This is a genomic window from Rheinheimera pleomorphica, from assembly GCF_011634895.1.
Taxonomy (GTDB): Bacteria; Pseudomonadota; Gammaproteobacteria; order Enterobacterales; family Alteromonadaceae; genus Alishewanella; species Alishewanella pleomorphica.
In genome coordinates this window covers 689431-746974 of record NZ_SIRR01000003.1, presented here as the reverse complement: position 1 = coordinate 746974, position 57544 = coordinate 689431, and the positions used below count along the sequence as shown (strand labels likewise).

Here is a 57544-nt window from a genome sequence, read left to right as displayed (position 1 = left end):
GTGAAACTCTGACATTGAGCTGATACGCATCGGCTGATTAGTCAGAGATTTAGTGCCGTTCAGTGCTTTTTCGGTGTAACCGATAAAAGCCGGCACTGCCGTTGCCACTTCCACTACTGAATTGGGAAAGGCATTTTTTTCTACGATATAAACGCCAGGCGTTTTCATCTGCCCCATGATCAGATCCTTTCTGGTTAGTAATTAAGGTATATTTCAGCCAGGTGTCGCGATACTCCGTTTACTACTGCGTTGCCCGATTGCCCGGCCGTTGCCACCGGCAGCCGTTTAATCAGAATTTTTTCACTGTCACCATCCTGGCTAATCAACGCAAAGCGATATGGGCTTTGCTCTGCCAGGCTGAGCGGCTTCACAGAATCAAACACCTGCGCCTTGCGGCCATTGGCCAGCATGACATCCTGCTGCCGGGCAAAAAGTTCGGCACTGTGCTGGCTCAGATCGCGAATTTGCAGGGCGCCATTAAAGCTGTCACCCACCAGGTAGTAACGCCACAACGTCTGGCGGCTGGCGAATTTGAGCAGATAATTGCGGGCATTGGTGGCGTTTAGCGCGTTAATCTCAGCGCCGCTAATGTGAAGCGCCAGCACCAGCTGTGGCAAACTGGCCTGGCGCCGATCGATAACAGATAGCAGCCGGTTGTCATCAGCACTAATCAGCTCTGCGCTGCTTAGTGCAGGCTGTTGATGTAAGCGCAGCAAGCTGCCCTCGGCCACAACGTTCTGGCTGTCGCAATACCACAGCTGCCCGTAAGGCAACACCGGCTCGGTATAACTGCCAAAACGGCTATCTGTGCTGTACAACAAAAAATGCAATGTCAGAGCGGGTTCACAACAGGCGGCGGCTATATCACGTCGCGAGCTGTCCAGCAGTAACACCGCGCCCTGCTTAGTGGCTTTCAACACCAGCTGGGCATTGTGCAGCTTTTGCACTGTAGCCGCTGAGGCGAGCAGTTTCGCCTGTGCCAGGTAACCGCTGTTAAAGTAATGATGCTGCAGGTGCAGCTGGCATAATGGCAGATAGCTCATAAGCGGCTGCCTATGTCGCTGACCGGCTTGCTTAGCAAACTACTTTGCGCATAAATATCGGCGCCATCAAAGCTGAGCATCCGCACCTTGTACAGCACCGATGGCAGATATTTACCGCTTAACATGCCCCATAAATTACTGGCATCCTGAATGCTGAGGTTTTCCAGATCCAGTGTCAGTTGCTCTATCGCCGGGTCGAGCTCTGGTAAACTTTGCCGGCTAAAAACCGGGTTGCGCTGAAAAAAGCTGATTGACGCCGACAGCAACGTTAGTGCATCGCTGTAGTTGGCGCCGTTAAAGTTGGCCGCCAGCATCATATATAAATTCAGATGCAGTGCTGGCGCGCTGCTGGCACTGCGGCTAAAACCCGTATCGGGGAGTGTGGGTTTATTACGGATAGCGGCTTCTTTTTCAACGCCAACCAGAAATAGCGCCAGCTTATTATTGATATGCGTACAGGCACTGCCATCGGACTCATTTAAGTTCGACACCAGTACAATATCTTCATCCAGCTTAAAATTCTGCCGCAAAAACCGGTTTAACTGCGCCGCTAACTGCGTCAACGTCTTCGCTATCATCTTATTTATTCCAGCCAAACGCACACAACACAGCCCTCATGGCTGTGAACGATACATATCGGGTTAATTTACGACTGGCCACGCAACAGCCTGTGATACTGTCGCTTCACCTAAGTCTGCAACGGCGGTAATAGCAAATAACACAGCACGAACAGCGGTTATTTATACAAGCAGGAATAATTAACGTTCTTAAAGATAGTGCCTTAAAGGCGCAATGCAAACATATCGCAAATTTATCATCTGAAAATAACCGGCATCGACGTTAGCGGCGATAACGTAAACTGGCAGCAAGACATTGAGTAAAACGGTTGGCTCTGTAACAATATCAGCTGTTGCGTTATCAGGAAGCTGCCATGCGTTTTATCGCTGCCCATCATTTAGTGTTTTGTTTTGCATCACTGCTGTTTGTATCAACCGCGACTGCCCAGTGGCACCGCCAGGCCTTTCAAACGCTGGGTACCCAGGCGTATATTGAACTGTGGAGTGAAGACAGCACGCTGGCAAGTCAGCTTATTCTGGACGTGCAGGCCGAATTTGAACGCATTAATCAGCTGATGAGCCCCTATATTGCCAGCAGTGAACTTAGCCTGTTAAACCGTCAGGCAGCTTCAGCGCCGGTGCAGGTGTCTGCAGAGATGTATCAGCTGCTACAACAAGCCCGGCAAATTTCTGAACTTAGCAATGGCGCCTTTGATATTACTTTTGCCTCAGTTGGCTTTTACTACGACTACCGCGCCCGGCTAAAACCTGATGCGGCGCAATTACAGCAAGGCCGGCAACTGGTGAATTATCAAAGTGTCGAACTGTTGCCGGGCAACACCGTACGCTACCGCCAAGCCGGCATCAAAATCGATTTAGGCGGCATTGCCAAAGGCTATGCTGTTGAACGTGGCATATTGTTGCTGGCGGCCAGGGGCATCAAGCATGCACAGCTAACTGCCGGTGGCGACAGCCGTTTGTTAGGTGACAAAGCGGGCAAACCCTGGCTGGTTGGTATTAAACATCCACGCCAGGACGACAAATATGCGGCAACCTTGCCACTGGAAAACACGGCCATCAGCACCTCGGGAGACTACGAACGCTTTTTTATTGAAGAAGGTGTGCGCTATCATCATATTCTGGATCCCAAAACCGGCCAAAGCGCTGCCGGTGCGTTGAGTGTGTCCGTTACCGGCCCGGATACCACGCAAACAGACGCTTTATCTACCACCTTATTTGTGCTGGGCTTACAGCAAGGCCTGGCGTTGATTGAACTAATTGACGGCTACGAAGCTATCTTTATTGACGCCAACCGTCAGATGTATTTTTCCAGTGGCTTAACGCCATAAGGCGCTGTCTGTACAGCGACGACGGTCTGTTGTACATTGATGTATCGGCTTTAGCTGTGCAGGGAGCACAACCTTATGCATCTGATAACAGTGGTACTGCTGCTGATGGTTTGCAGCTTTGCGCACAGCGCAGAGCCGGCCGGCTGCACCCTGCGTATGTCGGCAGAGACCGATTTTCCGCCGCACCTGATTAAGCAGGATCAACAGTGGACTGGCCTCAGTGTTGAGTTAATGCAACGCTTAGCGCAGGAAGTTGGCTGTCGGCTGACGTTTGTGCACAGCCCCTGGCTACGCGCTTTGCAGTTAAGTGAGCAAGGTGAGCTGGACATACTCAGTCATTTGTCCGTCAGTGAGCAACGTAGAGCGCAGTTTGCCTTTATCGGCCCCCATCATATTGAAAGCATCTATTTGGTTGGCGATCCCAGCCAGGTCACTGCGCCAGCCAGTTTACAGCAATTGGCTGAAGGTGCCGATGTCGGCAGTATTGCCACCTTACACGGGGCTTATTATGGCGAAGAATTTCTGCGTTTAAGTCAGTTGCCGCCTTTTGCCAACCAATTGGTCAGTATCAGCAGTATTCAGGACAAACTGGCACTGCTGCGGGCCAAACGGGTGAAAGCCATTCTGGAAGATATCAGTGTGCTGCACTACTGGCAGCAACATAAGTACCCTGACGCAGAGCGTTATCAGCCCCTGTTGAAAGTGTACGAGAGCCCGGTCTATTTTGGTTTTAGTAAAGCGTCACTAAGCGTAAACCAGCTTAAGCAGTTGGCGCAAGCCTGGCAGCGCCTGTATCAGCAGGGTGAGCTTAGTGCTATTTATCAGAAATATCAGATAACACCGGATCAGCAGCTTACGCCAGCACCGCTGCTATAAGCGGTTCTCCTGATCAAAGCGCTAGCCTGGCCTGACTAGGGCGCCAGCCTGGGTTGCGGCGCGGGTAAGGTAAACTGATATTCGTCCAGTTGATAAGGCTGCATCACCTGCAGCAAACTGCCATTGTCATACAACTTCTGCCAGGCTACGGCTAAGGCCGCAAGCTGCTGCGCATTAAAGGTATTTAAGTTAAAACCAAAATAGACCGGGCTTTGAAATACCTGAAACAGCGGTTGATAGTTTGCTGTTGGCAGGCTGGCGCGTTTTTTCCAATAATGGTAGGCAGCAATATCTTCCAGTACGCCATGCACCCGGCCATTGAGCAGCAAAGCCTGCTTATCCTCATTGCCTCGAATAAAGACAAAACGGGTACGGTTGTTGGCGTCATTTAAAATGCTGTCCAGCTCATCACCGTAATAAGCGCCGTTAAGCAAGGCGATAATGCCGGGCGTGCCACTGCGCTTGAGTTCAGACAAATCAGTAAGACCGGGAAAGGCCTGCGGTATCCCCACAAGATAAATCACTTCCTGATGGTGTGGGCCAATAAAGGCAAACTGGCGGCTGCGCTCGGGGTTATAGGTAAGATGTGTTACCACATCTAACTGCCCCTGCTCCATCAGCTTTAACGCCCTAAGCCAGGGGCTGTGAATAAACTCCAGCTGGCAGCCCATCTCAGTTGCCAGGGCGGAGAGTAAATCAACGTTCAAGCCGCGCCAACTGTTGCCGTGTTGCATAATGTAAGGCGCAAAACTGGTTTCAATCCCGATACGCCAGGTACAGCTTATTGCCGGTGTACTCAGGCTAAAACAAAACAGCAGAGCAAGCAGTCGTTTCATCGCGTCTCACATTCGCCGGCAAACATAAATCAACTATATACGCAGCCATGCCAACTTGCCTATTGCCACGGCAAAAATTCTGCTGTCGCACAGCGCCGGCTGCTCATTCCCCCTCAGAGAATAGGAGCAAAGGCGGTAAGCCGGTCCAGGCTGGCGGCATTACCTAAACCGTGAAACGGTGCCACCTCAGCCAGGCGCCCCTGCTCGCCGTGCAGCGCCAGATAATTTAGCAGCACCGTCTGCACCAGCAAATTCACGTTATTGGCTGCCATTGACGAGCCGGTTTCCACCGACGCATCCGGCCGCATAAAGCCGATTTGCTGATGCCGGGCCTGTTCATCGCTACTGCCACCGAGCAATGCCGGCCGACCATTTGGACTGTATACCAACATAAACGAGGCGGCAGTAGACGAGTTATCCCCTGTCCACTCACCCTTGCCGCGGCCGGCTTCTGAATCATCAATGCGGCCATTACTGGCCACCGAGCCGTCACTGTAGACATAGATCATCAGCGGCTGGTTCATCCGGGCCGCATACTCCAGGCAAGCGCCAATGCAGCGCCCGGCGCGCAAGTCACGCAGTTCGCCGGTGCCGCGCTCGCCGGTATGGTAGTCATAACCGCCAATAGTGATTGAACCGGCACCGGCAAAGCCATTAACCACCAGTTTCATCACTGACGCCGTTTTACGAAACTCAGCATCGCCGTTAAATTCTGTCGCACTGAAAATACCCGCTGCGCCGACAATATCCGGATCGGCCGCCGGATCCAGCGTTGCCGGGTTACCAAAACGGTCAGCTAAATCGGCACTTTTCACATAACCGCAGCGCAGCAGCTCTTTTATCACCGCATCGCGATTAATATTGCTATTCACCCGGCCCAGCTTACTGTCACTAATACGCTGCACCGACTCCATCACCGCCACCGCATCACTCTGGTTTAACAAACCAAATAAATCCCCCACATCCACTAAACCGGTCACATCGCTGGGCCGGTCAATTTTTGTTGGCCTAAGCTCCGGATTATAAAACTCCATTGGTGTCATAGAGTTAGCACCAGAGTCGGAATTACGTGAACCAATAAGCGGCATTAACGAGCCACTGGCACCGGCTTTGGCTATCGCATACATAGGATTATGCGGATTATTGCCGGTGTCATTTTCCGAGCGCGATGGCAGTACAGCACCATTGGTCATGGCCTGGGTGGCCAGGCTGGTGCGCTCTAAAATGCCGGCCAGCATTTGCGAGTCACTGTGAAACGCCAGCCCCAGCTGATCATTAATAAAGCCAGCCGCCGGATCAGCGCCGTTCACCGCCTGCGGCACCATGTCGGCCGGCAAACCCAGTTTGCTGTAACCTTGTACCGATAAAAAGTCGCGTTGGCCACCCGCACCACCGACCAGCACATTAGAGCCGGCAATATTGGCCCCGCCGGCTAAATCAAAGCAAATAAACGGAATTTTACCGGCGCCCTGTACGTTAATACCGCACAGCTGTTTTAGCGCTTCTAAGTCTGGTGATAGCTGAGCATGCGCGGTGCCGGGGTTGGCAAACAAACCAAATACCGAGCCGGTGGTCAGTACCGCGGCGCCGTAGCTCAAACCACAGGCGATAAAGTCACGCCGGCTTACCGGTTTGCTGTGACAGGCGTGCAGCAGCGGACTGTCCGGATGCAAAGGTTTTGCTCGTTTCATACAATGTCTCCTACTGCAACAGCAGTTCAGCACTGGCCAGTACAGCGGTGCAGGCCGCTTTGGCAATGGTAAGGCTGCGGTCATTACTGCAACTGCCGCCACAGTTACTTAAGCGGCTGATCAGCGCATCCAATTCAGTTTCAACCTCAGTGCGCACAGCTGAGGTGCCAGGTGCCAGTGGCATTAACCTGTCCAGTAGCGGCCCGACAAACAGTGGGCGGTTTGCCTGGCTGTAGGTCGTTGCCGGCGCGGCGCCAAAATCGACTGCAGCGAACCAGCTCTGGCGAATATCGGTGTCACTTATCGCCGCATTACAATAAGCAATCCCCAACTGGGTAATGGCCATTTGCTGGGCCGACACAAAGGTGTCTATGGTGTCGGCGGCCGGCAGCTGACGCTGTATGGTCTGATACACCGTAGCGACATTGTCATGCTGCTGAGGCACACCGGTCAGCGCACTCATACTGGCATGAATTTCTGCAAAGGTTCTAAGCCCGATATCACTGCTTTGGCTATTGCTGGCAATAATTTGCTGCACAGGCACCGCACTGTCGCTGCGCACATGGCTAAATTCACCGATACGGCCGAAAGACAAAAAGAACTCATCGCCCTCAGCACCCAGTTCTGTGGCAATAATAGTACCTTGCTCAGACAGCACCGCCGCGGCGCTTAGATCTGTACCGGCAGCCAAGTCAAACTGTTGACTGATCCAGGCCTGACCGGTAACCACTTCCTTACCATTGATGCCCAGTGCCATACCACTGATCTGGACCGGCTGCGGCAAACTGCGGCCTTCAAGGTTAATCAGATAGGGCGCATTAAACAGGTATGAATAATTATCAAACTGCGCCACTTCAAACACGATGTAGCTGTCGGGCAGATTAATCAAGTCACCGATGCCAAACAGCAGGTAAAACTTCTGGCCAACCCCCACGTCGTAGTTTTGCTGAATTTGCGCCGCCGTTAAGGCCTTGTTGTGTACCGCCAAAAGCCGCACAGTGCCCTGCCACTGCCGGTTGCCATTGGCTTCATTGCCCAGGATCAGCGCATAGCTGTCATCCCAGTTACGTATTGCGCTGGCCGCTTCACGCACACCGGTGTCGACACCGTTAACAAAGATACGCCGGCCATTCACCGGATCCTGCGTCAGCACCACATGCTGTAATGTCGCTTGCAACACTTCATCGGCATCTGCTGTACTCAGTGCCGGCATACCTGCGAAATCGCTATTGTCCGAGCGCAGTAAGAAATCGTAATTGTATTGAGTCTGCCCCAGAGTGATATTGCGCTCAGTACTGCTACCGGCGTAGCTGACAATGGCGGCAGGCCCTTCCTGTGTCACGTTAGCCGGCACTACCCAGGCTTCCAGCGTCAGTTCGCCGGTGGCGCTGATCAGCTGCGCCAGCTTGGCACTGTTTTGCGTACTGGCCTGCGCCCGGCCAGCGTTAATCTGCAGCCCCCAGCCCGTGACCCAATTGATATCGCCCTGCAAACTTAAATTGGCTGCCGGTTCAACACCAGACGTATCATAGGCAATAACACCGCTGCCGGTTTTAAACTGATAAAACGCGATCTGGCTGGCTTCAAAGCGGCCACCGCTGGAGGCCACGACGCCATCCTCCAGCCGCAGTGCTTTAGACACCACCAGCGCCGGGTCAAGCTCGGTTAAGGCCACATTATCAGCTATCTGAGTAATGGCGCTGAGCATGGCGTCGGCGTTGGCCGCACAATCTGACCAGCAATTGTGAAACTCGCCACCTAAACGGGCGACAAAGCGCGACAGCTCGGGCGAGTCGAGATTAATCAGTTTACGGCTGGCATCGTAGGCCACAGCCAGCTCGCTGTCGGCAAAGAACGGTGACTGAGTTTGACTGGCATCAGCCGCATGGCAATTAACACAATATTGTCGCAGCAGCGGATACACAGTACCGGCAAACAGCGCCGGGTCGTCTGGCAGCGCCTTACTAGCCCCGGGCTCACGCAATGGTGGCGCTACCAGGGTAACAGTGGCCGCTGCAGTGTCGCTGCTATTGGCCCAGTTTCGCAGCCATTGTGCCATGGTGTCAGCACAGGCACTGTCGCTGGCCTGCCAGCAGTTATGGCCGCCAGACAGCTTGGTCACTAACAGCGACTGCGCCGGATCGCTCAGATTAACCAGCGGTGTGGCCGCCGCATACGCCAGATTAATATCATCATTGCGGGCAAAGTACGGCGCCGTATTGCCTTGTACATGGCAGGCACCGCAGCGGTTAGTACTGGCAATATTATCCCACAGCGTCAGCTTAAATAACTGAATATCCTCAGTTTGTGGGGCTGGCCCGCTGTAGTTGGTGGTGTCTTCCTGCACTGGCGGCGGTGGGTTTTGCTCCGTTTCAGCACCACCACAACCCCCTAACAGGAACATGAATACCAACAGCGGGAGTGCGAGCTTTTGCATATGTTAATCTCCCATACAATAAGTGGCGGTGTCAGCAAACACCTGTTTCAGCTTGTAACCACCGGCCACGAAACTGTCGGTAACGTTATGTAAAGTCGTCACATCGGTCAGGCTTTCTGGCTCGCGCAAACAGACGGTACGAAACACCTTTTTTACCTGGCACTGCGCAAAAGCGGTGCTGTTGGCCAGTTCCTGGCCCAGACTTTTTGCACCACTGCCCTGGCCTGGCAGACTGTTGTCCCAGCCCAGCGCTTGATTTTGTCCCTGGCGCCAGTAATTTACCCAGTTGTCATCCGGGGTGCGAAAACCGTAAGGAAAGCTGCCGGCGTTAATATGGTATTTCGGCTGCACCCGGCTTTGGGTCAGCTCGTTCTGGGTACCGCTTTGCTGATAAAAAATACGGCCATTGCTGCCATCTTCATCGCTAAACTGATAATCGTAATAGGCAAAGGCCTGTGCCAGCGGGTCCATACCCGCGTGGCAACCAACACAACGGTTATTAAAGATGCGGCTATCGCCGCCCGGGCTGCGGCTGACATCCTGACGAATGCGATCGGTTGGCCGGCTGATATCCTGCAGTGGTTCAAGATCAGTGCACAGCTGACTCATTAGCGTAAAGCGCAGCATGGCACGGTTGGTACCCAGATAAAAAAACGCCTTGGCCGCCGCCCGGCTGGTCATCACGCCAGCGCTGGCATCAGCCGGAATGCCATTTAAACTGCTTTGCGCTCTGGGTTCCAGGTACTGTGCCAAATCTACGCCCTGTTGCTCCAGTGCCAGATAATGCGCATTGTTATCACTTTGATACGGTGGTAAGCCTAAGCTGTCGGCACCCACATACAGGATGTCGGTTTGCAGCAGTTGGCGAAAATCCACCTCATCCCGTACCAGACCAATGACGGTGGCGCTATAGTCATTCAGCGCTTCAAACACGTCCAAATCGCGGTTGGTCGCCGGTGCAGCGAACAGCTTCAGCGTGGTACGGTAAAAGTCGGGATGCTGCATAGCAATAGCGGCTGCCCCGCTGGCATTACCCGCCGCAATCAGTGCCTGCATCTGGTTTAACGTCGCGGCATCGGCTGGCACGCCAGCCAAGCGATCGTGCAAGCGCTTGGCCTGCTCCAGCGTGCCTGCCTGCGCACTTTGGCCAAGTAGCAGCGCCAGCGTCATGCTGGCAGCGGTGATCAGATTACGCATTGTGATATACCTCCGGTTTAGCCCGGTAAAAATTCCACCGTCCACTGCGAACGGGTTAACGCCACCGCCTCAGCACCAAAATTCACCGAGCGTAAGCGCAGTGTCAGCTGGCGCTCCAACTTGCTGTCATTTAACTCACTGCGCACTATGCTTACCTCAGCCAGGCTGCCATCCGGGTTAATCACCAGCTCAAACACCACCTTACCTTTTAGCAAGGGGTTAGCGCGCAGCGCCCGGCTGTACAAGGTGTACAAACTGCTTTTATTGGCTTCCAGCACGCGGCGGATAGCGGCTTCAGAGCGGCCCTGGCCGCCGCTACTATCAGCACTGCTGCGACGGCTTTGCTGCTCAGGCCGCCCGGTGGACGATAACCCTTTCAGCTCGGTTTCTGCCAATGCAACACTGCCGGTATCCTGTAGCTCAGAGCGGGCAATATCACCGGCAACCGCAGCCGCTTCAGCCGTCGCAAAGCGCTGTTGCGCAGCGTTACGTAGCACCTTACGCTCTACCTGCGTTGCCTGCTGCTGACCACGACTTTTCACCTGCGGCGCGGTGTTGTTGAGCTGAAAACTTTGCCGCAGCGCGGCTAAATCATCACGCATCGCCATTAAACCGGCCTGCTCGGCTTGCTGGCGGGCCTGCTGCGGATCAGGCTTAACCGGTTCAGCGACCGCCGCCACCGGCTCTGGTTTAGGCTCAGGTTTAACCGGTTCAACAATTTGCTCGGGCTGAGGTTCAGGCTCTGGGGGCGGCGGCGCCTTACGCTGCTCCAGCATTACCCTGGCCAGGGTTGGCGGCAACTGCTCCTGCAGCTGGCGGCTAGGCTCGGGTACTTTAAGCGCCGGCACCAACACAGCAAACAGCAACCATATGGCAAAGCCAAGCCACAGCAGCTGATAAAAGCGTTTATCTTCTGTTTGCCAGCTGTGCTGGCTTACTACCGCCGTCGTCATGGTGCCTCCGGCTTGGCCGGTGCCAGCGCTTCCACCGCCAGTGACAAGTCGCGGTACTCAGTGGCTGCACAAATGGCCATCAGCTGGCGCAGCAAACCATAGGGTGTGGCCGCATCACCTAAGATAGTCAGCGGCCGGCCCACAGCTTGCTGCGCCTCATCAAGTGCACCGGCGCGGCTTGCCAGGTAATTTAACTCAGCAGTTAGTGCTTGCGTTAACTGCGGCAGCCACAAGCTGCTGTCTTGTTGCCAATCGCCCTGCCATACCGGCTTGCCCTGCACCAGCACACCGTTGGCGGTAATGGTTAACATCACTTTTTCCGTCGGCAATTGTTCTGATATCGAACGGGGCAAACTGATATCCTTATTACTTTGCAACACTTTAACTTCGGACTGATTTACCATCAGAAAAAACACCAGTATGGTAAAAATATCCATCAGCGCGACCAGGTTTAATTTGCTGGCCTGCGCCAGCCGCTGATTCTGCCGCTCTAACCGCTTAGCGCGAAATGACATCTTCATTCTGTCGCCTCCGGCTGCGGTAACTGCCCCAGGGCTATTTGCGGAAACAGCTCGGCGTCGACGACCTGAGCGGCAACCACGGCTTTAAACGAACGCACGGTATCCATCGCCGTCACCAGCGTCTGATAGTCCAGCTCGTCGGGCGCCAGTATAGTGATATCCTGTTTATCAATATTCTGCTGCTGAAACGTTAGCTTTAAGTCCTGCAAATACAGGCTCAGACCGGCAAAATCCAGGGTGCCCTGCGCGGTCAGTGCAAACACTCTTAAGGGTTCACCGGCCGGATAATTCAGCCGCAAGCGGTCCGGGTGAATTTCCAACTCCAGTTGCTGCGGTTGTTGCTGCTCCTGCTGCAGCTGCTGCTCACTTACTGGCGGCAGCTGGATATTCAGCACCCGAATTTGTGCAAACACCAGGCTTAACAACAGCACCGGTACCAGTACGATCATCAGGTTCATAAAAGACGTGATATCAAGCTCGGCATCGGCCTGTATTGCTTTACGCCGCTTTATCATCCGGGCCACCATCTGCTTGTTTGGCGATACTGTTCATCAGCTTAATGCCCACCATTTCCATGGTATCGATAATGCTGGCCGTTTTACCCTGCAATAGCGCATGCACAAACACCAGCGGAATAGCAGTGATAAGGCCAAATGCCGTGGTGTTCATCGCCACTGAGATACTGGATGACAGCAAACTGGCTTTTTCTGACGGGTCGGCATTGGCCACGGCCGAGAACGCGGCAATTAATCCCATAATGGTACCCAGCAAGCCCAGCAACGTTGCGACATTGGCCAGGGTTGCCAGAAAAGGGGTGCGTTTTTGCAAACGCAAGCTGTACTCCAGCACCACTTCTTCCATGGCGTATTCCATATCTTCACGCCGTTGCGAAGAGCGCAGCCGGTGTACACCGCTGGCCAGCATTGCCAGTAGCGGTGCGGTGCTGCTCTGGGCCAGCTGCAAAATACGGCTGCTGTCTGCCTGGGCTACTGCTGTTTGCACCTGCTGCATTGCCCGCTGGTTCACGCCATACACTGAGCGCAGAAACCACCAGCGTTCAACGGCGATCACTATGCCCAGCACCAGGATAAAGGCGATAGGATAAATAAAGACACCGCCTTCCTGTAAAAACCGTACTATGCCGTTTAACAACTCCATGAAAAGTATCCTCTTATTGCTCTTTTGGGTTAATTGATTGAGTTTGCACTGTTACTGTATTGCCCTGCTGCAAGGCGATAAAACGTAAAAACTGTTGCCGGTCTAACGGCGACAATACGGTTTGTTGCTGTGCCAGCGGTTGGCCCGGAATACGGATCACACTGACCGGACTTTGCCAGGGTAAAATATAAATGGTCTTTGGCTGCTCCTGGTTGCCACTGATGGTACTTTCGATCTGTACCGACTGGCTTTGTTGTGCCAGCACCATGCTGCTGCATAATAAGGCCGCCGCTGATATCGCGTTAATGTTCCGCATCATGCTGCTCCAGTTGTTGTTGCAACAACGCCAGCCAGACTTTGGCCTGCTCGTCCTGCGTTAAGCTAAAATACTGTTGATAATGATAGTGCGCCTGTAGCAGCTGCCCCAGGTACAGCTCGTACAAAAATGCCAGATTTTTGTGCGCGATAGCGTAACCGGCGTCAGCCTGCAAGGCGCGCTGAAAATGCCGCTCAGCCTGGCGGAAATGGCCTTGCTGGCGTGCCAGCACACCGGCCAGGTTATGCGCCGGCGCGTAATGGCCGGCCACGGCCACCAGCTGCGCCAACGTTTGCTGCGCCTGCTCTGCCTCGCCGTTTTGCCACTGTGCCAGCGCCAGGTTGTAACCAATACCCGCCGCCTGTGGCAGTGCGTTATACAAACTGGTTAACTGCGTCGCTGCCGCGCTGAAATCGCCCTGTTGCAGCGCCTGTTTGGCCTGAGCAAACTGTTGCTGCTGCACATCGCTAAGCGTGGGCAAACTTTGTTGCTGAGGCTCGGCAACCGCTTGTTGCGCCGCTATAACCGCAGGGCCAGCCGGTGCAGGCAACAACTGGCTGCAGCCGGACACGCCTGCCCACAGCGCTAACAACAGCAAACGACTAATAGGCGGCATCGGCTACCCCACTGTAAGCTTCGGTTTTGTCAAATTTGGCCGGCAATAGCAGCGACAACCGCTGAAAACTTTGCGCAATCCAGCTGTCCCACACTTGCTGTTGTGTCAGGCGGGTATTTTGCTGGTAAATGGCAATCGCCTGTTCTTCAAACGGATAAGCCTGCTCTTCCAGCAGTAGCTCATATTCCTCCAGCGCCAGCTCATCCAGACCTTTAGGCCGGTCTGAGGCTAAGATAGCCGCCGCCATGTGTTGATACAGCTGTGCCACGCGAAACTGGGCTTCACTGAGTGAACCGGCAATGCCATATTGCATGCTGTGCTCATAGCGTTTGATGGCTGCTGCCATATGCTGGCGTTTTTTCTGCAGGCTCTGCGCCAGCGGGTGCGCCAGCCGCACGGCGTCAAACAAGCTGCTTTCATGCCGCCCCAGCTCCAGCAATGCCTGGGCCGCCAGTTGTTGCGTGCGCTGATTACCGTCGCTGGCAAATTGCTGCTCAAAGGCCGCTATTTTGTCGCGCCAAAAATTTTGCCGGTACAGATCGCCGCGGCTCTGATACAGCTGCACCAACTGGTAACGTGCTTCCTGCGCTAACAGATGCGGTTGATGAAAACGATTGGCATAGCTGCGCCAGGCCGCCACGGCCTGGTCAGACAAACCGGCTCGCTGATAATACTGCGCCGCCAGATACAGCGCTTCTCGCTGCTCTGCAGGCGCTGTTGCTGCGCCGGCCAGCCGGCTTAACTCGGCCGCAGCCTTATCCCACTGTTCGGCCTGTTCGTAGCTGTCTAACAGCTGAGCTTTCGCCGCTATGCCGCGCTCAGTGTGTGGATAGCGCTGAATAAAGCGCTGCAGTAACGAAATAGCAGCAGTCCAGTTTTGCGCGCTACGCAACAGGCTGATTTGCTGATATGCCGCAGCTTCGTGGTAAGCGGAATCGGGCAGCTGCGTTAACAGACGCTGCAAATGCTGCTGCACCTGGTCCATACTGGCATCTGCCTGTTGTGCCTGCTGGTAAATGCTGGAGGCCAGCTGCTCTGTCAACAAGCTGCGCCTTGTGTTATCCAGGGGCTGGGCCAGCAATAGCATGATACTTTGCTCGGCAGCAGCATAGTGCTGTAATGCTAACTCGCTTTGACTATGCAGAAACTGCGCTTCGCGCACCAGCTCGGCCTGGCTTTGTGCCGCGTGCGGCCATTGCGTTACAGTGCTGCTGTGTGCCAGCACCGCATAATAATCCTGCTCGCTGTAGCGCTGCTGTAGTTGTTGCAACGCCACTTGCTGCGCTGACGGATGAGCACTGTGCGTCGCAACAAAATCGCTTTGCTGTTGCCATAGCCGCAGCGCATTGCGCTCAGTTAAACCTGCCAGTTCTGCACTGAGTAATAACGCCTTATAGGCCGCATCCTGCGCAGTAAATAAGCTGGCATCGGTCAGCTGCGGGCCATAGCCAAGCTCAGTATACAGTGCCAGCGCCTGCTCTGGCAGCGCCGCCCCGGCGTAAGATTCTGCCAGCAGATAACGGATATCGTCGACGGCATAACCTGCAGCGCCGGCTTGCTGCAATGATGGCCACTGCAATATTGTCAGCATGTCCTGCCACAGGCCGGCAGCGGTGTTAAAGGACTCTGCTGCCGTCGCCGCTGGTTGCGCAATCGCTGCGGCGTAATGTTTACGGGCAAAGTAATCCAGGTACTGCAACAGCTGTGGCTGCACTTCGGCCAGTGCGTCATGCCCGGCGCGTTGCCAGAAAGCAGATTGCGGGCCAAACAAGTCAATATAGTGCTGCTGCGCTATCAGTGCCTGCTCAGCATCAGCATTGGCTAAATGCTGCTGAATAATGTGCAGCTGAAAACGGGCGGCCGTCAGAGTATGCGGATAATCAGCAATAAACAGCCGGTAAGTGTCCAGGCTGGCCGTCATCAAGTCTTTCGCCGCCAGAAATTCGGCCAGGCCCTGATACAGTTCAGACAGCAGCGCTAACGGCCGCTCACCAGGCTGGTAGCGTACCCGCTGTAGCAAGGCTTGCAGGCTTTTGCCCTGTTGCTGATAACTTAACGAAATACTTAAGGTGCGCAGCACTTCTTCGCGCAGGCTTTGTTGAGCTTGTTGCTGCTCAGTGAGCAATAACTCGGTGTAACTTTGATCCAGTACCTGTAAAAACTGCTCATCGGCCTGCTCAAACTGTTGCAGCTTAAAATAGCTCCAGCCCGCCATATAACGGGCATGTTGCGCCAGCGCCACATCTGCCGCGGTTAATACCGCCAGAAAGGCGGGTAAGGCCGCGTCGTAATCGCCCAGGCTATAGTGAATATCCGCCTTACGAAACCAGGCTTCAGCGGCAAAATCAGAGTCAGGATACTGTTGCAACAGGCTATCTAACTGCTGCAGACAGGCGTGTTGCTGACCCAATAAATCATAACTGCGCGCTAACTGATAGCGGATCAGCTCATTGTTCGGATCAGTCGGGTACTCCTGCAGCAACTGCTGATAACGCTGCACCAGTTGTTGCAGGGCGGCTTGCTCTTGCGCCACCGGCAAGTCTTGCCTCTCCAGCTGATTAGTGTGCATTTGCGACAAGCGGTACAGAATTTTCTGCCGGGTTTGTGGTGCAGGCTGCAGCGCCAGAATTTGCTGATACAAGCTGTCCAGTTGTTGCTCGCTCACCGGCGGTGTCGTGCTGAGCATGCTGCGGTCGAATGCCGGCAGATCGGCAAGCCTGGGCCGTACAGTTTGCGGGCCCGGGCTGCTGCAGCCTAACATCAGGCTGCAACACAAGGCCACAGCAGTTAAGGGGCGCGGACAATGAAGCGGATAGCACCAATGTTTCATTGCCCCTCCGCCATCTTTGCACTGTCACTGTCGGCCAGCAACAATACTCTTTCCATTACCCGCGCCATCGCCTCTTTATTGTGGCGCTGTAACTGCGTCAGGCTGGCCAGTTGTTGTTGCCGCAACTGCTGCAACTGCTGATTCAGTCTGGCCAGCAGCTGTTGCTGCTGGCTTAGCAATGCCAGGTTGAGTTGTTGCTGCTGTTCGTTTAACACTGCTAAACGTTGACGCACTGCGGTTAAGCGTGGGCTTTGGTTGCCCTGACGGTTTAAGGTGTGTAGTTGTTGTTGCAGCGTTGCCAGCTTAGCGTCTGTCGCCGTTAATTGCTGCTGGCGTTGCCAGCGCCGCTCTGCCGCCGTGTCGCTGTATTGCCAGTGCAACAAACCGCGTAGCCGGGCCAGGCGCTTGGCATAGTCAGCGCCTTGCTGCGCATCTGCGGGTAGACGGCTAAAACGCTGCTCGGCGTTTTCTAACCGGCTCAGCTGCTGGTAGGCCTCGCCCTGCCATAGGCTAAGCGCCATAGGTTGCTGCTCTGCCGTGGCGATTTGCTGTTGTACCGCGTTAAATTGCTGCGTTAATGTCTGCGCCCTCGCCGTCAGCTGCGGCAGCTGGGTGCTAAGTAAATCTTGTTGCTGTACCAGTTTAAACGTGGTTACCTCGGTCAGCCGTGCCAGCCGCTGCTGCCGTTCAGGTGCGTTGGCCAGCTGATACTGCAACGCCAGGATATCTTGTTGCAACCGGTACAGGTTATTGTCATTTGCCAATTGCAATTGTTGCCAGGGTGCTAAGCCGTGTTGCAACTGGCTAACCTGCAGTGGCCTGGCTTGTTGGTTAATTAATTCCGTCTGTTGCTGATAATACTGCTCAGCCCAGTGATAAGCCCCAAGCGCATCGTGCAGCTGTGCTGCACGCTCCAGCTGTTCACCGATACGGCTGGCTGCCTGCCAGGCTGTTAAGCTAAACGGCTGCTGTTTAATTTGCTGCTGCAGTACGGCTAATAATGCCGGAATGTGGCGCTGCTGCGTCAGAATATGGCTGTACAGCTGTAATGCGGTATCACTGAGTACACTGTCGGCAGCAAAATTGGCCAAAATGGCATCCGCGGCCGCCAGCTCCTGCCGCTCGATATGCAACTGTGCCTGCAGCAACGCCAGATAATCCTGCAGTGCCGTTTGCTCCTGTGCCGGATAGACAAAACCGTCGGGTTTGGTTAATAACCGCCACTGACCACTAAACAGCAACGACCAAAAACCCTGCTGCTGAGGCACGGCTAACTGGTTTTGCAGTTGCGCCAGCCAGTGCAGTGCCAGATCAGTCTGACCGGATTTCGCCAGCACTAACGCCTGATTACTGACAATGTATGGCATTTCACTCTGTCTGGCTAACAGGGCAAACTGCGGCGTCTCAGGCAGGGCGATATCCGGCCATTTGACCAGTTGGCTTAGCAGTTGCTGCTCGCCGAGCCACTGCTGATCGATGCCAATATTCACTTGTGCCAGGTAGTGCTGTGCCTGGGGTTTGTTACCGGTTTCCAGTTGATAGCGGGCAAATTGCAGTAAGGCGGCGTTACGCAGCGCCAGAGGCAAGGCCGACGCGCCTTCATTTCCCGCAGTTAACAACTGCTGCAGCAGATAGGCTGCCCGTTGCGGCATACCCAGCTGCAGATATAAGCCGGCTTCCAGCAGCTGAGTGCGGGCATCCTGCTCTGGTGCCAGCTGCAGGCGCTCCAGCGCCTGCTCTGGCTGCTGCAAATAAAATGACCACGCGGCCAGGCGATAGTGTTTGTCACTGAGCGTTGTCTGCGCCGATGCTGCCACCCAGGGCAATGGCAGCATCAGCGTCAGCAACAGCAAAGGCTTTAGTCGTTTGACCATGGCTGCACGACAAAATCAGGTTGGTAGTCACTGCTGCGATCATTAATCTGCAGCTCCAGCAAAACAGCGTCTTCAGCTTTGGTAAAGGGGTAACTGACCGCGCGGCGATAGTCACGGTTATCCGGCCCCTTGCCAACGAACACGGCCGTCAACTGATGCTCTCCGGCTTTAATATTTCCTTTGTACAACGGGTGAATGGCGCCGCGTTTCAGCGCACTCCATTGCTGTGTGGTATACAAGTGGGCATTGATGGGCTTGTGGTTCAACAGCAGTTCAACGCTGTCGAGCTGAAAAAACTGTCCGCTGTCAACCGAAACAAAAACCGCCAGTTGCGTTTGTGGTGGAAACAATAATTCTTCTTCCAGCAAAAACAGCTCGCGATTAAGCTCGATCACCTGTTGTTTCAGCTGCTCCAATTGATCAGCTGCCGGCACAGTGTTGGCATTGGCCAGCATACTCAGCCACAATATTCCGGTTAAAAATAGCGTTCTCATTATTAAATCCTGCTAAAAGTAAAGGCTGAAAAACGCCCGTATCACGTTAGCATCCAGCCGGTATAAGGGCTCCAGCCCAGGTTCAGCATCGGTTATCGTGACATTGCGAAAATTATGGTAATTAAAACGAATATGATCCCATTGCAGGTTCAGCTCGGGTTTGGCGTCCGGCCAGAATGCCCAGCTCGGCAATAAATAACTGGCGCCAACGCCCAGGGTCAGGTTGTTAAATTCACTTAGCTCTTTATCGCGCGCCATAAAGTTTTGCTGGTTGGCAAAGTCAAACAGATCGCGATAAAACTCTGCCTGGCCCTGCTGATACCAGCGCAGTTTGGCATCCAATGTCCAGCTCGCGCTTAGCGGGTGCACATAGTCCAGTTCAGCGTCAAAGGCGCGGATATCCCAACTGTCCTGGTAATGCCTGAGGTTCAGGCTCAGCGCAGCGCGATACGGCAAGTACACTTTGTTTACCAGCGAAACCGCCACCGCATTGCGGGTATTCGGATACACTTCACTTTGGTAACCGTAGCCCAGTGGTTGGCTGGCATCCCGAAAGCGTACACTGCGATACGGGTTATTTAAGAAACCCTGGTCCAGGTCAACCTGCATATTCAGCGCCGCTATCCAGCGGCTGCTAAGCACCTGAGTCCAGCCCAGTTTATAATTGTTCCGTTTAACATCGGCGCTAAAACTGGCATCACCATTGCGCCCGACGCTGTCATCGCCCAAACCGGCCTCAAGGCTAAGCGTCGTCATACCGCCAAAAGTATCGTGCGCTATGGCAAAAGACATGGATTTGGCGTTGTAATCATCTTCGTCACTCTGGGCATAATTCAGGCTGAGGATACTGTTGCCGGCCAGATAATCGACCCCCAGCCGTTTTTCATGCCGCGACTCGGTATATGCCGAGGCGGTAGCCTGCACGTCAATAGAGGCGCCGGATACGGTATCAACATAATAATAGGCCGACAGCGACACCGACTGGCCGACCTTTTTGCGCAGCATCAGCGCCGGGCCATCAATAGACACACCACCGCCCTGATAACCGTGGTACATCAGATCAACCCTGTCCTGCGGCAATACCGCGGCCTGCGCCGCCGCGCTAAGCAATAGCAATAACAGCAGCCTAGTTACAGCCACAACCGCCTCCGCCACTGCCATTGGCGCCCTTGGCCGCCTCACGGGAATCCTGCACATGCACGATATGTTGCAACGCCACCGGATGGCGGCCAAAGGCCATAATAGGATCAGCCAGTTTGTCACGCTCATAAGGTTTTACCCAGGGTTCAAGGCTGGCACAGCCTGACAGCGCCAGTGACAACAGGCAAAGTGCCCGGCCCTTATTCACGCAGCAAACCTTTAATATCGTTTTCATACTTTTTCTCATACCCGGGTTGATAACCACGGTGCACGCTGCGTACGCTACCATTTTTGTCAACAATGACAGTGGTTGGCATCGCCGCCACCTGATATGCCTCTGATACGCTGTTATCGACATCAAATAACACCGGAAAGCCTACCTGCACCTTGGCTAAGTACGCCTTAGCTGCGGCGCTGTCGTTTTCCACATTTACCCCCCACACCTGTACGCCCAGCATGCGGTATTTCTGCGCCAGTTTATCCAGCGCCGGCATTTCCTGAATACAAGGGCCGCACCAGCTGGCCCAGAAGTTAATCAGCATAATGTCGCCGCGCTGCTCGGCTAAGCGCAGGTTAGTGCCATCCAGTGCTTTTAGTGTGAAATCCGGCGCTGAGGCTGCGGCCAACGGTGCGCCCCATAGCGCCAGTAACAAACCGATAATACAAAACTTCATATGATCTCCTGTATTTTGCGACAACAGCACTAAAAATAGACCGCTAATCCCAGCGCCAGACTGAGATTATGGGTGGTTTTACTGCGCGCCAGTATGGTGGTTTCAAAAATATAGTCGCTAAAGGTGAGCTCTAGCGCCAGCCAGTCCGTGGCGTAAAGCCTAAACTGGCTGCCCAGATGCAGCGCAAATACCTTGTCGCCGGCAAAGTCGACGTTACCACCACCGGCAAACACGGCCAGGCCGCTGTTTAGCGCATAGTCGCGGTTTAAAAACACCTCACCGGGTAACACCACATACCCCAGATGCGCGCCGTAATAGTGCCATTTACGCTGTTCATCGGTTAGCAGTGGTGCGGCGCCACTGAGTTCTTCAAACGAGGTACGGCCTGCCTTTGCCATCGCATACTCGGCGCTGAGATAAAAATCTTCGTTAATCTGATAACTCAACTGCAGCGCACCGAGCGCGCTACTGCCAAAGTCTTCAATGCTCAGCACCCCCGCTCGCACGCCCAGCAGCCAGTTCTCGCTATCTAGCACATCTTCACTGATCAGATTGCGCTCAATTTCTGGCTCTACTTGCTGCGCCTGCAGCAGCAGCGGCGTTAAACCAAGTATTAAAAGAATACGCTGAAGCCAAGTTTCCATGTGTCTATCTCTTCGTTGTCATTGCGATCGGTGACGATCACGCTACGCCGGTAACCGGCGCGGGCGATAAAATTGCGGCTGACATAATAACGCAAGCCAAGTTCGGTACTGGCCAGGGCATTGTTACGATCCGGGGTTTGTACCAACACAGTGCGCGGCGTCGTGCGTAGCACCCCAGCACCGATGCCAAAATAGGGCGATAAATGCCAGTGTGGCATCGGGCTTAAATAAACACTTAACTCTGCCGACACATTGTCGGCTTGCTCACCATTGGCCTGCCCCAGCGCCAGCTCAGTGTGGACAAACTCGCTGAATAAATACGCCACCGACAACTGATAAAAACTGCTGCCGTTAAAATCACCGAACATCGCGCCCAGTTCAAACCGGCGCTGTTGATAGTCATCCAGCCGGTTATCGCTGATACTAAAATGCTGTTGCTCAGCACTAACCAGCGCCGCCAGATCTGCGCGCGCCAGCCAGTAACGTTGTTGTTTAAACACCACCTGCACCCAATCCGTCCTTTTACTCAGCAGCGTTAACGGCTCACCTTTGAGCGCCACCTGCAAGATCGGGTATCCCCGGCCCGGGCCGGAATGCAGATTCACAAAGTCTGTGTTAACGCGAACGCTGATGTCGTCGGCGCCAACAGACAGACTGACTATCGTCAATAGCAGCAGTATTAAGCCTCTCATCTACTGCTCCGGCACCGCGAAGGGCGAGTTGTAATACTGGGCACCAATGTCCAGCCAGTCGGTCAGCAGCTTTAACTCGGCCGCCGTTAAATCGCCCTGATGGCTGCCACCGGCAGTAAACAAACGGAAAAAAACCTCACTTTGTAACGCACTACCGGCAGTTAAGCTTGCCGGCACTGTCACTGTAACCATCAGCGGTATCGGTTGGCCATTGTCATCCAATACCAGATTGCCGTCCTCATCGGTGACAAATAACAGATTGCCGTCGGCATCACGGGCCTGCACCAGGCGATCAACCAACACGCCACCAACCAGCTCTTGTTCGTTATCTGCGCTTAACAATTCGCGATAACTGCGATAATGCTCTGCCTGTAAGTCTGATGGCTCGGCGTCCAGCTCCAGCTGGGCCACCGGTAGCCGCGGATTGCCATCAGCATCGCTGCGACTGTGGCAGCTGACGCACGTTCTGTCGGCAATCAGTTCGTTTGTCTGTGCATCAAACTGACGCCGATCTGCGCTCCATAACGGCTGAATATGGCTGGGGTAATCTATTCGTAGCCGGCAACTGGCCAACCATTGTTCAAAGCAGGCTACGCCTTCTGGTTGTGCTGTCGTTAAATCCTGCAAACTCAGGTTAATGGCCGGATCTGGCGCGCGCCGGGCCGGATCGGTCCAGATATCCAGATAAACCAGCGCTTCAGCCAACTCAGGGATGCCATTTAACCTGGCGGCGGTTTGCGCCATGGTTTCTCCGGGCTCGGCAACCAGTTGAGGGTTAGTATTGCTAAAGGGGCCTACCGCAGTAGCGCCGGCATTGGCCGGCTCAGCCTCACCCGCGCCATCCACTCTGCCGTGGGGTGCTGTACTGTCTGCGCTGTGACAACCGTTGCAGCTACGTGTTTCACCGGGGCGTAGCGTAAGCCATTGCTGGTGCAACGGTGAAACCGCCTGCCCTTGTGCATTAAGCAGCGCCAGGTTAAACGGCACATTTGCCGGCACTTTTACCAGCACCGAGCCATCGGGTTCAACCGCGACGGTGCCCAGGATCTCGCGCATTAACTGGCGCCGGCTAACCCCAAAGGCAAAATCTGGTGTATCCAGCACTTCTTCCGGTGGCATTGGCACGCCACGCACCAAACGTAAAAACCGCACCGGCCGCTCACTGGCGCTCGTTTGCATCGGATCGGCTAACTGGCTTAGCCCGACACTGCTGTTGCCGGCAAAGTCATACACGCTGCGAATATGCAAGATGGCTGCATTGTCGCTGGCCAGTGTGCTGTCTAATAGCGGGTTTGTTGGCAAAAAGGCTGACTGCGGGGAAGCTTGCAACACCACCGGCTCAGTCACCAGCAGGCCATCCCGGCCCGGGCGCACCGGTACCTGGGTCTGCAGCTGCGTATCAAATAACCACAAGCCGTACAGTGGCTGCGCCAATTCCAACTCACTGCTGTCTGCGGCCTGAGCACAACTTAACACTACATTGTCTTGCACCAATCGGCACGGGGACCAGCTTACCAGGTAGCGGCCGCTGCCATCTTTTAGCGGACTATAGCTATTAATGGCACCGGCGCGCTCAGTGCGGCCGGTGTTGTCAAAAGCCCAGGGAAACAGCGGCGTTTGCGCCGGCTCATTCAAGGTTTCACCGGCCAGCGCCTGGGTATTATCACTGGCCAGCGTCAGTGCCACGCGTTGTGGCCAGCTGTTGTAATAAGGTGCATCAGTGCTGCTCAGCGCCAAAGACACGCTGCCATCAGCCAGCACTATCGCTTTGGTAAATTCAACCGCGGATTGCTCTGCGCCGCTGTTGTGCGAGTGCCAGCCGTATACCAGCTGATTTTCGCTGCCATCCGGGCGCATCTGATACCAGTTAAACATGGCGCGATCGCTTTGATTATCCCAGCGACTGTATAAAATATGGCCATCTTCCAGCACCACCGGGTACAGATCATGGCTCAGGTTAAAACTTAGCTGCTCTATAGCGCTGCCATCTGCGTTCATCACATGCAGGTTAAACGCCGGTGCATTCAGATCTTCGTCCAGCGCGGTATATTGCGGTTTAAATTCATCCAGCAGGATTTGTCGCGACGTGGTTTGCCGGCTAGAGCTAAATATGATCCGGCCATCGGGCAAAAACGCCGGGGTGATATCATGCCCCCGCTGCGCTAATTGCGCATCGGCAATAACCGGGCTGACGGTCTGGCTGGCGACATCGTAACGCCACAGATCCCATTTCGGCTGCAGCTCATCCGGCACGTTATCCAGCGCTGGTGCGCGCAAAGCAAACAGCAAGATCATACCATCGGGTGATACCACCAGGTCTTTAACATCATATAAGGCGTCATCGGCAAACAAGCCGGCTGTTAATTCAGTTTCTGCCGACTCGGCAAAAGCGTTCTGCTTCAATAACAGGCGGGCACCGGGGTTAAAAGCGGTCGGATCCGTCAGGCTGGTGCGATAGGGTTCTTCTTCATTGATTAACAGTGGCCGCTCTACAAAGGCCAGGGCGATTTCCTGCACCACAGGATCGACAGTTTCTTCCTGCACACTGATATCAGCCTTGCAGCCAAGCAGCGCAAAACAAACCGTAAAAAAGGATAGCCTTGTTATTATTATCATTATTTTACACCGGCTAGCGTTATCCGCAGGCTTATATTCACAGGAGCCGCCACACTGGCGATGCCCACAGCTTATCGCTGCCATCACAACAGAGCAAGCTAAAAATTATTACAAAAAAAGCCAGCATAAGCTGGCTTTATTAACCTTAGATGAACAGCGTTTATAAGTCGGCTTCAAACGCCTCAGGAATGCTCTCTTCTATCGGCTTTTCACCCGGTTTCAGTAACAGACGGGCGCGCAGTTCCTTTTCAATCTCATCGGCAATTGGCTGATTATCAGCTAAAAACTTCATTGCATTGGCCTTACCCTGACCAATCTTGTTGCCCTGATACGCATACCAGGCACCGGCTTTATCCACTAAGCCCTGGGCTACACCTAAATCAATCAGCTCGCCCAGCTTATTAATGCCAGCGCCGTACTGAATAATAAACTCTGCCTGTTTAAACGGTGGCGCCACTTTGTTTTTCACTACCTTAACCCGGGTTTCATTACCGGTGATCTCATCACCTTCTTTTACCGAGCCAATACGGCGGATATCCAGCCGCACTGAGGCGTAGAACTTCAGCGCATTACCGCCGGTGGTGGTTTCCGGGTTACCGAACATAACACCGATCTTCATACGGATCTGGTTGATAAAGATACACAGCGTGTTAGAGCGTTTAATATTGGCCGTTAACTTACGCAGTGCCTGCGACATTAACCGCGCCTGCAAGCCCATATGGCTGTCGCCCATGTCACCTTCAATTTCCGCTTTGGGCGTCAGTGCCGCAACCGAGTCGACAATCACCACATCTACCGCAGCTGAGCGCACCAACATGTCGCAAATTTCCAGTGCCTGCTCACCGGTATCCGGCTGAGATACCAGTAACTGGTCGACATTCACGCCAAGCTTTTTCGCATAAACCGGATCCAGCGCGTGCTCAGCATCGATAAAGGCACAGGTCTTACCGGCTTTTTGCGCTTCGGCAATGACTTGTAATGTAAGGGTGGTTTTACCTGATGATTCAGGGCCGTATATTTCTACAATGCGGCCATAAGGTAAGCCGCCGATGCCAAGGGCAATATCTAAGCCGAGTGAGCCGGTAGATACTGCAGCAATATCCAGCGCTGTACTGTCACCCAAACGCATAATTGAGCCTTTACCAAACTGGCGTTCAATCTGGCCTAAAGCGGCGCTAAGCGCTTTTTGTTTATTGTCGTCCATTTTTATATCCATGGTTGAGCCGGGGATGCCGGACAATTAACACTGTATGCTCGTACAGTAGTCTAGTTTGCTAACGCTGTCAACAGCTCGATGCTTTGTTTCAGGGCGTAATCTATCGCTTGCTGACGAATTTGCGCGCGATCACCGGCAAACACCAGCTGGCTGCTGGCCAGGTTGCCATTCAGACAAAAACCAAAACAGACAGTGCCTACCGGTTTATACACCGAGCCACCATCAGGCCCGGCAATGCCTGATACCGCTATGGCCATATCCGCATTAGCGGCTTTGGCGGCGCCCTGCGCCATTTCACGTACCGTTTCTTCGCTAACAGCGCCAAATTGCAATAAGGTAGCACTGCGTACAGCCAGCAGTTGTTGCTTGGCTTTATTGCTGTAAGTAATAAAGCCACGGTCGACATAAGCCGAACTGCCAGGCACAGCGGTTAGCCAATAGGCAATACCGCCACCGGTACAGGATTCAGCAGTGGTGATACTGTACTTTTTCCGTAATAATAGCTGGCCTAATTCTGTCGCCAGCTGCAGGCTGTCTGCTGCGACCGTCATATTTTATCCAACAGAGAATACAGAACGCCATTATGCCGTCACAGACGAAAACGGAGCAAGCCTTAAGCGCACATACCCCGATGATGCAGCAATATTTGGGATTAAAAGCCGAACATCCGGATATTTTACTGTTTTACCGGATGGGCGATTTTTACGAGTTATTTTTTGATGATGCAAAACGTGCCTCGGCGTTATTAGATATCTCGCTGACCAAGCGCGGCCAAAGTGCCGGCACCCCTATTCCGATGGCGGGTGTGCCTTATCATGCCGTTGAGGGCTATTTAGCCCGTCTGGTGCAATTGGGTGAGTCAGTCGCTATTTGCGAGCAAATCGGCGATCCGGCGACCAGTAAAGGGCCGGTTGAACGTAAAGTGGTACGCATTGTTACCCCCGGCACGGTAACCGATGAGGCCTTGCTGAATGAACGGCAGGACAATTTGCTGTGTGCCATTGCTCAGTTACGTGGTCAGTACGGCCTGGCGCAGCTGGATATCAGCAGCGGCCGTTTTTTACTGAATCAGGTAGATAACAGTGACGATTTAGCCGCCTTGCTACAGCGGTTAAACCCGGCAGAACTGCTCTATCCGGAAGACTTTACCGACCTTAATCTGGTCGAAAAACGCAAAGGCGCGCGCCGTCGCCCCATGTGGGAGTTTGAACAAGCCACCGCCAAACGTTTGCTATGCCAGCAGTTTGCCACTAAAGATTTGCTCAGTTTTGGCGTCGAAGACGCGCCGGTGGCATTAATGGCCGCCGGCTGCGTGATGCAGTACGTTAAAGACACTCAGCGCGCTGCCTTGCCGCATATTCGCGCCATTGCGCTCGAGCGTAGTCAGGATAATATCGTGCTGGACGCCGCTACCCGGCGCAATCTGGAACTGACGCAAAATTTAGCCGGTAACTACGAACATACTCTGGCCGCTGTGCTGGACCGCAGCCAAACTGCCATGGGCTCGCGCCTGCTAAAACGTTGGATCCATGCCCCGCTACGGGATCAGGCACAGGTTAATGCCCGCTTAGATGCCGTTGCCGAATTAGACAGTCACTATGACACCCTGCAGCCGCTGCTAAAACAGATTGGTGATATAGAGCGGGTCATTGCCCGCTTAGCACTGAGAAGCGCCAGACCGCGCGACTTTGCCCGTTTGCGTCAGGCGTTACAGCAATTGCCGCAGCTGACACCGCAGCTTGGTCTATTGCAAAGCAGTTTGCTGCAGCAGATCAGCCGCTCGGCCGCGCCCTTGCCCGACTTGTGTCAACTGTTAGAACGCGCCATTGTCGACACTCCACCCGTACTTATTCGCGACGGCGGTGTTATAGCGCCGGGCTATGATGCCGAGCTGGATCAGTGGCGGGCCTTATCGCAAGGGGCAACCGATTATTTAGAGCAACTGGAGCTGCGCGAACGTGAGCGTACTGGCATAGCGTCGTTAAAGGTCGGCTTTAACCGCGTGCATGGCTACTATATTGAAACGGGCCGCAGCGCTGATACGAAAGTACCGCCGGAATATGTGCGCCGCCAGACCCTTAAAAATAACGAGCGCTATATCATTCCGGAGTTAAAAGAATACGAAGACAAAGTACTGGGCAGCCAGAGCAAAGCCTTAGCGCTGGAAAAACAGTTATATGAACAGCTGTTTGACTTAACGGCGCCCCATCTGGCGATGCTACAGCAGCTGGCGCAAGCGCTGGCCGAACTGGATGTGCTATGTAACTTTAGCGAGCGCGCCGACAGCTTAAACTACAGCCGGCCGCAACTTAGCGCCACGACCGGCATCGAGCTGGAACAAGGCCGCCACCCAGTTGTCGAGCAGGTGCTGAGTGAGCCCTTTATTGCCAACCCGCTAAGTTTAACCAGCAACAGGCGGATGCTGATGATCACCGGCCCCAATATGGGCGGTAAATCCACCTATATGCGCCAAACTGCCCTTATCGTGCTGATGGCCTATATTGGTTGCTTTGTGCCGGCCGATAAGGCCATTATTGGCCCGGTCGATCGCATTTTTACCCGTATTGGTGCCTCAGACGATTTGGCCTCCGGCCGCTCAACCTTTATGGTAGAAATGACCGAAACCGCCACCATTTTGCACCATGCCACTGAGCACAGCCTGGTGCTGATGGACGAAATAGGCCGCGGGACCAGCACCTTTGATGGCTTAAGTTTAGCCTGGGCCTGCGCTGACTATCTGGCCAGCAAGATTAAAGCCTTAACCTTGTTTGCCACACATTACTTTGAGCTGACAGAACTGGCAGAGCAACTGCCCAACCTGGCCAATGTGCATCTGGATGCGGTAGAGCATGGCGACGATATCGTATTTATGCACCATGTACAGGAAGGCGCTGCCAGCAAAAGCTTTGGCTTGCAGGTCGCTCAGCTGGCAGGTGTACCGAAAGCCGTTATTAAGCACGCACGGCATAAACTGAGTGAACTGGAACAGCACAGCAACAGCGCAGCAGCAAAGCCAGCTCCTGTCGCCGCGCAACCACAGCTAAGCCTGCTGGACGCCGAACACCCGGTAGTAGCGCAGCTGCGCGATATAAACCCGGACGACTTAAGCGCCCGTCAGGCGCTGGAGCTGTTGTACAAATTGAAACAAGAGCTGTAGTTTAATGCCACGAACCGGCATACCCACGCCAACACGCCGTGAACCCATCCCTGGGGGCTCGATTCGGCCATCCAGGCCTGCAACGGTTAGCTTAGGGTAAACCGATTCTCGCTGAAGCGCTCATAACAAAGCAGCTTTTAGCTTGACAAAAAATGTATACATTTTAAATTAAGTATACTTTTTACTGCTCGAGCAAGTTTATGCTGATTAAAGATCTGAGTCTGTCGGCCGTGGTCGCCGGCTTTGTCGCCGTGCTGGTTGGCTTTGCCAGTTCGGTGGCGATAGTGTTACAGGCCGCCGCTGCCGCAGGAGCCACACAAGACATGATGGCCTCCTGGTTGCTGGCACTGGGCATTGGCATGGCTGCTACTTGTATTGGTTTATCCTGGTATTACAAAGCGCCGGTTATTACTGCCTGGTCTACGCCGGGGGCGGCGCTGCTGGCGACCAGCCTGCAGGGGCTAACCATCCATGAAGCCACAGCGGTATTTATCTTTACCGCCGCACTTGGCGTTATTATTGGCTTAACGGGCTGGTTTGATAAACTGACCCGGTTAATTCCGCTACCACTGGCCAGCGCTATGCTGGCCGGTATTTTACTGCAATTTGGCCTGACTATTTTTACCTCGCTGCAACAGCAACTGCTGCTGGTTGGCCTGATGTGTTTAAGTTACTTGCTGGCGAAACGCTTTTCACCACGCTATGCCATTTTATGGGTTTTAGTTACCGGTTTGGCCGGTGTCTTGCTGCAAGGCCAATTTGACTACAGCGCGATAACACTGAGCCTTACCACACCGGTCTGGATCACGCCACACTGGTCACTCAGCGCCTTACTCGGCGTGGGGCTGCCGCTGCTGCTCGTTACCATGGCATCGCAGAATATCCCCGGCGTTGCCGTGATCCGCAGCAGTGGCTATCACACCCCGGTGTCACCGCTGATTAGCAGTACCGCCGTCGCTACCCTAATGCTGGCGCCCTGGGGCGCGTTTTCCATTAATCTGGCTGCTATTACCGCGGCCATCTGCACGGGTGCTGAAGCGCATCCGGATAAAGACAAACGCTATATCGCCGGTATCGCGGCCGGAGTATTTTATCTGCTGTTTGGTTTGGCCGGCGCGACTGTCGTGGCCTTATTTGCTGCCTTCCCCGGCGAAATGATTGCGGCCCTGGCTGGCCTGGCACTGCTTGGTACCATAGGCGCCAATCTGGCCGTTGCCACGGCAGAAGGAGAACATCGCGAAGCGGCCATTATCACGCTGCTCGTCACCGCCAGCGGTGTCAGTTTCCTTGGCATAGCCGCGGCATTTTGGGGCATTGTCGCCGGCGCTATCAGCTTGTTATTGCTCAATAGCCGGAGACGCTAATGCTGAAGAAACAGCAACTGTATCAGCAATTAAAGCAGGATATTCAGCTGCAGCACTGGGCGCCGGCGCAGGTGCTGACCCAACAGCAGTTGGCAGCGCACTATAGCGTTAGCCGCATCGTCGTGCGCGATGCACAGCAACAGCTAATCAGCGAAGGCTGGCTAAGCGCCCATGGTAAAGCCGGTATGCAGGTGGCCCCTTTTAGCGTGGCTGAAGCCGAAGAGCTGTGTATGCTACGGCTGCAACTGGAGCCACTGGCATTGCGCCTGGCGGCGTCTGAGCTTAGTTTCAGCCAACTTGGACAAGCAGAAGATGTATTACGCCAGCTGGCGCAGCAGACGAATATGCCAAGCTATCAGCGCGGCGAGTTAAACTGGCAATTTCACCGCCTGTTGTACCAGCCTTGCGGCAAAGTACACTTACTGCGCCTGCTGGATCAACTGCACCAACAGGTGGCGCGTTATCTGGGTTATCAGGAGCAGGTACTGGCTTATACCGATACCAGCGCTGCAGAGCATCAACAGCTGATCAACCTGCTGCGTCAACGCCAGACCGATGCCGCCTGCCATTTACTGCAACAACATATCTGTGACGCCAGCGCTTTGCTGACACAGCACCTTAAAAACAGGCAGGGCGCCTGAAGCGCCCTGAACCCGGGGTTAAATAGCTTTATTCCTGAAACAGGGTTTCAATATTCAGGCCCTGATGGGTCACAATTTCACGCAGACGGCGTAGCGCCTCTACCTGAATTTGCCGCACCCGCTCCCGGGTTAAGCCAATTTCATGGCCAACATCTTCCAGGGTCGATGGCTCATAGCCCAGCAAACCAAAGCGCCGTGCCAACACTTCGCGTTGTTTTGGGTTTAGTTCATTTAACCACACCACCAAATGCTGGCGGATATCTTCATCCTGCAGCTCAGTTTCCGGCCCCAGCTCCTTTTCATCGGCGATCACATCCAGCAATTGCTTTTCTGACGCGCCGGCAACCGGGGTATCCACTGAAGTTATTTTTTCATTTAACTTCAGCATTTTACGCACTTCTTCTACCGGCCTGTCTAACGAAAAGGCAATTTCTTCCGGTGTCGGTTCATGGTCCAGCTTCTGCGACAACTCACGGGCCGCACGCAGGTAGATATTCAGCTCTTTCACCACATGAATAGGTAAACGTATGGTGCGGGTTTGGTTCATAATGGCCCGTTCAATGGTTTGACGGATCCACCAGGTAGCATAGGTAGAAAAGCGGAAGCCGCGCTCGGGGTCAAACTTTTCTACTGCGCGGATCAGGCCCAGATTGCCCTCTTCAATCAGATCTAGCAAGGCTAAACCGCGGTTAATATAGCGGCGGGCAATTTTAACCACTAAACGTAAATTGCTTTCAATCATGCGCTTGCGCGCAGCCTGATCACCTTTTAACGCCAGACGGGAAAAATACACTTCCTCTTCAGCAGAAAGTAACGGCGAAAAGCCGATTTCACCAAGGTAAATTTGTGTGGCGTCCATCGCCTTGTGGCTGTCATCACGGGCAAAAATATCATCAGCAATGCTGTCTTCCTGTGCCAATGCAGCCGCATCTGGTTCAGTGTCATCTTCCAGCAGTACATCGTCTGTTAAATCGTCGTCTTTATACTCTACTACTTCATCGTCACTTTTTTGTCCCATATCCTTTCTCCCACGTCTACAGGGTGTTGGGGCTTTGCAAGCGCTATCGCATCCATTCCTGATAATACTTATGTTCGATCTTATTATTTTGGTAAATATTTTAACGGGTCAACGGAGCTGCCACGAAACCGAATTTCAAAATGCAGACGCGGATCGGTGGCATCAGTACTGCCCAACTCTGCGATCTGCTGCCCTGCCGTTACCATCTGCTTTTCTTTTACCAGCAATGTGCGGTTATGGGCATAAGCGCTTAGATAATCATCATTGTGTTTAATAATCACTAAGTTGCCGTACCCACGCAGCGCATTACCGGCGTAAACCACCTGTCCACTGGCGGCGGCATTAACCCTGTTGCCTTCGCGACCGGCGATATCCACCCCTTTATTACCATGCTGCTGATGCGAGAAGCCGGAAATAATTTTACCTTTAACCGGCCACTGCCATTGCACTAAATCCCTATTTAAGGTAGGATTCGCGGTTTTTTTATCGCTATTGACACCTGTCTGAACATAACCCTTTTGATTTTTTGGTGCAACAGGTTTAGCCGGTTTTACCGAACTATTTGATTTTACTTGGCTTGAATTATTCTTATTTGTATTTTGTGTTGGCGTTGGCGCCTTTTTGCTGACAACAGCGCGCTTGCTGGCCGGTTTTTTGACACTGCCGCTCAGTTTTAACGTTTGGCCCGGGTAAATGGTGTAAGGGCTGGCAATGCCGTTAATGCCCGCCAGTTCACGTACATCTTTACCGGCACGAAAAGCAATGGCATACAGGGTATCGCCGCGCTGCACTTTATAACTGCTGGCATTTAAGCTACCTCGGTTGCGCTGCTGATAAAAATTCTCTCTAAGCTCCAGCGTGGTGACCGGTGCCGGTGCCGTGCGCGACGAACAGCCCTGCAGCACGAACAGCAAGAGTAATATCCCCAGCTTGCCGGCATGACACAGCATTAAGTGACTCCCTGTTTTTGCAGTGTGCTTAGCAGAACAACGGATAGCTGGCTCCTTTTCAGTCTGGCGTCGATACCGGTTGGCTGGCCACTTGCAGCCATTTTTCCATATTCAGCAATAACAGCATTAACGCGACACCCGCCAGGGCACTTAATGCTGCAACCAGGCCATCGGCCGGGCCCACTTCGCTGGCGTAATGCCAGGGCAAATACAGCTGCTGTCCGGCCTGCCAGGGCCAGATACGGTACAGGGCGCCGATCACCACACCAATCAATAGCGCCAGGCTGGCATCATGGTAGTGCCGAAGCAACCAGTTCAGCAAGCGCGAAAAACTTAACAAACCAATAATGCAGCCCAGCATAAATAATGACAAGATGCCCAATTGCAACTGTGTTACAGCCAGCAACACCGGCGCATACATACCAGACATCAATAGAATAAAGCTGCCAGAAATGCCGGGTAAAATCATCGCACAAATCGCCACTGCACCGGCGACAAAGAACATCCAGGCCTGCGGTTCCAGCTCACGCGGTGTCAGCATGCCCACCAGCACAGCAAACACTACACCCAGTGCGCACAACAACAAACGCCAGGCATTCCAGCGTACACTGGCGCACAGATGGGGCAAGGCGGTGATAATCAGCGCACAAAACAGTGCCCACAATGGGATAGGCCGGTGCACCAGCAAATAGGTAATAACACCGGCCAGCGAAAAGATACTCAGTAAGACGCCACCGAATAGACACAACAGAAAAGTGCCATCTATCTGCTGCCAGGCTTGCCTGACGCGGCCGCGGAGCAACAAATGCAGCGCAGCCAGGTTACAGTTACTGATCGCCGCCAGCAGCCGCTCATAAATACCCAGAATAAAGGCCAGTGTGCCGCCAGATACACCGGGCACCACGTCGGCAGCGCCCATCGCCAACCCTTTAATAATCCATTGAATATACTGCATCACCTTTCCTTGCTCAGGCCAGTTCGCCCGGCACTAATGGCACAAACCGCACCGCTTCGATATCGCGGCAGCTAAAGTCATCGCCACTGCGCTGATAGACCCGCAACACCTGCTCCTGGGCACCCACCGGAATAACCAAGCGGCCGCCCTCGCTAAGCTGTTGCAACAGCGCTACCGGCACCTCGGTGGGCGCCGCAGTGACAATAATGCTGTCAAAGGGCGCCTTACTTGGCCAGCCCTGCCAGCCATCGCCATGTTTCATTGATACATTGTGCAAGTCCAGCTGCTGCAGACGGCGCTTAGCCTGAAACTGCAAGGCTTTAATGCGCTCAACACTGCAGACATGTGGAAATAACCGCGCCAGAATAGCGGTTTGATAGCCAGAACCGGTGCCAATTTCCAGCAGTTTTCCAGCGGCTTTATCCTGTAGCAGCAGTTCAGTCATCCGGGCAACGATATAAGGCTGCGAAATAGTCTGGCCTTGGCCAATCGGCAAGGCGGTATTTTCATAAGCTTTATGTGCCAGCACCGCTTCAACAAACAAATGCCTGGGGGTATTGGCTATAGCCGCCAGTACCTGCGGCTGCGTAATGCCTTCGCTGTGTAATTTTTGCGCCAGCACCGCAGCGCTGCGTGAGGTTGCAACAGCCATACTACAAACAAATCCCCTCTAACCATTGTTGTAATCTGTCCATGCTCTTATAGGCGGACATATCAATTTGCAGTGGCGTAATAGAGGCATAACCATTTGCCACTGCAAAAAAGTCGGTGCCCTCGCCGGCATCAAGCTCCGGCCCTAAGGAGCCATACCAGTATATTTTACGGCCCCAGGGATCGGTGGCGCTGGTCATGGTTTCAGCCTTATGCCGCCGGCCCAGCCGGGTCACCTGAATACCTTTTAGCTGCTCAATCGGCAGCGCCGGAACATTGATGTTTAAAATTTGATCAGCGGGTAAAGGCTGGGATTTCAGCTTTTTAATTACCTGCACGGTAACATAAGCAGCGGTAGCGAAGTGCTCTTCATCACGCCCGGCCAGTGATACGGCTATTGCCGGCAAGCCCAGATGCCGGCCTTCGGTTGCCGCCGCCACCGTGCCGGAATACAGCACATCATCGCCTAAATTAGCGCCATGGTTAATGCCGGCAACCACTAAGTCGGGGGTAAAATCCAGCAACTGGCTGATAGCAAGATGCACACAATCGGTAGGCGTGCCGTTAACTGCCATAAAGCCGTTTTCCATCTGTTGCACCCGCAGCGGGTTAATCAGCGTAAGTGAATTACTGGCCCCGCTGCAATTACGATCTGGCCCGACAGTGGTTACTTCAGCGATTTGGCTCAGTGCCTGCTGCAATACCTGCATACCTTTGGCATGCACACCGTCATCGTTACTCAATAGAATTCGCATTCACTACTCCAATTCAGTGACTTTGCCGCCACAATCGCGATAGTTCACCAACTCTCGCAGCACACTGGTGGCAAAGCAGCCTGCTGGCAGGGCAAAACGTAAATCGATATCCGCGCCCTGCTGCTGCATGGTGAGTTGCTGTGGCAATAAACGTATCGCGCGCCGCTCAGCCTTTAAGCGATAATCAACCAGCCCCTGCACCAGCACCGGCAGCTGTTGTAATACTTGCTGCTCAAAGGCGGCAGCGGCACCGCTTACCATAGGCTCGCCCATACCAGCCAGGCTGGCGGTGATATGCACATCCTGCGCATCACAGCGCTGTTGCAGCACGGCATCGGCCTGGGGAGCGCGAAATACCGAGCCACTACCATTAAGCTGCAGCACATCGCCATCCAGTACAGTATTAAACAAACCGGCAGCAATCCGCGCCGACAACTGCTGGTTAAAAACAAAAGAGCGGGCGGCAGACAAGGCCAGGCCACGCAATTTGCGATCAGCAATACTCTGGCCGCTAAATAACTGCTGCGCCAGCGTTAAATTGCCACCATTAATACCAAAGCGCTGCTCACCATAGTAATTAGGTACGCCCTGGCTGAGTAGCGCTAATCGCCGGCTGACGTCACTGACATCAGACACATTACGCAAGCGAATGTTAAAATGGTTGGCTTTTAACGCGCCCAAGCGCAGTTTACGGTAGTGACGCTGTACCTGCAGAATACGGCAGCCCGGCAAAGGCCATTGCTGCCAGTTAAGCTCCAGCTTAATCGGCCACTTAAAACAAAACCACTGCCGCGTTATTGCATGGCGGTCTTTTAATCCGGCGTAACTGATATCCCGAGCCCGCAAGCCGGTCAGTTCTGCCAGCTGTTTTGCTACATACTGGGTGTTCTGGCCGGTTTTTTCGATATACAGCAGCACATGCTCACCAGCACCACTGGGGCTGAAATTAAGCTGCTCTTCAACAATAAAATCCTCGGCCTGCTGGCGCAGCAAAGCCGTTGCAGCGGGTTGGCCATATAAATAGTGCAGTGCAGAACTCTGACTCATGCGCCAACCAATAATACGACGGCTTCGGCGGCGATACCTTCTTTGCGGCCGACAAAACCGAGTTTTTCAGTCGTCGTGGCTTTGACATTTACCTGGCTAATGTCGCAGGCCAGATCGGCCGCAATAGCAGTTCGCATCGCGCTGATATGCGCCGCCAGCTTTGGCGCCTGCGCCATCACGGTAATATCGACATTGCCAATCCGGTAACCGGCGCTGCTGACATCGGTAAACACTTTACGCAGCAAAATGCGGCTATCAATGCCTTTAAACGCAGCGTCGGTATCCGGAAAATGGTGGCCAATATCGCCCAGCGCTATGGCGCCTAACAGCGCATCCGCTAACGCATGCAGCACTACATCGCCATCGGAGTGCGCCACTAACCCCTGAGCATAGTCAATCTTTACCCCGCCCAGCGTGACCGGGCCCTGACCGCCAAAGGCATGTACATCAAAACCATGACCAATCCGCATTTTCATTTTACTATCTGCTCCAGATAAAATGCCGCCAGCGCTAAATCGGCTGGCTGAGTAATTTTAATATTGTCGCTGCGCCCTTCCACCAGCAACACTTTATGGCCGGCCCACTCCATGGCAGACGCTTCATCAGTTACCTGCACACCGGCCTGGATGGCATCTTTTAACGCCGCTTTAAGCACTGCCGTAGGAAAAAACTGCGGCGTTAAGGCATGCCATAAGTGCTCACGGCTGACAGTTTCGGCCACGCTGTGCTCGCCACGCTTCATGGTGTCGCGCACCCGGCAGGCCAGAATGCCGCCCTCATTAGCTGTCAGGCACTGCGTAAGCAGTTTTTCAATATCGTCTTCACTGACCAGTGGCCGCGCAGCATCGTGCACCAAGGTCCACGGATATTGGTGTTCATCGATAAACTGCAGCGCATTAAGTACAGAGTGCATACGCTCGGCGCCGCCCTTAACGCGGATAATATCGCTGTGCGACAACGCCGTGTCAGCAAAATAGCCATCATCTGCAGCCAGCGCCAGCCAAATGCCACGCACTGCCGGCACTGCTTGTAACCGGGCCACGCTATGTTCAAGTATGGTTTTACCATGCAAGGTTAGGTACTGCTTCGGTATCTTGGCCTGCATCCGGCTGCCAACACCAGCTGCTGGCACTACGGCGGCAATCGCCGGCCAGTCGCTACGGTTCATTATTGCCCCCCGCTAGCGGCACTTTGGCTAAACAGGCGGAAAAACACTTCGTCTTCACGTATTAAACCCAGCTCGTTGCGGGCGCGCTCTTCAATCGCTTCCAGGCCTTGTTGCAAGTCTTTGACATCGGCGCGCAGTAAGCGGTTACGCTTTTCCAGCTCCTGATTACTGGCTTGTTGGGTACGCAGCTCTTCCTGCTGACGAAAATAGTCGGCAATACTGTGCTGACCAAACCATAACCGGTATTGCAGCAGCGCCAGTAAGATAACTAACAGTACAGTAAGTAATCGCATAAAAGGGTTTCATTAAACAGTCTGCGGTTATTATGAAGCCTTGGCTGACGATTGCAAAGCAGGAAAACCAACATCAGTCTAACAAGGCTGGCAAAGGTTTAGCAAAATTTTGCCAGTTTAGCCGACTGGCTAACAGCAATTCGCGCAGACTCAGCAAGCGGGGTGTTTTTTTCTCACCATTAAGCCATTGATGGCCACAACAGGCAGCGGTCATAATACTTTTAACCGGCTTGAGTAAAAACTTATCGGCGTTTACCAGCTCAAGCGGCGTACCTGACAGACTGAACCAACCGTGCTCATTACAGTGCAGCCGCTGATTATCGCTGTCAACCTCATCGACACTGTCCAATACGATCTGCTCATGTGTCAGCTGATTAATATACAAAGGCACTATTAAACCGGGTTTAGCATTTTTGCGGTAAAACGCATCGATAGGCGCAGCCTGTTGCTTACGCGCCGGGCAGTTAGCTGCCTGTTTGTGGTACCAGGAGGCATTCTGGCTGTCCAGTTCCAGTATATTGCGCTGCTGCAAAATATTGCTGGCTGCGCGGCGAATATAAAACGGCAGACTGGCCAGCCTGTTGGGTAAGCGCAGTAACTGTTCGCTGCTCAGTTGCGACAGGCGCAGCAGCTCACGCTCATACAAAGCATTGCACAGCTCGGTATAAGTCTGGTTTTCTCTGGACACCTGCCAGAAGTGGGCTTGGTTGGCGCTTGCGTCAATCATGGCCAGATGTTAGCCAATCACCCCGCGCTTGTAAAAACAAATCATAAGCGTAACGCAGAATAATTACCCGGCAGGCCGCTATCGGCTTTTTACAAAAAAACCGGCCGTTCTGGCGTTGCCTCAGACACCAAAGTAGCCAGCCGTGCCAGATGCTCTGGCACCCGGCGCTTGTTGACAAAAACAGCAGGTCCAACCGTTTTCTTTGCTTGCTGCTTCGCATCAGAGGCGAGCGCGGCGACATCATGATAATTACTACACACTGTGGTATCAGGCATGGCTAAGCCGACAGATAAGCTCAGTAAAGGGTAAAAACACAGGCTACCCAAGCGGTCTGTGGCATAAAAGCCTCCGGCGGCAACATGTTCGGGTAAATAATAATGGGCCATCCTTTTACTGAAGTTCAGACAAATACGCTGTGCGGTTTCGACGACAGTGCTATCGGTGGACAGCACGATAAAATCATCGCCGCCGATATGACCGACAAAATCGTCCTGGCTTAGTTCCGCCTGAATGATCTGCGCCAGCAATTCAATCACCAGATCGCCCTTGCTGTAACCATACACATCGTTGTAGGGCTTAAAGCCATCAATATCGATATAGCCAATGGTAAAATGTTTATTCTCAGCCAGCAGCTGATCGATGTGACGGTTAATCGGCACATTGCCAGGCAACATTGTTAAAGGGTTGGCATACCGTGCCAGTTGAATTTTATGTTCACTAAGCTGACGTAATACTTTACGCACCGAGCCCAGGCCATAATAACGGCCCTGTTCAGTGACGATAAAATATGGGCTGGCATCATCATGAATTTCAGCCGTCAGCACGCCGCTCACCGCATCCATGGTCAGGCTGCGCTCAACCATAATGGCCACCTCCATACACTGATGGATCGGTTTTTTTTCATAGAGTGCCCGGCCAAACGGATGAGAAAAGCGCTCATTAATCATGCTACGGCTTACCAGGCCCAAAGGTAGCTGCTCTTTGTTCACTACCGCTACGCAGGACAGATTTTTGTCTGCCGCAAATAATGCGGCCACTTGCTGTGCCGGCGTCTGTGCCGCCACTGCCGCAATTTTGCTGACCACAGGCTCTAAAGATTCATTCAACGACAGCGCTTTATCAGTGCGCAATAACGACAACGCCGCCAGAGGTACGTCGGCACAATCGTTATCTGGCCGCCCCAGCAAATAGCCCTGGCCAATATCTGCCCCCAGCTCGCGACAAAATAACAATTCCTCACTGGTTTCAATGCCTTCGGCGACGATTAATGACCCTGTGCTTTTAGCCAGCTCAATAATATTTTTTACAAAGGCTTTTTTAATTGGGTCACGGTGTAACTGGTCGACAAAATAGCGGTCTATTTTAACGATATCCGGCTGCAGTTCTGACCACAGTTTTAAGCCGGAAAAGCCACTGCCTAAATCATCAATGGCAATTTGAAAACCAAACTCACGATAGTGCTTAACGGCGCTGACAAATAATTCCGTGTCTTCTACCTGAAACTGCTCCGACAGCTCTATTACAATCCGCTCCGGCGCCAGCCCGGCCTGCTGAATATAACTTTTCGTTAGGCCAGACGGATGATCGGAAGTGAGCAACAACATCGGGTTAACGTTAAGAAACAGCTGGCCAGGTGCGCCACTGTCGGCAAAAGCCTGAATGCTTAACTGCCGACACAGCAGCTCGAGCGGCTCCAGCAGATCAAAGGTTTGGGCGGTTTTAAATAATAGTAAAGGCGAATGTAACGCACTGTCAGAGGGCCCGCGGATCAGCGCCTCATATCCCAGAATGTGGCCATCACTTAGTGATACTAACGGCTGAAATAACGGTGTAAGCAGCCTGCCAGCGAGAATACGCTGCAGCTCACGACGGTGAAAATCACTGAGTCCCAAATTAACTACCCGGCTAAAATGTTCAGGCCAAAGCCATCCGAAGCAAACGACTATCATCCTGATAACCGGGCAGATAATAAGACGCTGCCATGACCGTTTTATGACAAGCGGCCGGGTTACATCTGCGATGATCAGCGTTTTTTCATATGGTGGGCCAAAGCGCGGTCAATCACGCCGTTGCGATGCGCTGAGCGGATAAAGGCATCCAGCCGGGGTTTAAGCGCGGCCCATTTCGGATGCAGCGCCAGCGTCAGTGCGGTTTTATCTATTGGCTGTGGCTGGCGATAAAATGTTATAGCGGAAAAATGATTCTGCGCCAGCCAGCTGGCAACATGCTCATTCATATACGCCAATTGGCAGCGCTTATTCAGCAGCATATTAAACTGATCAAACTCCGACTCAGCATCGACCCTAATCAGACTACCGCTTTGTAGCGCATCATTGATGGCAGTGTAAATATAATGCCGGCGCAGGCAGACAGTTTTGTTGCTCAGTGCTTCAGGTGTATTGAAAGGTACCGTAGCATACAGATAATCCTTATGCTCCAGCACCGGCTGCGAAAACAATAGCTCTTCGGGTTGTAAAGTCCATTTCGCTGCCAGTACTGAGGCATCGTATTTGCCATCATATAAGCCTATTTCGGCACGATAGCGGTTCTCATACACATATTGCAGCCGATGAGGCTGCTGAGCAAAAAAAGCAGTTAGCAGCTCCGGGATAACGCCAACAGGGGCATTGTCGGCACCAGCATACATATAAGGTGGCACCTGCGGATAATAGAGCGCCACCGTAAAACTATCAGCAGTGAAACTCTCCGCAGCCTGCGCCGGCAGTATCACCAGTAAAGCGGCCAACCGCAGCTGGCACAGTACGCTATTGATTAACCTAAACACTGCCTTATCCCTGGTTGCTACGTTAATTCAGACTACGTCTATATTATCGCCACAGTATGACAAAGCCTGTCGCAGCGCAACTTTTGTTAGCGTTAATCGCCTGAGCCACAAATAACAAAGCCACCTTAAGGTGGCTTTGTTTTAGCAAAAGTAATGACTTACCTTGCAGTATTACTGGCCTTTAATTTCGCTGCGGCCTTTGTATGGCGCCTTGCTGCCCAGCTCCTGCTCGATCCGCAGTAACTGGTTGTACTTCGATACCCGGTCAGAGCGGCACAGTGAGCCGGTTTTAATCTGGCCTGCTGCCGTGCCTACGGCTAAATCAGCAATAAAGGCATCTTCGGTTTCGCCACTACGGTGTGAAATAACCGCAGTAAAACCAGCATCTTTCGCCATTTTAATCGCCGCCAGGGTTTCGGTTAACGAACCAATCTGGTTAAACTTGATCAGGATAGAATTACCAATGCCCTGCTCAATACCGCGGGTTAAAATTTTGGTGTTAGTCACGAATAAATCATCACCAACCAGCTGCACTTTGCTGCCAATTTTATTGGTTAAGTCTTTCCATCCATCCCAGTCGCTTTCGTCTAAACCATCTTCAATAGACACAATGGGATAACGCTGGGTTAAACCGGCTAAATAGTCGTTAAAGCCGTAAGAGTCAAAGCTCTTGTTCTCACCGCTCAGCACGTATTTACCGTCTTTATAGAACTCAGATGCGGCGCAGTCCAGCGCTAACGTCACGTCTTTATCCATCTGGTAGCCAGCCGCTTTTACTGCTTCCACGATAACCGACAGTGCTTCTTCGTTTGATTTTAAATCCGGGGCAAAACCACCTTCATCACCCACCGCAGTATTCAGGCCACGCTTTTGCAGCTCTTTTTTCAGGCTGTGGAAAATTTCTGCGCCCATCCGCAGTGCTTCAGCAAAGGTTTTAGCGCCTACCGGCTGTACCATAAATTCCTGAATATCAACGTTGTTATCGGCGTGCTCGCCGCCGTTGATAATGTTCATCATTGGCACCGGCATGCTGTACACGCCAGAGGTGCCGTTTAAATCAGCAATGTGTTGATACAACGGAATTTTTTTATCGGCCGCGGCTGCACGCGCTACCGCTAATGACACAGCCAGAATAGCGTTGGCGCCCAGCTTACTTTTGGTTTCAGTGCCATCCAGGTCGATCATGATCTGGTCGATTTCAGCCTGGTTATAGGCATTTTTGCCTTTTAACGCCGCCTGAATAGCGCCGTCAATATTGGCCACCGCTTTGGTGACGCCTTTACCTAAATAACGGCCTTTGTCACCGTCACGCAGCTCTAAGGCTTCACGTGAACCGGTAGAGGCGCCTGAGGGCGCACAGCCACGGCCCATAGCGCCGCTGGCTAAATACACATCGGCTTCTACTGTTGGGTTGCCGCGTGAATCCATAATTTCACGCGCGATAATTTTTACGATTTCAGACATGCTTAAATTTCCCTGTTAAAACGAAAAAGCCGGGAAAAACACCCGGCTTAGCACAAGTTATACGCGCTGCTGTTTCTGCGCTTTGTACGCCGCAGCGACAAAGGCCTGAAACAGCGGATGACCATCGCGTGGTGTCGAGTTAAATTCCGGATGGAACTGACCGGCGACAAAAAACGGGTGCGACGGTATTTCTATCATCTCGACCAGTTGGTTGTCGGCCGATAAACCCGAGACGACCAGGCCTGCCTCTTCTAATTGTGGCCGTAAGTTGTTATTCACTTCGTAGCGGTGACGATGCCGCTCCTGAATAACCGCTTTGCCATAAATTTCACGGGCTTTTGTATTGTCGATAAGGTTACAGTTCTGGCTGCCAAGCCGCATGGTGCCACCTAAGTCTGACTTGTCAGTACGTTTTTCTACTGAACCATCAGCATCGCGCCATTCGGTAATTAAGCCTACTACCGGATAAGGCGTATCTTTATTAAACTCTGTCGAATGCGCATGGCTCATGCCCACCACATTACGCGCATATTCAATTAATGCTACCTGCATACCTAAACAAATGCCCAGGTAAGGCACTTTGTTTTCACGGGCATATTGCGCGGCTAAAATTTTGCCTTCTACACCACGCTCACCAAAGCCGCCTGGCACTAGAATGCCGTCTAAGCCGGCTAAAATGGCCACGCCTTTGCTTTCAACATCCTGCGAGTCAACATACTTAATATTCACGGTAACCCGGTTTTTCAGGCCGGCATGGCCCAATGCTTCATTGACTGATTTATAGGCATCGGGCAGTTCAACGTATTTGCCGACCATGCCAATGGTAATTTCGCCGGTCGGGTTCGACTCCTGATACAGCACCTGTTCCCATTCGGCCAAATCAGCTTCGGGTGCTTCAATGTAGAAGCGGCGACACACCAGATCGTCCAGCCCTTGTGATTTTAACAGCGCCGGAATTTGATAAATGCTGGACACGTCTTTTAGCGAGATAACCGCTTTTTCTTCGACATTGGTAAACAGCGCTATCTTGGCGCGCTCATTCGAAGGAATAGCACGGTCAGAGCGGCATACCAGGATATCCGGCTGAATACCGATAGAGCGCAGCTCTTTTACTGAATGCTGGGTTGGTTTGGTTTTAATCTCACCTGCAGTGCCTAAGTAAGGCACCAGCGTCAGGTGCATATACAGGGTGCGCTCGCGGCCCACTTCAGTGCCCAACTGGCGAATAGCTTCTAAAAATGGCAGAGATTCAATATCGCCCACAGTGCCGCCAATTTCGACGATAGCAATATCATAGCCTTCAGCGCCGGCCACTACGCGGCTTTTAATCTCATTGGTAATATGCGGAATCACCTGAATAGTGGCGCCAAGGTAGTCGCCACGGCGCTCACGGCGCAAGACGTCGGCGTAAATACGCCCCTGGGTAAAGTTGTTCAGCTTGGTCATCTTAGTGCGGATAAAGCGCTCATAATGGCCAAGGTCGAGGTCGGTTTCAGCACCGTCCTCAGTAACAAAGACTTCACCATGCTGAATAGGGCTCATCGTGCCCGGGTCAACGTTAATATAGGGGTCAAGCTTAAGGATGGTGACCTTAAGGCCGCGCGCTTCCAGAATAGCTGCTAGTGATGCTGCAGCAATGCCTTTACCTAAGGAGGAAACCACGCCACCCGTCACAAAGATATATCTTGTCGTCATGAGACCCCTGAGACCATGTTAATCAATAAATGAATACCAAAACTGCAAAACCCTGAGCGCCCGGTGCGGTAACACAGGCAGACTACGGTGGTGCAAGAATTGGTATCAGGACGGGCGGAAAGTATAGCAAAGCGCTGCGGCGCACTCAATGTAAAGCTGGCGGCTACGATAAATATTCTATATCGAATGCCGCCAGCGGCATTTTCAAGTCACACCAACTCCGATATCAGGGACATCTACCAAGGAAACTGAAACCGGCGATTTTGGCTCCTGTATGATTTTTGAAGAAGTACTCGCAGATCCAACCTCTATCACTTTGTTCCGGTCTCCCCCAATCATTGCCAATAATCGGATAAGGTCCGGTCCAATTCATTATATCTTCATGTTTTGTAGTCTTTTCAAAGGTATTAGCGGGGAAGGCATCCGCTAACGCCCTGGCTACGCATAAACTAATTTTGAATTTTGTGCTGCCACCTAGTAATTTCCCGACAGAAATCCCACCTACAAAGCTATTAAACTGACTTAAACTCAGTTTAACTTCTCCCCCCTCTACCGAGGCCAGCCATCTCAGTGAGGAAGTTGAATGATCATGCACAGAGATATACTCATGATCAAAATAGGTCGAACTTTTTTCTTTCATTCCCCAAGAAGCTGAAATCGCCACATCGGGACCAGTTCGGCGATTAATAGAGGCACTGACATTAAGCCCCGTCAAACCAAAGTTAAACTTTGACAAAGCTTCTTCCTGATTCTCATATTCGCCTGACCGAATTCCTTGGCGAATATGGTCTTTTAACTGCCGTGTTAATCCGTCAGCATAGAAGGGGTTTAATGCATCACTTAGTGCCTGCGAATGCGGGTCATTTGCACAATTTGCTTTTGGGTCACTGCCCGAAGCCTTGGCTACTGTTTTAATATTGTTCAAAGTATAACTACTTTTAGCTGAACGTGAACTTGTGTCTATAACGTCAGAAAACTCACCGGCAGCTTTCGCAAGGTTACGGGCTAATAATTGCTTCGCATCCAGCGCCTCCAGGATCAGCGTTGTGTGATCACGGGACAAGTTACGACGCTCGACCACTACCTGTAACTCATGCCGCATCTTGCCCTGATTACTATGTTTTACAGTAAAGCCGTTTAAACGCCGGTTAGTCTCATTTAACACATAATACCGTTTCGGCTGGCTGTAACAGGTTTCGACATAGTCCTCCATTGGCGTACTGGAAATTCGGCAACTCATATTAGGCACAGCGTTCTGTTTAGCTAACTCCACAGCTTCCTGATAGCTGCAATTTTTACAAAAATAACCTACTTCATGATCTGCAGCAGCTGCATTGGCAACACTTGAACAACTGGCTAACAACGATAGTATTAAAGCGCTACCGCCATTTACTAATCCCTTATAACTCATTCTGTTTAAATTCCAATTTACATTAATAACTTATACTGTCAGCGAACTAAAACGTTCTGTTTTTCGCGATTACGCCAACTAAAAATACAGCAAAAAAACAAAAATAAAACAAATTTAAAGCAATAAATACACAAACGAGCTTATCGTTCTAAATACTGTATGACATGTCCAGGCAGAAGTAGGCTACGCATAAAAACACTTTAAAAAGTTTTGTCAGCATAGCCTTGTCCTGCCAGCATATCGTCACCAGATCCGTATAAGCAGATGGAAACCATTCGACACCGGCGGTGTCTGCTGATTAAGCCTTACCGCCACAACGTCAACCACAGGAGTAGCCTATGCAAATTCAAGTTCATACAGACCGTCATATTCAATCAGACGAGCGCTTAGCTGAATTTATCCGCGACACACTGCAAGCTAAACTTAGCCGTTTTGTCGATCATCTCACCCGCATTGAAGTGCACCTAAGTGATGAGAATGGCCAGCAGAAAAACGACGGCCACGATAAACGCTGCCTGCTTGAGGCCCGTTTCGAAGGCCTGGATCCGCTTGCAATTACCGAACACGCCGCCACTGTCGGCCAGGCGATAACCGGTGCCGCGGATAAGATGCAGCGTAAGCTGGCCACAGTAACCGGTAAATTGCGCGATAAACACAGCCGCAACGGCCATAACGCGCCAATAGTGGAAGCAGAAGAGAGTTAACTGTTAAGACATGCGAAGCGCGAAAGCGCTTCGCTTTTCTATCCAAGTCGATAGACAGCTTGTTATACGTCAAGCCGCCCAAACAAATCAGTATATTTTTCGAGGTAAAGTTCACCTGTAAAGTATGGCCATATAAAAAATCCATTTATAAGTGCCGGCAATCCTAATACCAGCGCGACCACTTTTGAGCTTTCAAACGGCAGTGACAACCCAATAACCACTGCGGTCACAAGCGTTAAATTCGTATATACCCGATACCACTTAACCTGCTTATATAACGTATTAATTTCTTCTTGGTCAGATAGTTTTAAAATAAAAACACCCAGCAAAAAAAGAGAAAATAACCCGATCACAAGACTAACCGGCCCAAACTGCTTAATTGCGAAACCTAATGATAGAAAGAACCCATTAACCAGAAGCCAACAGCTAACAGCACCCTTCTTAAGGTACGCTATATCAAACTCACTGGTTGAAAATGGGTCTCGCTTCATGATGTGCTCGTAACTATAACGCTCGCATCAAGTGCGCGCTTGCGCGTCACATTGAAGGGGCTTTTTAGGTTTATTGACTAGCCGTAATATCAATTGGGACAACATATGCACCGATTGTTTCCATTTCATCGTTTGGCAGTTGAGGAACTAGGTTAGGATAACCAGGTTCTACCCCAAGTCCTTTAAAAAACGACCAATCTGATCGACGATAAAAAACCAGTGCTGCGCCGTTCATTCCAAATGCAGATCTATGAATTGGCATTGATACCCTTCCTTGACTATTAATTGGGGCAGCATAATCACGGCTGTATGTGCGCCCGTACTCCTGAATCTCATAAACCAGCTGTTTATTTCGCGCATAGAACACCGCTACGTAATCTGTCGCTTTCGCACCTTCGTTAAGTGTTACAAGCCCCTCAAGCACAACTCTTTCGTCAAATGGACTAGAGATAGAATACTCAAACCCTGAAATAGCTGATAGTGCTCGAGCAGGCAATAGATATGACGCATCAAATATGTTGCCCGTGTGGTACTTGAGAAATGGAAAGGCTACTATCGCGAACCAAACACTAAGCATTAAAATTATTGAGTTAGTGCTCACAGCGCGATAATTCGATTCTTTATAGGCATCGAATATTTTGACTAATAGATAATATAGACATTCGCCTGCAACCCATAAACAACAGAATACAAACAGAACCGATATAACAAAATCAGCCAGATTGAATTCAACCCCTGCAAATCGACTTAAAAATGGCCCAGCAACTACAGTTGCCACTGAAACCCCTAGGATAGTAGCAAAGTCAGAAAGTATGGCTAACTTCTTCGCTGAGCTGCCGTTTATAAATTCTCTGAATATTTCTTTCATTTATGTTCGCTATGCATATCTCGAAAACCCACCCGCTACAAACGCGAGCAACGTGTTGCGAGTCGAACGCCCAACGGGCGCGCTTTTGATGGCGCTTGTTAGGTATATTCTAGTGCTATTGTTTGCAGCGGATCATTATGCTTTTTGTATTGAAAGCGCCATAGGATATGAATGCACCTTGATTATTAGCCGATGCTGTACCAAATGGAATAACTTGCCCTTCACGGCTAATTAAATCGTATCCTTTTGAACCACATATTTGGCCTGCTTTTTCAAAACAAACACTAATTCCAACCGCTGCGCCATCACAACTGATGCTATGGCCTTGACTACCGTCTGGGAGATACGTTGCTTTACTCGTAGCACAACCAGTCAATGCAACCGTCAACATGCATATTAATAAAATTGATTTCCCTTCAGATACTGATTGCAGATTAAACATGAATTCTCCTTATGCTGGTTCGCCTAACGCCAAAAGCAGCCGCGCGCTGTTACGCGTTGGCTGGCTTTTTTTGTTATTTTTTTGTGTCGAATCTTTTTCCACAATGCTCTCAGGTTAATACCTAAACCTACAAAGTTTGGTTTCAATTCCACTATTTCTTCTTCAATCTTTGGAGCTTCGGGATTTACTCCTGCCTCATTACCTTTAGCTTTAAAGCCTTCAACATTTTTAACCTTAGCCAGGGTGGCTTTTGAGGTTTTATTGTTCTCTAAATCAACATCTTTTGAATCTTCTATATCGAACATTGCCATACGCTACCCTCTACCATTCAAGTACTGTATATACCATCTGACTATTTTTGCACCAACAGATAGACGGAACGATGTGTTCGTTTGGTTAACATCACTTGTACAGTTGGAGGCTTTTAATCCTCTGACTCTTCTAGCCTTTACCCCTGTATTAACATTCAAAAATCTTGCGCCCGTGATTTGAACGTCATCACTATCAGAAACATCAATACCAGTTCCAAGACCAGAAAATCCGCAATCAATTATTTTTGCGCCCCGACAGTTGTCAATTTTATCCCAATCGACACCGGCCCCTCCTTAAAACATAACGCCGCCAGCACGCGCGGCTTTGTAGTGGAGGCGAAGCCGCAACGAAAAAGCCGTCGCCGTGCCTGGCCTTGTTAACACTTTATTGAAGCGACTTTCCAAGTTTGATAAACAGCCCCATGTAAGTTAGCTGAAGCTGTTCCATCAATTTTCTTACTTTTTCAGTGTGCTCTGCGCCCCAATTTACATCATCCCATTCGACGACACCGGTGCATTCCAGAATACAATTCTGAAGGCTAATCAGTTCGAGCGTCATATTGGCGTCGGCTAAAATACTCACGTATGCCGAAACTCTGGCCATGGCTGAATTAGCCTCATCCTGCGGCTTTACATCTGCAAAAAATCTATCTCTTATAAGCTGATTAAACAACGGCTTGTTAAATGACTCTCCCGAGCTACACATGGAATAGTACGATTTAACCAACAACAATGTGTTGCTATAAACAGGTTCTAATTCATTAATTACTCGGTCGATAACGTCTTTCTTGATTCCAGAGATCCGCTTTCCATCCTCAAAACGATGATTTTCCCTCTGCAAACTTAAATCTTTTTCACTTTGTAACTCGGCTACTTTAATCGAAATTTCTTTGGCATTCCTGTTGCCCAAATATCCAAAAAAGGCCCCTAATATGGCAACAACATATGGGCCAGACACCTTTACCAGCTCAATCAATCCATTACCTGCTGCTTTCCAAAATTCATAATCCACGCCACGTAGCTCCAGTGAGTGTTAACGCTTATTCGACGGTTCGACCCGCTTTTAAACACGGGTCAACCTGCCTTTGTAAATTTAATGTACAGAACACTACACCGCTTCTGTAAAACTTACAATAAGTTATCGGTACAGACTATATGTGTGCAGCCGACAAATACGGGTTAACCCGCCTGACTAGCGCTGACCAAAAATGGCATTGAAGCAAATTAACCAAATAAATTGCTCCGTTCCCACTTTAACGGTAAAAAGATTGGTCGATATGGCTGGAAAAAAGACACCCTGGATGCTGGATCCTCGGCCAAACTCCTATATTGGGGAGTTCAGAGATGACTATACCGATCTAGACTATCACCCTAAACAAAAGAAACTCGTTATTGAGGGTCTTGGAGAGTTTTCAGTATGAAGCAGATTATCACCTGTATAGTTATTCTGTTTTTATTTGCCTGCCAACCAGTAACCAGCTATGAACCTGAGTTAAGGCCTGAGCCTGTGCCGGTTTCTGCCCTTTGGGTGGGTGGCGCTGATGGTGGTGTGTATGTTGATATAAGCCGCGATGATAATAACTATTCCGGCACGGTTTACACAGACAGCACTGGCGATGTTTGGTACAGCGGCAGCTTTATCTACAGTGGCACTGCAGAGTTTGACGTTAACGCTGCAGGATCGTATACAGGCTGGGACGGTGAAATGCTCTATCTGGCCAATGGTGAGTATCTAAAGGCTGAGCAGCGATAAGCTTGCTCAGCGTTCAAAATTTATCAGCAAAAGTAGCGTAACGTGGTTTCATAAATTCCCTTTACATGCACTCAGTTCAATCAATGCTGCCTCGATTACCGATGAAGCACGTTGTTGCAGTTGCGAGTTGGTAAGCTTATTAAAATACCCCTTTAAGTAATCACGCAGCGAGAGGGTTTTAAACTGTTGATAACTGCACCAGGCTTTACCCTCAGTGGCATCCATCACACCAAGTAAATAGTATCTGGCAGCATATTTATCAGCTTGAAGCGGACTGGTGTAAGCGCGCCAGAAATCTTCAGCTGAGAGATTATTACTATCGATAGAAATTAACTCTGACTTTTCAGAGACAGACGGAGACTCAACGGCATGAACCGGGGTAAATAAAGACAGCAGCAACATTGGCACTGCGATGATTAGTTGATAGCGAAACATAAAATCTCCATCGGTTAGCGCACCACACCCTAACGATGAAAAGACATAAAATCAACAAAACGCTAACAGTTGTGTTTTAACGCTTGCCACAGCGCGTCCATTTCCGCGAGGTCGGATTGCTCGGGGCTTTTCCCCTGCTCTGCTAAGGCTTGCTCAACGGCGCGAAAGCGTTTTTCAAACTTGCTGTTGGCGGCGCGCAGCACGGCCTCTGGATCCAGCTTATGCTTACGTACCACGTTTACCAGCGCGAACATTAAATCGCCCAGCTCCTCAGCCAGTTCCACACTGCCGTCTGGCGTTTGCTCTACTTCGAGGATTTCTTCTTTTACTTTGTCCCAGCAGCCTTGTACATCTGGCCAGTCGAACCCGACATTGGCGCAGCGTTTTTGCAGCTTATTTGCCCGGCTCAGGGCCGGCATGGCCTGCGGGATGTTATCGAGCACACTGTGTTGGCCGACGTCTTTGCGCTCGCTACTTTTTAGCGCTTCCCAGTTCTTTAGCACCTTTTCTGCACTAAGGGCATCGGCATCAGTGGCAGCGATATCAGCAAACACATGCGGATGGCGCCGCTCGAGCTTATCGCAAATGGCGGCGACGCAATCGTCAAACTCAAAGCGACCTTCTTCTTTGGCTATTTGCGCGTAAAACACCACCTGAAATAACAGATCGCCAAGCTCGTCTTTTAACTCGGCAAAGTCTTCACGGGCAATGGCGTCGGCCACTTCATAGGCTTCTTCCAGGGTGTACGGCACTATCGTGGCGTAGCTTTGCTTAATATCCCACGGGCAGCCGCTTTGCGGGTCGCGCAAGCGGCTCATAATGCCTAACAGGCGGTTAATATTATCTGACACCAGGGGTTCTTTATCCTTAGTGGTGAAAGCGCTTGGCTTCAACCACATCATCTATCTGACTAATTTTACTTAACAGTTTGTTTAACGAATCCAGGTTATACAGCTCCATCGTCATATTAATAACCGCTGTTTGCGCTTTAATATCTGAAGTACTGCTCATCTTGGTGACATTGGCCTTTTCATTAGCCAAAATGCTGGTGATATCACGTAGTAAGCCGTTGCGGTCATGCGCGACAATCCGGATATCGACTTCATAACCCGACGCATATTTATCGCCCCAGGTCGCATCGACCACCCGCTCCGGATGGCTATCCTGCAGATTTTTAAACTGTTCGCAGTCATCCCGGTGAATGGCAATACCACGGCCCTGAGTAATATAGCCAATAATGGCATCGCCCGGCAGCGGGTGGCAACAGCCGGCCATATGGGTTAGCAGGTTACCTACGCCCTGCACCACGACATCACTTTTTGCTTTGCTCGGCGCCAGTGGCCGGGTAATTAATCTTGGGTCAATTTCCGGCTCTTCGGCTTTGGCATACTGGCTTTGAATAAAATGCACCACCTGGGTCACTTTAATCTCGCCACCACCAATACCCACCAGCAGCTCGTCCATGCTGTTAACGTTAAAGCGGGCCAGTACCTTCGCCGGATACTCCATCACCAAATTCAGCCGCGTCAGCTCGGTATCAAGCAACTCTTTGCCGGCCGCCAGGTTTTTATCCCTGTCCTGCAGGCGAAACCAGTACTGCACTTTCGAGCGGGCACGGCTGGATTTTAAGTAACCCAGATGCGGGTTTAACCAGTCACGGCTCGGGTTAGGCTCGCGGCCGGTCAGAATTTCGACCTGATCGCCGGTTTTTAACTGATAGGTAAAAGGCACTATGCGACCGGATACCTTAGCGCCGATGCAGCGGTGGCCGACATTCGAATGCACATAATAGGCAAAATCCAGCGGTGTTGAGCCCATAGGTAAATCAACAATGTCGCCTTTGGGGGTAAATACATACACCCTATCTTCAATCACCTGATTGCGCAGCTCTTCGGCTAAGTCACTGCTGTCGACCACATCTTCCTGCCATTGCAGTATTTTGCGCAGCCAGCCAATTTTTTCATCATTGGCGCCGTCTTTGCCGGCCACAGCGCCCTCTTTATAACGCCAGTGTGCCGCCACGCCAAGCTCAGAGTCTTCATGCATTTGCCGGGTACGAATTTGAATTTCTACCGGCCGGCCCTGCGGCCCCAACACCACCGTATGAATAGACTGGTAACCGTTTTGCTTTGGTGTGGCAATGTAATCATCAAACTCTTTTGGCAAATGGCGCCAACTGGTGTGCACTATGCCCAGAGCGCCATAACAGTCCTGTACCCGCTCGGTAATAATACGCACGGCGCGGATATCGTACAGCTGATCAAAGGCCAGCTGCTTTTTCTGCATTTTTTTTCCAGATACTGAAAATGTGTTTTGGCCGGCCATACACTTCTACCGCCAGGTTGGCCTCTGCCATTTTCTGCCGCACTGAGGCGACAAAATCCTGCATATACTGTTCGCGGTCCAGCCGCCGCTCTTCCAGCAAGCCGGCGATTTGTTTATATAACTGCGGATGCAGGTAACGAAAGGCTAAATCTTCCAGCTCCCACTTTAGCTGGCCTATGCCTAAGCGATTGGCCAGCGGCGCGAAAATAGCATTAGTTTCCTTGGCGGCCAGTACCCGGGTTTCTTCGTCGGCATTTTTTACCTCGCGCAGGTAACAAATTTGTGCCGCCAGTTTAATTACCACAGCGCGCACATCTTCAACCATCGCCAGTAGCATACGGCGCAAATTGTCGGCCTGTTGCGGGTTAACACTTTGATTAGGCCCGGTCGGAATAGTACGTATCGCCTCCATTTGCTGCACGGCACGTAACATGGTCAATACATTGGCTGAAAAGGCCGGCTCCAGTTGCTCCTGGCTAAGCAACTGAGCCTCTAACAAGGGAAATAACAATGCCGCTAGCAGCGAGTCACTGTCCATACGCAGCTCGGCCAGAATTTCGACCATTTCCCAGCCGGTGCGCACCGCCGGCTCAGTGTCCGTCAGTTGATGCTGCTTCAGATACTCTGCGCCATGCATTAAGCTACTGATTTTTTTCTCAGTCAGCCCCAATGAGCATAACCATTCCAGCGTTTCACCACTGTTATAGTCAGTGCTGTGCGACTGGCGAACCCTTACCATCTGCTGTTCCTTCTGTTTACTGCTTGCTGAACAACGCCATTAATTCCAGATGACTGGTATATGTAAACATATCGACGCCACCAATTTTGTCCAACTGATAGCCATGTTGCAATAACACTTTGGCATCACGGGCAAAGGTCGCGGCGTTGCACGACACGTACAATATCTGTGCCGGTTTTAGCTTAACCAGCTGCTCTGCCGCGCCCAGCGCCCCGGCGCGCGCCGGATCAAGTAAAACCTTGTTGTACACAGGCTGGTTCCACGGCGCTTTTGGCCAGGGCAAATGTAAATCAGCCTGGCTGGCGGTCACGTTGCTAAGACCGTTTAACTTAGCATTGGTTGCCAGCTGTTGCACCATTTTCGCCACACCTTCCAGGGCATGCACTGTTTTGGCGCGCTGTGCTATCGCCAGAGTAAAATTACCGATGCCGGCGTATAAATCCAGCACCTGATCAGTGGCAGCAATGTTTAGCCAGTCAAGCGCCTGTGTCACCATCTGCTGATTTAAGCTGGCATTCACCTGAATAAAGTCATCCGGCGCAAACTGCAAGGTTAGCTGCTGCAGCGGTAATTGATACTGCGGTGTAACCACTTGCTGCCAGTAAGTAAACTGCCCCGGCTCGCCCTCGCCTATCCAGACCGCCTCCGGCCAGGCGGCGATAAATAACTGCTGCTGTTCGGCGCTTAGCGCTTTGACATGGCGCACGATAACAAAAACCGTTTCGTCTGCCTGCAACACTTCGGCATGGGTTACCGCAGTGGGCTCGGCCAGCTGCGGCAATACCTGTTGCAATACGTTAAATACCGGCGTCAGTTTGCCCGACAACACCATGCAGTGGTCAAGGCCAATGATTTGCTTATCCGCCTGCCGGCGAAAGCCGACAGCAAAACGGCGCTGCTTTTTGTCATACCAGATGCTAATCCGCGCCCGGCGCCGGTAGCCTGTGTCAGCGGCCATTAACATGGGTTGCCAGGGTAAGCTGACCAAGCCGGTCTGGTGGCGGATCAGCTGATCGATGCCCTGCTGTTTTAACTGGCGCTGGCTCTGCGGGGCCAAATGCTGCAGCTGGCAACCACCACAGTGTGCTGCATACTGGCATGGCGCGGTAATTCTAAGCGGCGACGCCTGTAGCACTTGTGTGGTTGTCGCTTTAATAAAGCCGGCTTTATCCTCAGTAACGCTGACACGCACTTGCTCACCGGGCAAGGCGGCACTGACAAAGGCAATTTTGCCGTCGTACTGGCTGATGCCATGCACCTCGTAGTCGCTACGGTTAATGGTTAATGTCAGGGCTTTTCCCTGCAAACTGGCTTTGGGTTTGGCTTTGTATATGTTAACCATGGGCTCTCTGTTGGTTTAGCTTGTAGGCAAGCGCAGCGTCTTATGTCATTATTCCTGCACCCGTTTTACTAAACAGCCTGCTTCGATGACGACAATTAGGTTAGGTTACTGGTTACTGCTTTGCAGTCTGCTGCCAGCGTTGCTGGTAAGTGTATTCTGCGCAGGCTATTTTAGCTATGTTCGCCATCAGGAGTTAACACTTTCTTTGCTCGATCGCGCCCGGCATATAGCACTGCCGCTGGCACTGAGCAGTCAGGATTTACTGCAACGGCAAAATATCACGGCCTTGAACACCTTACTGGATCAGGCTCATCGTTTGCACTCACCACAGCTGAGCAATATCAGCCTGTTTAATACCCAGCACAGCGCTATTGTACACACTAACCCGCAACTGGCAGAACAGGTGGCCGCCTTTGACGGTGTTCAGCCATTACCGGTTGGCGGGCTGCATGTCGAACAGCCGGAGTTACTGCTGCTATATCAGCCCTTGCCTGGCACAGCAACAACGCCATCACAGGGCTATTTAGTGTTGCAGTTGCCCAAGGCGCAGTTGCAACTGCAGCAACAACAACTGTTGCTGCAGGTGATCTTGCTGGCATTGGGCTGCATGCTGGCGATTACCCTGCCAACCCTGTATTTGCTGCGCCGTCTTTACCGGCCACTGCGCCATATGCAACAGCATGTGCAGCAATTGAACGATGGCAATAGCGCCGAGCCGGGAGAAACCGGCATAGTGCACGAACTGGCGCAGTTACAGCGGGGGCTGAACCAACTGGGCCAGCGCTTAGCCCGGCAAGAGCAGGACATGCAGAGCCAGATTGAACAGGTAACCAGCGACTTACAACAAAGTATGGAGCAACTGGAAGTACAGAATATTCAGCTGGATTTTGCCCGGCGCAAGGCGCAGGAAGAAAACCGTCAAAAGTCTGAGTTTCTGGCCAAGATGAGCCATGAACTACGGACACCGTTAAATGGTGTCATTGGCTTTACCCGCCAACTATTAAAAACCCAACTGACCGGCAACCAGCATGATTACCTGACCACGATTCAAAAATCGGCCAATAGCCTGCTGCATCTGGTTAATGATGTGCTGGATTTTTCTAAACTGGAAGACGGTCGTTTATCGATTAACCCCGAGCCCTTCCCGCTGCGCGATTTGCTGAATGATGCCATAGAGCTGCTGGCAGCCAATGCCTTTGACAAGCATCTGGAACTGGTGCTAATGATAGAGCCATCCTGCCCCGATGATGTCATCGCCGATCCGGCACGCTTTATTCAGGTGCTGATGAACATTGCCGGTAATGCCATCAAGTTTACCGACCACGGCAGCATAGTGGTGCATGTCTCAGCGACCTTGCTGAACGAAGATCAGTTTATTCTGCACTGCTCAGTGCAGGACACCGGCCGCGGCATTAGTGACGAGCAACAAAGCCAGCTGTTCCGGGGCTTTGGCCCGCAGGAGCAACGCAGTCATCAAAGCGGCTCCGGTTTAGGGTTAATGATTTCGCAGCGGTTGGTCAAAGCCATGGGCGGCGAGATTGGTTTTGAAAGCAAACAGAGTGAAGGTTCAACCTTCTGGTTTACCCTTAAATGCCTGCGCCATCAGTTAACCGTAGCTGAAAGCCTGCCGCTGGATGTGCTGGAAAATAAACAGTTGCTGTATTTTGAGCCACAGCAGCACTCGCGCGAAGCCACCTTAAGCTTATTGCATAGCTGGGGGATGCAGGTGACCGCCTGTGCCACTAAGGGCCAGCTGCAACAGGCCCTGGCAAACCAGCAACATTACGATATCGGTTTAATTGGCCGCACTATCGCCATTAACCAGGTTAATCAGGTGCTGGCCTTACTGCCGCAGTTAAAGCCACAGTGCCGGCATCTTTACCTGCTGGTCAATACGTTGTCGCCGCACCTGCGGGAGGCGATGTTAAAATCCGGCGCCGATGCCTGTCTGTCTAAGCCACCGCACCAGCGCAAGCTGGCCGCTACTCTGGCGCGGCCTTATTTAACGCAGCAAGCCAGCGCCACTGAGCTAACCGCTGTGCGCCAGGCCGCCCTTAAGGTGCTGACGGTAGACGATAACGACGCCAACCTGAAACTGATCAACACCTTACTAGCGGAAAAGGTTGAGCATATCGACTCTGCCCGTGACGGCGCTGAGGCCTGGCATAAAGCGACACAACACGCATATGACATTATTTTTATGGATATTAATATGCCGGTCATGGACGGTGTTACTGCCTGCCAGCGTATCCGGCAAAGCTCACTTAATGAGCATACGCCTATTATCGCGGTTACTGCCCATGCGGTCGATGGTGAACGGGCG

The 57544-nt window shown here is 52.0% G+C and carries 57 protein-coding genes (2 of these 57 running past the window's edge); 8 read left to right on the top strand and 49 right to left on the bottom strand.

Going from position 1 to position 57544, the window contains the following annotated elements:
* The 3 genes in view from EYB30_RS04650 to EYB30_RS04640 are tightly spaced (at most 17 nt apart) and all read right to left on the bottom strand, a layout consistent with a single transcriptional unit that may run on beyond the window.
* Positions 1 to 177: the beginning of a phage tail sheath C-terminal domain-containing protein gene (locus EYB30_RS04650; protein ID WP_166837579.1), read on the bottom strand. The gene continues 1383 nt to the left of window position 1, outside the view; the window shows 177 of its 1560 coding nt (coding positions 1–177); its start codon is at positions 175 to 177; its stop codon lies beyond the left edge, outside the window.
* 17 nt (positions 178 to 194) lie between these two features.
* The gene (locus tag EYB30_RS04645; protein ID WP_166837577.1) at positions 195 to 1043 is read right to left on the bottom strand and encodes a hypothetical protein; all 849 of its coding nucleotides are present in this window, start codon (positions 1041 to 1043) and stop codon (positions 195 to 197) included.
* Entirely contained in the window at positions 1040 to 1621 is a 582-nt protein-coding gene (locus EYB30_RS04640) for a Pvc16 family protein (RefSeq protein ID WP_166837575.1), read from the bottom strand. Before EYB30_RS04640 ends, EYB30_RS04645 begins: the two co-directional genes overlap by 4 nt.
* A gap of 353 nt (positions 1622 to 1974) precedes the next feature.
* Here EYB30_RS04640 and EYB30_RS04635 point away from each other — a divergent pair, with 353 nt between their 5' ends.
* On the top strand, positions 1975 to 2949 hold the full coding sequence (locus tag EYB30_RS04635) for an FAD:protein FMN transferase (protein ID WP_166837573.1): 975 nt from the start codon (positions 1975 to 1977) through the stop codon (positions 2947 to 2949).
* 75 nt (positions 2950 to 3024) lie between these two features.
* Positions 3025 to 3825, top strand: coding sequence for a substrate-binding periplasmic protein (locus EYB30_RS04630; RefSeq protein ID WP_166837571.1), 801 nt, complete (start codon positions 3025 to 3027; stop codon positions 3823 to 3825).
* Positions 3826 to 3860: 35 nt separating this feature from the next.
* Here EYB30_RS04630 and EYB30_RS04625 read toward each other — a convergent pair whose 3' ends face one another.
* From EYB30_RS04625 to EYB30_RS04525, 21 genes are all read right to left on the bottom strand, one after another.
* The gene (locus EYB30_RS04625) at positions 3861 to 4661 is read right to left on the bottom strand and encodes a substrate-binding periplasmic protein (RefSeq protein WP_166837569.1); all 801 of its coding nucleotides are present in this window, start codon (positions 4659 to 4661) and stop codon (positions 3861 to 3863) included.
* 113 nt (positions 4662 to 4774) lie between these two features.
* On the bottom strand, positions 4775 to 6352 hold the full coding sequence (locus tag EYB30_RS04620; RefSeq protein ID WP_166837567.1) for a general secretion pathway protein GspF: 1578 nt from the start codon (positions 6350 to 6352) through the stop codon (positions 4775 to 4777).
* Positions 6353 to 6362: 10 nt separating this feature from the next.
* Positions 6363 to 8756, bottom strand: a complete 2394-nt coding sequence (locus tag EYB30_RS04615) for a LamG domain-containing protein (protein WP_241697965.1) — start codon at positions 8754 to 8756, stop codon at positions 6363 to 6365.
* A 36-nt stretch (positions 8757 to 8792) separates the two neighbouring features.
* On the bottom strand, positions 8793 to 9986 hold the full coding sequence (locus EYB30_RS04610) for a hypothetical protein (protein WP_166837563.1): 1194 nt from the start codon (positions 9984 to 9986) through the stop codon (positions 8793 to 8795).
* Between the two features lie 17 nt (positions 9987 to 10003).
* On the bottom strand, positions 10004 to 10939 hold the full coding sequence (locus EYB30_RS04605; RefSeq protein WP_166837561.1) for an AgmX/PglI C-terminal domain-containing protein: 936 nt from the start codon (positions 10937 to 10939) through the stop codon (positions 10004 to 10006).
* On the bottom strand, positions 10936 to 11460 hold the full coding sequence (locus EYB30_RS04600) for an ExbD/TolR family protein (protein ID WP_166837559.1): 525 nt from the start codon (positions 11458 to 11460) through the stop codon (positions 10936 to 10938). Before EYB30_RS04600 ends, EYB30_RS04605 begins: the two co-directional genes overlap by 4 nt.
* The gene (locus EYB30_RS04595; protein WP_166837556.1) at positions 11457 to 11975 is read right to left on the bottom strand and encodes a biopolymer transporter ExbD; all 519 of its coding nucleotides are present in this window, start codon (positions 11973 to 11975) and stop codon (positions 11457 to 11459) included. The genes EYB30_RS04600 and EYB30_RS04595 overlap by 4 nt, the downstream gene beginning before the upstream one ends.
* On the bottom strand, positions 11959 to 12618 hold the full coding sequence (locus tag EYB30_RS04590; RefSeq protein ID WP_166837553.1) for a MotA/TolQ/ExbB proton channel family protein: 660 nt from the start codon (positions 12616 to 12618) through the stop codon (positions 11959 to 11961). Before EYB30_RS04590 ends, EYB30_RS04595 begins: the two co-directional genes overlap by 17 nt.
* 13 nt (positions 12619 to 12631) lie before the next feature.
* Positions 12632 to 12937 carry a hypothetical protein gene (locus EYB30_RS04585; protein ID WP_166837550.1) on the bottom strand — a complete coding sequence of 102 codons (306 nt, stop codon included), beginning with the start codon at positions 12935 to 12937 and terminating at the stop codon, positions 12632 to 12634.
* A complete protein-coding gene (locus EYB30_RS04580; protein ID WP_166837547.1) occupies positions 12921 to 13550 on the bottom strand; it encodes a tetratricopeptide repeat protein in 630 nt (209 codons plus the stop codon). Before EYB30_RS04580 ends, EYB30_RS04585 begins: the two co-directional genes overlap by 17 nt.
* Positions 13537 to 16380, bottom strand: a complete 2844-nt coding sequence (locus EYB30_RS04575; protein ID WP_166837544.1) for a tetratricopeptide repeat protein — start codon at positions 16378 to 16380, stop codon at positions 13537 to 13539. Before EYB30_RS04575 ends, EYB30_RS04580 begins: the two co-directional genes overlap by 14 nt.
* On the bottom strand, positions 16377 to 18254 hold the full coding sequence (locus EYB30_RS04570) for a coiled-coil domain-containing protein (protein ID WP_166837541.1): 1878 nt from the start codon (positions 18252 to 18254) through the stop codon (positions 16377 to 16379). The genes EYB30_RS04575 and EYB30_RS04570 overlap by 4 nt, the downstream gene beginning before the upstream one ends.
* Complete coding sequence (locus tag EYB30_RS04565; RefSeq protein ID WP_166837538.1) at positions 18239 to 18748, bottom strand: AraC family transcriptional regulator; 510 nt, start codon at positions 18746 to 18748, stop codon at positions 18239 to 18241. Before EYB30_RS04565 ends, EYB30_RS04570 begins: the two co-directional genes overlap by 16 nt.
* A 12-nt stretch (positions 18749 to 18760) precedes the next feature.
* On the bottom strand, positions 18761 to 19888 hold the full coding sequence (locus EYB30_RS04560) for a DUF3570 domain-containing protein (protein ID WP_241697964.1): 1128 nt from the start codon (positions 19886 to 19888) through the stop codon (positions 18761 to 18763).
* Positions 19875 to 20096 (bottom strand): DUF4266 domain-containing protein, encoded by a 222-nt coding sequence (locus tag EYB30_RS04555; protein WP_241697963.1) that lies wholly within the window; start codon positions 20094 to 20096, stop codon positions 19875 to 19877. The genes EYB30_RS04560 and EYB30_RS04555 overlap by 14 nt, the downstream gene beginning before the upstream one ends.
* On the bottom strand, positions 20089 to 20562 hold the full coding sequence (locus EYB30_RS04550) for a TlpA disulfide reductase family protein (RefSeq protein WP_166837528.1): 474 nt from the start codon (positions 20560 to 20562) through the stop codon (positions 20089 to 20091). The genes EYB30_RS04555 and EYB30_RS04550 overlap by 8 nt, the downstream gene beginning before the upstream one ends.
* Positions 20563 to 20591: 29 nt before the next feature.
* Positions 20592 to 21206, bottom strand: a complete 615-nt coding sequence (locus EYB30_RS04545; RefSeq protein ID WP_166837524.1) for an outer membrane beta-barrel domain-containing protein — start codon at positions 21204 to 21206, stop codon at positions 20592 to 20594.
* Positions 21176 to 21898 carry an SH3 domain-containing protein gene (locus tag EYB30_RS04540; protein WP_166837522.1) on the bottom strand — a complete coding sequence of 241 codons (723 nt, stop codon included), beginning with the start codon at positions 21896 to 21898 and terminating at the stop codon, positions 21176 to 21178. Before EYB30_RS04540 ends, EYB30_RS04545 begins: the two co-directional genes overlap by 31 nt.
* The gene (locus EYB30_RS04535) at positions 21899 to 24514 is read right to left on the bottom strand and encodes an HzsA-related protein (RefSeq protein WP_166837520.1); all 2616 of its coding nucleotides are present in this window, start codon (positions 24512 to 24514) and stop codon (positions 21899 to 21901) included. It lies immediately after the preceding gene.
* 160 nt (positions 24515 to 24674) lie between these two features.
* Positions 24675 to 25718, bottom strand: coding sequence for a recombinase RecA (gene recA / locus EYB30_RS04530; RefSeq protein ID WP_166837518.1), 1044 nt, complete (start codon positions 25716 to 25718; stop codon positions 24675 to 24677).
* 62 nt (positions 25719 to 25780) lie between these two features.
* Positions 25781 to 26281, bottom strand: coding sequence for a CinA family protein (locus EYB30_RS04525; protein ID WP_166837516.1), 501 nt, complete (start codon positions 26279 to 26281; stop codon positions 25781 to 25783).
* A 32-nt stretch (positions 26282 to 26313) separates the two neighbouring features.
* Between EYB30_RS04525 and mutS the strand changes: the two genes are divergently transcribed.
* From mutS to EYB30_RS04510, 3 genes are all read left to right on the top strand, one after another.
* Positions 26314 to 28887: a DNA mismatch repair protein MutS gene (gene mutS, locus EYB30_RS04520; protein ID WP_166837514.1), complete on the top strand. Its 2574-nt coding sequence runs from the start codon at positions 26314 to 26316 to the stop codon at positions 28885 to 28887.
* Positions 28888 to 29087: 200 nt separating this feature from the next.
* Positions 29088 to 30251, top strand: coding sequence for a benzoate/H(+) symporter BenE family transporter (locus EYB30_RS04515; RefSeq protein ID WP_166837512.1), 1164 nt, complete (start codon positions 29088 to 29090; stop codon positions 30249 to 30251).
* Positions 30251 to 30892, top strand: coding sequence for a GntR family transcriptional regulator (locus EYB30_RS04510; RefSeq protein WP_166837510.1), 642 nt, complete (start codon positions 30251 to 30253; stop codon positions 30890 to 30892). The genes EYB30_RS04515 and EYB30_RS04510 overlap by 1 nt, the downstream gene beginning before the upstream one ends.
* Before the next feature lie 28 nt (positions 30893 to 30920).
* Here EYB30_RS04510 and rpoS read toward each other — a convergent pair whose 3' ends face one another.
* The 15 genes from rpoS to EYB30_RS04435 all read right to left on the bottom strand — a co-directional run bounded on the left by rpoS (position 30921) and on the right by EYB30_RS04435 (position 45811).
* Entirely contained in the window at positions 30921 to 31910 is a 990-nt protein-coding gene (gene rpoS / locus EYB30_RS04505; RefSeq protein ID WP_166837508.1) for an RNA polymerase sigma factor RpoS, read from the bottom strand.
* An 83-nt stretch (positions 31911 to 31993) separates the two neighbouring features.
* Complete coding sequence (locus tag EYB30_RS04500; protein ID WP_166837506.1) at positions 31994 to 32860, bottom strand: peptidoglycan DD-metalloendopeptidase family protein; 867 nt, start codon at positions 32858 to 32860, stop codon at positions 31994 to 31996.
* A 58-nt stretch (positions 32861 to 32918) separates the two neighbouring features.
* Positions 32919 to 33815 (bottom strand): DUF368 domain-containing protein, encoded by an 897-nt coding sequence (locus EYB30_RS04495; RefSeq protein ID WP_166837504.1) that lies wholly within the window; start codon positions 33813 to 33815, stop codon positions 32919 to 32921.
* 13 nt (positions 33816 to 33828) lie between these two features.
* On the bottom strand, positions 33829 to 34467 hold the full coding sequence (locus EYB30_RS04490; protein WP_166837502.1) for a protein-L-isoaspartate(D-aspartate) O-methyltransferase: 639 nt from the start codon (positions 34465 to 34467) through the stop codon (positions 33829 to 33831).
* 1 nt (position 34468) lies between these two features.
* The gene (surE, locus tag EYB30_RS04485; protein WP_166837500.1) at positions 34469 to 35221 is read right to left on the bottom strand and encodes a 5'/3'-nucleotidase SurE; all 753 of its coding nucleotides are present in this window, start codon (positions 35219 to 35221) and stop codon (positions 34469 to 34471) included.
* Positions 35222 to 35224: 3 nt separating this feature from the next.
* Positions 35225 to 36268 (bottom strand): tRNA pseudouridine(13) synthase TruD, encoded by a 1044-nt coding sequence (gene truD / locus EYB30_RS04480; protein ID WP_166837498.1) that lies wholly within the window; start codon positions 36266 to 36268, stop codon positions 35225 to 35227.
* Positions 36265 to 36744 (bottom strand): 2-C-methyl-D-erythritol 2,4-cyclodiphosphate synthase, encoded by a 480-nt coding sequence (ispF, locus tag EYB30_RS04475; RefSeq protein WP_166837496.1) that lies wholly within the window; start codon positions 36742 to 36744, stop codon positions 36265 to 36267. The genes truD and ispF overlap by 4 nt, the downstream gene beginning before the upstream one ends.
* Complete coding sequence (gene ispD, locus EYB30_RS04470; protein ID WP_166837494.1) at positions 36741 to 37436, bottom strand: 2-C-methyl-D-erythritol 4-phosphate cytidylyltransferase; 696 nt, start codon at positions 37434 to 37436, stop codon at positions 36741 to 36743. The genes ispF and ispD overlap by 4 nt, the downstream gene beginning before the upstream one ends.
* Positions 37436 to 37729 (bottom strand): cell division protein FtsB, encoded by a 294-nt coding sequence (gene ftsB / locus EYB30_RS04465; RefSeq protein ID WP_166837492.1) that lies wholly within the window; start codon positions 37727 to 37729, stop codon positions 37436 to 37438. Before ftsB ends, ispD begins: the two co-directional genes overlap by 1 nt.
* 73 nt (positions 37730 to 37802) lie before the next feature.
* A complete protein-coding gene (locus EYB30_RS04460; RefSeq protein ID WP_166837490.1) occupies positions 37803 to 38456 on the bottom strand; it encodes a hypothetical protein in 654 nt (217 codons plus the stop codon).
* Positions 38457 to 38545: 89 nt separating this feature from the next.
* Positions 38546 to 40348 carry a GGDEF domain-containing protein gene (locus EYB30_RS04455; RefSeq protein ID WP_174978721.1) on the bottom strand — a complete coding sequence of 601 codons (1803 nt, stop codon included), beginning with the start codon at positions 40346 to 40348 and terminating at the stop codon, positions 38546 to 38548.
* A gap of 131 nt (positions 40349 to 40479) precedes the next feature.
* Positions 40480 to 41241: a substrate-binding periplasmic protein gene (locus tag EYB30_RS04450; protein ID WP_166837486.1), complete on the bottom strand. Its 762-nt coding sequence runs from the start codon at positions 41239 to 41241 to the stop codon at positions 40480 to 40482.
* Positions 41242 to 41412: 171 nt separating this feature from the next.
* A complete protein-coding gene (eno, locus tag EYB30_RS04445; RefSeq protein WP_166837484.1) occupies positions 41413 to 42705 on the bottom strand; it encodes a phosphopyruvate hydratase in 1293 nt (430 codons plus the stop codon).
* Between the two features lie 57 nt (positions 42706 to 42762).
* Positions 42763 to 44400: a CTP synthase gene (locus EYB30_RS04440; protein ID WP_166837482.1), complete on the bottom strand. Its 1638-nt coding sequence runs from the start codon at positions 44398 to 44400 to the stop codon at positions 42763 to 42765.
* 226 nt (positions 44401 to 44626) lie between these two features.
* Positions 44627 to 45811, bottom strand: coding sequence for a hypothetical protein (locus tag EYB30_RS04435; RefSeq protein WP_166837480.1), 1185 nt, complete (start codon positions 45809 to 45811; stop codon positions 44627 to 44629).
* Positions 45812 to 46149: 338 nt separating this feature from the next.
* Between EYB30_RS04435 and EYB30_RS04430 the strand changes: the two genes are divergently transcribed.
* Positions 46150 to 46515 carry an HPF/RaiA family ribosome-associated protein gene (locus EYB30_RS04430; RefSeq protein WP_166837478.1) on the top strand — a complete coding sequence of 122 codons (366 nt, stop codon included), beginning with the start codon at positions 46150 to 46152 and terminating at the stop codon, positions 46513 to 46515.
* A gap of 62 nt (positions 46516 to 46577) precedes the next feature.
* On the opposite strand, the gene EYB30_RS04425 is transcribed toward EYB30_RS04430, so the two are convergent.
* From EYB30_RS04425 to EYB30_RS04405, 5 genes are all read right to left on the bottom strand, one after another.
* The gene (locus EYB30_RS04425) at positions 46578 to 47006 is read right to left on the bottom strand and encodes a hypothetical protein (protein ID WP_166837476.1); all 429 of its coding nucleotides are present in this window, start codon (positions 47004 to 47006) and stop codon (positions 46578 to 46580) included.
* Between the two features lie 70 nt (positions 47007 to 47076).
* Entirely contained in the window at positions 47077 to 47874 is a 798-nt protein-coding gene (locus EYB30_RS04420; RefSeq protein WP_166837474.1) for a hypothetical protein, read from the bottom strand.
* 115 nt (positions 47875 to 47989) lie between these two features.
* Entirely contained in the window at positions 47990 to 48316 is a 327-nt protein-coding gene (locus EYB30_RS04415) for a hypothetical protein (RefSeq protein WP_166837472.1), read from the bottom strand.
* Between the two features lie 23 nt (positions 48317 to 48339).
* Positions 48340 to 48627 (bottom strand): hypothetical protein, encoded by a 288-nt coding sequence (locus EYB30_RS04410; protein WP_166837470.1) that lies wholly within the window; start codon positions 48625 to 48627, stop codon positions 48340 to 48342.
* Positions 48628 to 49012: 385 nt separating this feature from the next.
* Entirely contained in the window at positions 49013 to 49639 is a 627-nt protein-coding gene (locus EYB30_RS04405; protein ID WP_166837468.1) for a hypothetical protein, read from the bottom strand.
* Positions 49640 to 50044: 405 nt separating this feature from the next.
* Here EYB30_RS04405 and EYB30_RS04400 point away from each other — a divergent pair, with 405 nt between their 5' ends.
* Positions 50045 to 50380 carry a hypothetical protein gene (locus EYB30_RS04400; RefSeq protein WP_166837466.1) on the top strand — a complete coding sequence of 112 codons (336 nt, stop codon included), beginning with the start codon at positions 50045 to 50047 and terminating at the stop codon, positions 50378 to 50380.
* 48 nt (positions 50381 to 50428) lie between these two features.
* On the opposite strand, the gene EYB30_RS04395 is transcribed toward EYB30_RS04400, so the two are convergent.
* The 5 genes from EYB30_RS04395 to rlmD all read right to left on the bottom strand — a co-directional run bounded on the left by EYB30_RS04395 (position 50429) and on the right by rlmD (position 55221).
* Positions 50429 to 50815 (bottom strand): Rap1a/Tai family immunity protein, encoded by a 387-nt coding sequence (locus tag EYB30_RS04395; RefSeq protein WP_166837464.1) that lies wholly within the window; start codon positions 50813 to 50815, stop codon positions 50429 to 50431.
* A 62-nt stretch (positions 50816 to 50877) separates the two neighbouring features.
* A complete protein-coding gene (gene mazG / locus EYB30_RS04390; protein WP_174978720.1) occupies positions 50878 to 51666 on the bottom strand; it encodes a nucleoside triphosphate pyrophosphohydrolase in 789 nt (262 codons plus the stop codon).
* Between the two features lie 16 nt (positions 51667 to 51682).
* Positions 51683 to 53101 carry a GTP diphosphokinase gene (gene relA / locus EYB30_RS18630; RefSeq protein WP_241697962.1) on the bottom strand — a complete coding sequence of 473 codons (1419 nt, stop codon included), beginning with the start codon at positions 53099 to 53101 and terminating at the stop codon, positions 51683 to 51685.
* On the bottom strand, positions 53076 to 53879 hold the full coding sequence (locus EYB30_RS18625) for an HD domain-containing protein (protein WP_241697961.1): 804 nt from the start codon (positions 53877 to 53879) through the stop codon (positions 53076 to 53078). The genes relA and EYB30_RS18625 overlap by 26 nt, the downstream gene beginning before the upstream one ends.
* Before the next feature lie 16 nt (positions 53880 to 53895).
* The gene (gene rlmD, locus EYB30_RS04380; protein WP_166837462.1) at positions 53896 to 55221 is read right to left on the bottom strand and encodes a 23S rRNA (uracil(1939)-C(5))-methyltransferase RlmD; all 1326 of its coding nucleotides are present in this window, start codon (positions 55219 to 55221) and stop codon (positions 53896 to 53898) included.
* Between the two features lie 85 nt (positions 55222 to 55306).
* Between rlmD and EYB30_RS04375 the strand changes: the two genes are divergently transcribed.
* Positions 55307 to 57544, top strand: partial view of a response regulator gene (locus EYB30_RS04375; protein ID WP_166837460.1) — the 5' portion only. Its footprint extends 465 nt past the window's final position; the window shows 2238 of its 2703 coding nt (coding positions 1–2238); its start codon is at positions 55307 to 55309; its stop codon lies off the right edge, out of view.

Excerpts from the sequence above, each read along its gene's own strand:
- EYB30_RS04540 (WP_166837522.1), bottom strand. The coding sequence starts at position 21,898 with ATGAGAGGCTTAATACTGCTGCTATTGACGATAGTCAGTCTGTCTGTT.
- EYB30_RS04410 (WP_166837470.1), bottom strand. The coding sequence starts at position 48,627 with ATGGCAATGTTCGATATAGAAGATTCAAAAGATGTTGATTTAGAGAAC.
- rpoS (WP_166837508.1), bottom strand. The coding sequence starts at position 31,910 with ATGGGACAAAAAAGTGACGATGAAGTAGTAGAGTATAAAGACGACGAT.
- EYB30_RS04510 (WP_166837510.1), top strand. The coding sequence starts at position 30,251 with ATGCTGAAGAAACAGCAACTGTATCAGCAATTAAAGCAGGATATTCAG.
- EYB30_RS04625 (WP_166837569.1), bottom strand. The coding sequence starts at position 4,661 with ATGAAACGACTGCTTGCTCTGCTGTTTTGTTTTAGCCTGAGTACACCG.
- EYB30_RS04620 (WP_166837567.1), bottom strand. The coding sequence starts at position 6,352 with ATGAAACGAGCAAAACCTTTGCATCCGGACAGTCCGCTGCTGCACGCC.
- EYB30_RS04430 (WP_166837478.1), top strand. The coding sequence starts at position 46,150 with ATGCAAATTCAAGTTCATACAGACCGTCATATTCAATCAGACGAGCGC.
- EYB30_RS04500 (WP_166837506.1), bottom strand. The coding sequence starts at position 32,860 with ATGCTGTGTCATGCCGGCAAGCTGGGGATATTACTCTTGCTGTTCGTG.
- EYB30_RS04525 (WP_166837516.1), bottom strand. The coding sequence starts at position 26,281 with ATGACGGTCGCAGCAGACAGCCTGCAGCTGGCGACAGAATTAGGCCAG.
- EYB30_RS04395 (WP_166837464.1), bottom strand. The coding sequence starts at position 50,815 with ATGTTTCGCTATCAACTAATCATCGCAGTGCCAATGTTGCTGCTGTCT.
- rlmD (WP_166837462.1), bottom strand. The coding sequence starts at position 55,221 with ATGGTTAACATATACAAAGCCAAACCCAAAGCCAGTTTGCAGGGAAAA.
- EYB30_RS04565 (WP_166837538.1), bottom strand. The coding sequence starts at position 18,748 with ATGAGAACGCTATTTTTAACCGGAATATTGTGGCTGAGTATGCTGGCC.
- EYB30_RS04545 (WP_166837524.1), bottom strand. The coding sequence starts at position 21,206 with ATGGAAACTTGGCTTCAGCGTATTCTTTTAATACTTGGTTTAACGCCG.
- EYB30_RS04595 (WP_166837556.1), bottom strand. The coding sequence starts at position 11,975 with ATGATAAAGCGGCGTAAAGCAATACAGGCCGATGCCGAGCTTGATATC.
- truD (WP_166837498.1), bottom strand. The coding sequence starts at position 36,268 with ATGAGTCAGAGTTCTGCACTGCACTATTTATATGGCCAACCCGCTGCA.
- EYB30_RS04590 (WP_166837553.1), bottom strand. The coding sequence starts at position 12,618 with ATGGAGTTGTTAAACGGCATAGTACGGTTTTTACAGGAAGGCGGTGTC.
- EYB30_RS04440 (WP_166837482.1), bottom strand. The coding sequence starts at position 44,400 with ATGACGACAAGATATATCTTTGTGACGGGTGGCGTGGTTTCCTCCTTA.
- relA (WP_241697962.1), bottom strand. The coding sequence starts at position 53,101 with ATGCAGAAAAAGCAGCTGGCCTTTGATCAGCTGTACGATATCCGCGCC.
- ispF (WP_166837496.1), bottom strand. The coding sequence starts at position 36,744 with ATGAAAATGCGGATTGGTCATGGTTTTGATGTACATGCCTTTGGCGGT.
- EYB30_RS04610 (WP_166837563.1), bottom strand. The coding sequence starts at position 9,986 with ATGCGTAATCTGATCACCGCTGCCAGCATGACGCTGGCGCTGCTACTT.
- EYB30_RS04495 (WP_166837504.1), bottom strand. The coding sequence starts at position 33,815 with ATGCAGTATATTCAATGGATTATTAAAGGGTTGGCGATGGGCGCTGCC.
- EYB30_RS04635 (WP_166837573.1), top strand. The coding sequence starts at position 1,975 with ATGCGTTTTATCGCTGCCCATCATTTAGTGTTTTGTTTTGCATCACTG.
- ftsB (WP_166837492.1), bottom strand. The coding sequence starts at position 37,729 with ATGCGATTACTTACTGTACTGTTAGTTATCTTACTGGCGCTGCTGCAA.
- ispD (WP_166837494.1), bottom strand. The coding sequence starts at position 37,436 with ATGAACCGTAGCGACTGGCCGGCGATTGCCGCCGTAGTGCCAGCAGCT.
- EYB30_RS04415 (WP_166837472.1), bottom strand. The coding sequence starts at position 48,316 with ATGTTTAATCTGCAATCAGTATCTGAAGGGAAATCAATTTTATTAATA.
- EYB30_RS04420 (WP_166837474.1), bottom strand. The coding sequence starts at position 47,874 with ATGAAAGAAATATTCAGAGAATTTATAAACGGCAGCTCAGCGAAGAAG.
- mutS (WP_166837514.1), top strand. The coding sequence starts at position 26,314 with ATGCCGTCACAGACGAAAACGGAGCAAGCCTTAAGCGCACATACCCCG.
- EYB30_RS04570 (WP_166837541.1), bottom strand. The coding sequence starts at position 18,254 with ATGGTCAAACGACTAAAGCCTTTGCTGTTGCTGACGCTGATGCTGCCA.
- EYB30_RS04575 (WP_166837544.1), bottom strand. The coding sequence starts at position 16,380 with ATGAAACATTGGTGCTATCCGCTTCATTGTCCGCGCCCCTTAACTGCT.
- EYB30_RS04640 (WP_166837575.1), bottom strand. The coding sequence starts at position 1,621 with ATGATAGCGAAGACGTTGACGCAGTTAGCGGCGCAGTTAAACCGGTTT.
- EYB30_RS04615 (WP_241697965.1), bottom strand. The coding sequence starts at position 8,756 with ATGTTCCTGTTAGGGGGTTGTGGTGGTGCTGAAACGGAGCAAAACCCA.
- EYB30_RS04605 (WP_166837561.1), bottom strand. The coding sequence starts at position 10,939 with ATGACGACGGCGGTAGTAAGCCAGCACAGCTGGCAAACAGAAGATAAA.
- EYB30_RS04535 (WP_166837520.1), bottom strand. The coding sequence starts at position 24,514 with ATGATAATAATAACAAGGCTATCCTTTTTTACGGTTTGTTTTGCGCTG.
- EYB30_RS04515 (WP_166837512.1), top strand. The coding sequence starts at position 29,088 with ATGCTGATTAAAGATCTGAGTCTGTCGGCCGTGGTCGCCGGCTTTGTC.
- recA (WP_166837518.1), bottom strand. The coding sequence starts at position 25,718 with ATGGACGACAATAAACAAAAAGCGCTTAGCGCCGCTTTAGGCCAGATT.
- EYB30_RS04645 (WP_166837577.1), bottom strand. The coding sequence starts at position 1,043 with ATGAGCTATCTGCCATTATGCCAGCTGCACCTGCAGCATCATTACTTT.
- EYB30_RS04460 (WP_166837490.1), bottom strand. The coding sequence starts at position 38,456 with ATGATTGACGCAAGCGCCAACCAAGCCCACTTCTGGCAGGTGTCCAGA.
- EYB30_RS04580 (WP_166837547.1), bottom strand. The coding sequence starts at position 13,550 with ATGCCGCCTATTAGTCGTTTGCTGTTGTTAGCGCTGTGGGCAGGCGTG.
- EYB30_RS04435 (WP_166837480.1), bottom strand. The coding sequence starts at position 45,811 with ATGAGTTATAAGGGATTAGTAAATGGCGGTAGCGCTTTAATACTATCG.
- EYB30_RS04425 (WP_166837476.1), bottom strand. The coding sequence starts at position 47,006 with ATGAAGCGAGACCCATTTTCAACCAGTGAGTTTGATATAGCGTACCTT.
- EYB30_RS04490 (WP_166837502.1), bottom strand. The coding sequence starts at position 34,467 with ATGGCTGTTGCAACCTCACGCAGCGCTGCGGTGCTGGCGCAAAAATTA.
- EYB30_RS04630 (WP_166837571.1), top strand. The coding sequence starts at position 3,025 with ATGCATCTGATAACAGTGGTACTGCTGCTGATGGTTTGCAGCTTTGCG.
- EYB30_RS04600 (WP_166837559.1), bottom strand. The coding sequence starts at position 11,460 with ATGAAGATGTCATTTCGCGCTAAGCGGTTAGAGCGGCAGAATCAGCGG.
- EYB30_RS04400 (WP_166837466.1), top strand. The coding sequence starts at position 50,045 with ATGAAGCAGATTATCACCTGTATAGTTATTCTGTTTTTATTTGCCTGC.
- surE (WP_166837500.1), bottom strand. The coding sequence starts at position 35,221 with ATGCGAATTCTATTGAGTAACGATGACGGTGTGCATGCCAAAGGTATG.
- EYB30_RS18625 (WP_241697961.1), bottom strand. The coding sequence starts at position 53,879 with ATGGTAAGGGTTCGCCAGTCGCACAGCACTGACTATAACAGTGGTGAA.
- eno (WP_166837484.1), bottom strand. The coding sequence starts at position 42,705 with ATGTCTGAAATCGTAAAAATTATCGCGCGTGAAATTATGGATTCACGC.
- EYB30_RS04550 (WP_166837528.1), bottom strand. The coding sequence starts at position 20,562 with ATGAAGTTTTGTATTATCGGTTTGTTACTGGCGCTATGGGGCGCACCG.
- EYB30_RS04585 (WP_166837550.1), bottom strand. The coding sequence starts at position 12,937 with ATGATGCGGAACATTAACGCGATATCAGCGGCGGCCTTATTATGCAGC.